This is a genomic window from Bacillales bacterium, assembly GCA_035700025.1.
Lineage (GTDB): Bacteria > Bacillota > Bacilli > Bacillales > DASSOY01 > DASSOY01.
Map to the genome: position 1 here is coordinate 1 of DASSOY010000069.1, position 45522 is coordinate 45522.

Consider the following 45522-nt stretch of genomic DNA (forward strand, 5'->3'; position numbering starts at 1 on the left):
CATCGGCCGTTTTGCCGACGCCTTCGGCATCGGGCCGACGATGACCGCCGTTTCTTTCCTGCCGCTGCTCGGCATCTTCGCCTTGTTTTTGCCAAAAGAAGAAGATTTCAGCTGACACAACGGATCGATCGAGGCGGAATGTATAATCATTACAATAATTTTGCTGTGATTTATCGAATTCAATCGAAAACTTCGAATGTTCAGTTGGTAGAATTCTCGTTCCGCTTTTCTGCAGTAATCACTTTGCATGAATTCCTTTCGATGATGCGATGGCCAACGGTAATACGCTTTGTAGCCACTTCCGCATCGTTGATTTTTTCAATAAGCGCATCCATAGCGCCATACCCAAGTTCAAAGATATGAATACAAACCGAAGTCAAAGATGGAGTGGAGATTTCCGACAACAGAACATTATTGAAACTGATAATGGATAACGCGTCCGGAACTTCAATGTTCATCTCATCCAACGCGTTTAAAATGCCGAGCGCCATCAGATCGTCGCTGACTACTAGCCCGGTAGGAGGGGCATCCACGCTCATCAATTCTTTGATCGCTTCGCTTCCGCCTTCTTTGAGAAACTCCTCATGCACGATGTAATCTTTGCGCAACGCAAGTCCAGCTTCGCGAATCGCTGTTTTATAACCGTTCAAGCGGTCCACAGTGACAACGAGATCGAGATTTCCTCCTACGAAACCGATACGACGGTGGTTACGCTCAATTAAATATTCCGCAGCTTCTTTTGCCGCCTTGAAATTATCGTTATCAATGTGCGTGATCCTATCCACATCTCGGAATGGTTTACCAATAACTACGAAAGGAAGTGTCTGATTTTGTAATAAGTCAATAATTTGATCGTTGATCCTGGAGTAAAGCAGTACAACTCCGTCGACTCTTCCACCGTAAACCATGTCAGCGACACCTTCGTAAATTTCCTCTTCATCACTGCCGGTGGTTAAATATAGACCGTATCGATTTTCATGCGCCTTCGCGCTAATGCCACGAATGACCTCGGGAAAGAACGGATTTTGCATCGCTTTGTCTCCCGAACTTGGAAGAACGATCCCGATTGTTTGCGTACTCCGGTTGACAAGGCTTCTTGCGTTAAAATTTGGATGATAGCCGAGCTCCTGCATAACTTCTTTTACTTTGTCTTTCGTAATTTGGCTGATTCGAGGATGATTGGCAATGACACGGGATACGGTGGACGGTGCAACATTGGCCCGTTTTGCGACATCTCTTATCGTTACAGGCATCGTCCCCCCTCCTTATCTCAATGTTCAATTTCGATTTCTACTAGTGTGGAACCGTTTCTATTACTTATTATAACGTTATCTTGCAATTTCCTGTTATTGAACCATACTTGGGTAAAGGATTTCATACCATGAACGACATAGAGCGTCTTTTTCCAATCAGGTTTAAAGGATCCCATATCATCGGTGAAAATGGAAAGCGATTCCCCCTGAATTTCACAGCCCACTTCCCTAGTAAAAGTGTCTCCGGAGTTATAACCAAACGTTTCCCCGTCATCGTCATAAATGGTTCCTCCAAAAGATTCTTTATCTGCGTACAAATGGATTGTAAGTTGATTGAAAGAATCCTTGGTCGAAAGTCTTTCCTCACCAAGAGGCAATACAGTACCGGCTTTAACGAAAATCGGAATCCGATCCAAGGAGGCATTAGCCAAAACATAACGTCCCCCGTCTAATCGCTCGTCGGACCAATAGTCGTACCACGTTCCTTTTGGCAAATAAACAGCTCGATGCGTGGTGCCAGGTGCTGTGATCGGCGCAATCAACACGTTTGCTCCAATCAAAAATTGATCGGACAGCTGATACGTTTCCCGGTCATTCGGAAATTCCATAAACAGTGGACGTATCACCGGTGCACCAGTCTCGTGTGCTTCTTTGAACAAACCATAAATATAGGGTAGCCATCGGTAGCGTAATCGAATATATTTTTTGATGATTGATTCGTATGGTTCACCGAAAGCCCATGGTTCTTGCCTCGCAAAATCAAGTGCGCTGTGATTCCTGAAATAGGGCAGGAACGCTCCTACCTGTGTCCAGCGTGTCAGTAATTCCCCTGAACAATCGTGGGCAAACCCTCCGACATCGGACCCGCAAAAGGCTACGCCGGAGAGTCCGAGGTTTATGCACATCGGCAATGTCATCGCCAAATGCTCCCAAAAACTACGATTATCCCCTGTCCAAATTGCACCATAACGCTGGATCCCCGCATAACCAGCCCTTGTCAGGATGAACGGCCGCTTACCGCCTAACAATTTTTTCATACCCTCATAAGTTGATTGTTCCATCAACATCCCATAAACATTATGCAGTTCGCGATGCGTTTTTGGATGTCCGTCATTTTCGTGTACAACCTCTAAATCCATGGTTTTCGTTTCATTGAAGACGGCCGGCTCGTTCATGTCGTTCCAGATTCCTTCGATACCAAGGTTTGTATAAAACTGATGCTTTTCCCCCCACCAATTCCGTGTCATTAATTTAGTAAAATCGGGAAAAACGCTGTTCCCCGGCCAAACTTCTCCGTAAAACAACTGTCCATCCTGATATGTGCAAAACAGGTCTTTGTCGCAACCTTCCTTATACACATCGTCATAATCAGCAGCTTTAATTCCGGTGTCGACGATTGGGACGACCTGTATTCCCCGTGCTTTTAAATCGCCGATGAGCCGTGCCGGATCGGGAAAACGTTCGTCGTCAAACGTAAAGTTTCGATAGCTGTCCATATAATGAATGTCCAAATGTACCGCATCAAGGGGAATTTGTTTGTCGTGAAATAGATCGACGAGGATGCGTACTTCCTGCTCTGATCCGTAGCTGTACCGGGACTGGTGGTAACCAAGTGACCATTTGGGCGGCATTGGCATACGCCCCGTTAACACTGTATATTGCTCCAATACGTGTTTTGGCGACGGGCCAGCAAGCACATAATAATCCAATTGTCCGCCTGCTGCAGAAAATGAGTACGTGTCGCGAGACGACTGGAAATCGAACGTTGATTTATACGTGTTGTCTAAAAACATCCCGTGAGTCCTTCCCTCGCTCAAAACAATGAAAAACGGTATCGAAACATATAGTTCCTTTGTTTCCGGGTTATGCGGGGCATATACGTCTGTGTTCCACATCGACAGTTTTTCTCCTTTTTTGTCAAGAAACCCGGTTTTTTCGCCGAAACCGTAAAAATGATCGGTGTTTTCCATTTTTTTATGTCCGAAGACCCGTCCTTTTTCATCGTGAGCCATGCCTTTTTCACCTTCATCTGTAAGCGTCCTTCCTTCCTTATCGTAGACAGAAATGCGCATCGGTGATTTGACAATCCGAATGAACAATTGCTTCGTTTTCAAAGTCAACTGGTCTCCGGACTCTTCATAACTTACCTCCACATCTTCAGCACTTTTTACTAGTGCGGCACTCGTTTCAAAAGAGGGTTCAACTTGAGGATTCATAATGATGCGCAAAATATCTTCTCTGTAAAAGCGAAGGGCGACGTGCCCCTTTTCGCACACGACTTTCAAAATATTTTTTGACCACACGTGTTGCTGAACCGATCCGATGTCGGTGAGCGAAACTGTCTCGGACGGATGGCTATGGTCCGGATGAATAGCGAAACTTGTGTCTTCCATGGTAACCTCCTGCACCTATCATTGGTTGTTCTTGCTCTTTGTCAGCCTTTCGTCCCTCCGGCAGTCAATCCTTGCAAAAGATATCGCTGTAAGAACAAGAAAACAACGGCGATCGGAAGAGCAACAAGGATTGCGCCAGCCGCAAAACGAGTAAAGTTGTTCGCGAACTGATCGTTGATAAAATTAAACAGACCCACCGCGAGCGTATATTTTTCGGGATCTTTCAAAACGATGTTTGGAAGCAAAAAGTCGAACAGCGGGGTCATGAAATTGAATAGGGCGACAACCGCCAAAATCGGTTTTGCCAACGGAAGCATGATTCGCACGAATACTTTCATATGCCCGGCTCCATCGATTCTTGCCGCTTCGTCCAGTTCGCGGGGAATCGTGTCAAAATACCCTTTTACAAGCCAAGCATTAAAAGGAATTTGTCCCCCAATGTATATAAGAATCAAGCCAGTTAATGTATTTAAAAGCCCTACCAGGTTTAATAAAATGTAAAATGCGACCATTGCCATCAAGGCTGGAAACATTTGTAACAACAAAAAAGCATACAGTCCGTATTTCCGACCGACGAATCGGTATCGAGAGAAAGCATAGGCGACGAATGACGTGATGACTACGGAAAAAAACGAAGTGAAAAAGGCGACAATCAACGAATTTTTGTACCAAATTACGTAATCGCTGTCTGGACTTTCAAATAACCATTTGTAATGTTCCCATGAAATCTCGTTCGGAATGATTGATGACGAATAGAGACTTTGACCAGGATTCAGCGACATGCCAACGGTCCATAACAAAGGATAGACAATCACGACGAAGACACCAGCCAAAATCAAATAAATGCCTGCAACTTCAAGGTTGGATTTCAACTTTCGGCTCATTAAATGTTCCCCTCCTCTTTAAAGGAACGTGTTCTCCGGAACTGAAAAAAGGCAAAAACAGATACGATCAGACCAAGAATGATTGAAATTGCCGCTGCCATGCTGTAATTATGTGTATCGAACGTTAATTTGTACACCCAGGAAATCAAAATATCTGTTCCGCCTGCACTCTGTCCCATAACCGGCGGACCACCCTCATTGAATAAATAAATGATGTTGAAGTTATTAAAATTTCCTGCATACTGCATGATCAATAAAGGTGCCGTCGCGTACATCAAATGGGGAAACGTAATGAAACGGAATTTCTGCCATCGTGTCCCCCCGTCCACATCGGCCGCTTCATACCAATCTTCCGAAATGCTTTGCAATACCCCGGTAAACAACGCAAATACAAACGGAAAACCGAGCCACGTTTGTATGGCGATCAGCGCGATTTTTGCATAAAACGGATCATTCAACCAAGGAAGACCATCACCACCAAACAACGGAATGATGATATTGCGGTTAATCGCACCGAATTCGTCGTTAAATAACGCTGCGAAAATCAAGATCGATACAAAAGCAGGAACCGCCCAAGGCAAGATCAAGATCGTTCGAATAAACCGTTTGAATTTCACCCGTTTGTCGTTTACAAGCACGGCAAGAAACATGCCCACACCAATTTGCAGGCTTGTCGCCGCAAATGTCCAGACAACCGTCCAGGAGAATACGCTGATGAACGTGTTTTTCCAGATTGGCACCGTCGCCAATTGTACGAAATTCTTCAGTCCGACCCAATCCAGCAAATGGCGGGGCGGTGAATTATACAACGTATAATTCGTGAAAGCGAGAAGCAGCATGAACAACAATGGAAAAATGACAACAAAGATTAATAAAAACAAGCCCGGGAACGTCATTAAGTAAGGAAAACTTTTATCATATCCCGATGTAATGGATTCTTTCATACCCGGAACATGCCAACCTTGTTGGATCCATTTCGCCTGCCGATAGGCATCGAGAACGTTAAATACATATACCGTTATTGCTAATGCAAGTAATATGAGCGACAAAATGCCGTAAACCAATAGAAAAATTGAATTATCAACGCCAGGTATCGTTCCGAGCGTGCGAATACCCCATAATCCAAGATTGATGAACTTACCAAACGTAATGAAAAAAGCTGCTTCTAGTAGAATGAAAACCGTTCCTTTGATGTATCGACGATTATATAGTTGCCCTAATCCGGAAAAAATGAGCGACAAAATCAAGGCAAGCATCGGTTTGTGCCGGTTTTCTTTTCTCGGTTCAAGATTATCCTTGTTTAAGTTTGCTTGTTTTGCTGCCTCCTCCGTCTGCACGGACATTGTTTTTCCCTCCTTATCGTTTTGAAAAAGCTGGGATGGAGTTAAAAACCTCCATCCCGAATCGACTTATTGTCCGCTCGCCTGAATCTTTTGTTTAATTTGCTGGACCGCTTGATCCAACACTTTTTCGACATCTTTTCCTTGCGCTAAGAATTTCATCGCATCATTCATCGGTCCCCAAACTTGCGACATTTCCGGCACGTTCGGCATAGGCACACCGTATTTTATTTGTTCGGTAAAGCCTTTGTAGATCGGTTTATCCAAGCTATCCAATACTTTTGGACGAGGCGGCATTTCACCAGCGATGGCAAAGTACGTTTCTGCGCTTTCGTCGTTCGTAATGAATTTCGCCAAATCCGCTGCCCATTTCGGATGTTTCGAATAATAAGAAACAAGCCATCCTTTGACACCTACGAACGAATGCGCAGTCTCTCCGTTGATTTTCGGTAGTTGTGCACTTCCCAATTGATCACCAAGCGCCTCAGAATACGAAGGGATGTTCCATGGACCACTGATTACCATACCCACTTTGCCTTCTGTAAACAAACCATTTAGGACATCGCCGGTTACAGAGACGGGAATCAATCCTTCGGTGAAATATTTCTGGTATTGTTTCCCTCCCGCGACAGCTCCTTCGTTATTCAATCCAATATCGGACGTATCATAACTTCCGGGTTCGCCGCCAAAGATGTATCCGCCGTGATTTTTAAAGAAAATGTAGTTGTAGTAAAAGTTTTCTTCCATCAAGAAGCCGTATTTATCTTGGTCGGGATGCGTTAACGGTTTCGCAGCCGCAAATAAGTCCTCAAAGGTTTCCGGTACTGTCGGTATGAGTTTCTTGTTGTAATAGAGCGCGTAAGTTTCGATAACAGCAGGGGCGGCGTAAACTGCACCGTCGAATGAAAACGCCTGAACGGCTGCTTTGCTGTATCCGCTTAATTCGTCCTTCGAAAAATCAATCGGTTTCACTAATCCTTGAGCGACTAAGTCTCCTAAACGGTCATGCGGCTGATAGATTAAATCCGCGCCATTTCCGGCAGGACCTGCAAGCGCTAGTTTCTTTTGCTGATCCAGCATCGATACCTTTTCAACTTTCACTTTGATACCCGTTTTTTCGGTATACCTTTGCGTAATTTTTTTCAAAGCTTCAATTTGTTCCTCGGCATCGTTAGCCCACATAATTAGTTTGTCAGGCTTCTCAGGCATTGCGGAGCTGTCGTCTCCGTTATTTTGCGAGGATTGATCCGATTTGCTTTCGTTTCCTCCTGTTTTCCCTGCCTGTTCAATATTGCGTTGCGGTGCACAAGCGGCAAGCGCAATCAATAAACACACCATGAAAATGAAACCAAACACCTTTTTTCTCCTCAACATCATCTTCCTCCCTCAATCAATTTATGCAAACGGTTGCACTAATTTGCGCAATCGTTTGCATTGAATTATAATCTCCATTATACTAATAAAAAGTTTTTGTGCAACCGTTTTCGCAAAAATAACTGAATTTTTCAATACTGTTGACGGCATCTTTGGATTTCGTCAACCCATGAAAAGGAGTGTAACAATGCAAAAAGAAGTCATTAATCATCGTCCGAAAAACCACTTTGCTTATGCGTACGATCATGAAACACTACATATTAGACTACGCACAAAAAAGAATGACGTAAAACGAGTTTCATTGATTCACGGCGACCCGTATCATTGGAAAGGAGGATCTTGGCAAAAATCACAAAAATCGATGAAGCTTGATGGATCGGACGATTTGTATGATTACTGGTTTGTCGAGATTACTCCTCCTTATCGAAGATTAAGATACGGTTTCGAGGTTTCCGATCAAAACGAAAGTCTCGTCTATACTGAAAAAGGATTTTATGACCTGCCTCCGTTAGACACCGATGATTATTTTTGCTTTCCTTATTTGAACTCGATCGACGTCTTTCACGCTCCTGATTGGGTAAAAGACACCGTATGGTATCAAATTTTCCCAGAGCGTTTCGCCAACGGTGATTCCAAAAACGACCCCGAAAACGTGTTACCGTGGGGCAGCGCAGAACCAACCGCGACTAATTTTTTCGGCGGCGACCTTCAGGGCGTAATTGATCATCTCGATGACCTCATCGATCTTGGCATCAATGGCATTTATTTAACACCGATTTTCAAGGCTTATTCTAACCATAAGTATGACACGATTGATTATATGGAAATCGATTCGCAATTCGGAGATAAAGCGATTTTCCGACAACTTGTGGACCTTTGTCATGAAAAAGGAATTCGCGTCATGCTGGATGCTGTCTTTAATCATAGCGGCTTTTACTTCCCACCGTTTCAAGATGTTTTAAAGAAAGGGCGCTGTTCGAGTTACAAAGATTGGTTTCATCTGCAAGCATTCCCAGTCGATCCCGATAAGCCTAACTACGACACATTTGCTTTTACTGGTCAAATGCCTAAACTAAACACCGAAAACCCGGAAGTTCGAAACTACTTGCTTGACGTTGCAGCCTATTGGATCAAGGAATTCGACATTGATGGATGGCGCCTTGATGTCGCTAATGAAGTGGATCATCATTTTTGGCGAGAATTTCGTCGAGTGGTGAAACAGATTAAACCGGAAGTGTACGTACTCGGTGAAATTTGGCACGACGCGATGCCTTGGTTGCAAGGCGACCAATTTGACGCCGTTATGAACTATCCTTTTACAACGCTTACTCTTGATTTTTTTGCCCAAGCAAAGATTGACGCGGAACAGTTTGCAAACGGTATCACGCATGGTTTCAACCAATACCCGAAAAATGTAAACGAAGGGATGTTCAATTTGCTCGGGAGCCACGATACACCGCGAGTAATGACCATTTGTGAGGGAGATGAAAGAAAAGCAAAATTGCTTTATTTGTTCCAGCTTTCATATCTAGGAACGCCGTGTATATACTATGGTGATGAACTAGCGATGGAAGGAGAAAGCGATCCCGGATGCCGTGCCTGCATGCCTTGGGATGAAAATGAACGAGCCAACGAATTTCGTACATTCATCAAAAGATTGATACGCTTGCGTAAGGACGAACCGGCATTCGGCAACCGAGGCGAATTTCACTTTCTAAATTTAGATGACGACCCCGGACTTTGTATTTATAAAAAAACGTATAAATCCGATGCCATCGTTTTCATCCTGAATCGGAACAATCATCCGACACAATTTGATTTGTCCGCATTGGGGAAAGAAACCATTATCGAACTTTGGACGAACCAACCGCTTTTACCGCACAAAAAACGCGTTCGGATCACCCCTTACGGATTTCTAATACTAAAATTTTGACAACAAAGGCGTCCTTTCGGACGCCTTTGTTGTCAGCTCGCGACGATGTTGACGAGTTTGCCGGGCACAACGATGACTTTGCGCACCGTTTTGCCTGACACTTGTTTTTTGATCGTCTCGTCGGTGAGAGCTTTTAGTTCCATTTCGTCTTTCGGCAGGTCTTTCGGAATCGTCAATTTCGAACGAACTTTGCCGTTGATTTGCACGACAATTTCCACTTCGTCCTCCGTCAACTTCGATTCGTCATATGCCGGCCACGAAGCATAAGTGATCGTTTCTTCATGGCCGAGCTTTTCCCAAAGCTCTTCCGCAATGTGCGGGGCAACCGGCGACAGCAGCTTGACAAAGCCTTCGACCATGGCTTTCGGCAAGCTTTCCTGTTTGTACGCTTCATTGACGAACACCATCATTTGGGAGATGGCCGTGTTGAAGCGAAGCGCTTCGTAATCTTCGGTCACCTTTTTCACGGTTTGGTGGTAAATTCGCTCCATTGCTGGATCCGGCTTGCCGTCGATCACTTTCGGATCGACGGTATCGTCGTTTTGAACGATCAAGCGCCAGACGCGATCCAAGAAACGGCGTGCGCCTTCCAATCCCGTTTCCGACCAGGCGATCGCCGCTTCGAGCGGTCCCATGAACATTTCATACAGACGAAGCGTATCGGCTCCATGCGATTCGACGATTTCGTCGGGATTGATGACGTTCCCTTTCGATTTGCTCATCTTTTCGTTGCCTTCGCCGAGAATCATCCCTGGATTGCTCAACCGTTGAAACGGTTCTTTCGTCGGCACGACGCCGATATCGTACAACACTTTATGCCAGAATCGCGCATAAAGCAAATGCAACACCGCGTGCTCGGATCCGCCGATGTACAAATCGACCGGCAGCCAATGTTTCAATTTTTCCGGATCGGCCAATTGTTCCGGATTCCGCGGATCGATATAGCGCAAGTAGTACCAGCAGCTTCCGGCCCACTGCGGCATCGTATTCGTTTCCCGACGCGCTTTCATTCCTGTTTCCGGATCGACCGTATTCACCCAATCTTCGATGTTGGCGAGCGGCGACTCGCCCGTGCCGGACGGCTTGATTTCGCTCGTAATCGGCAAGGTAAGCGGCAGCTGGTCTTCGGGAACCGGCTTCATCGTTCCGTCTTCCAAATGGAGAATCGGAATCGGCTCGCCCCAGTATCGCTGCCGGCTGAACAACCAGTCGCGCAACCGGTAAGTGACTTTTCTTTCCCCTTTGCCTTCGGCTTCGAGCCAATCGATCATTCGCTCGATCGCGGCGGCTTTGTTCAACCCGTTCAAGAAATCGGAGTTGACGATCGTGCCGTCCTCGACGTATGGGGATTTCTCCACATTTCCGCCGGAGACGACCTCGCGAATCGGCAAATCGAAGGTTTTCGCGAACTCCCAGTCACGTTCGTCATGCGCAGGTACCGCCATAATGGCACCCGTTCCATAAGACATCAACACGTAATCCGCGATCCAAACCGGAACTTTTTCGCCATTCACAGGATTCACCGCAAACGCGCCGGTGAACACACCGGTTTTTTCTTTGGCAAGATCGGTTCGTTCCAAATCGCTCTTCGCTTGCACATCTTTCCGGTACGCTTGTACCGCGTTTTTTTGATCGGCCGTTGTGATCGCATCGATGAGCGGGTGCTCAGGAGAAAGCACCATGTAAGTTGCTCCGAACAACGTATCCGGTCTCGTCGAGAAAACGGTGACCGATGCGTCGTGTCCATCGATTTCAAAGCGGATTTCCGCTCCTTCGGAACGGCCGATCCAGTTTCTCTGCATCTCTTTAATGTTTTCCGGCCAGTCCACTTCATCAAGATCTTCCAGCAAGCGATTGGCGTAGGCGGTTATTTTCAGCATCCATTGCTTCATCGGTTTGCGTACGACCGGAAAGCCGCCGCGTTCGCTTTTGCCGTCGATGACTTCTTCATTGGCGAGCACCGTGCCGAGTTCCGGACACCAATTGACGGGAACTTCGTCCATGTAGGCGAGTCCTTTTTCGTAAAGCTTCAAGAAAATCCATTGTGTCCACTTGTAATACTCCGGATGTGTCGTGGAGATTTCACGGCTCCAATCGTAGGAAAACCCGAGCGACTTCAGCTGCCTGCGAAAGTTGTCAATGTTTTTCTTTGTAAACTCGCGAGGATCGTTCCCGGTTTGCAATGCGTATTGCTCCGCGGGCAAGCCGAACGCATCCCAGCCCATCGGATGAAGCACGTTATACCCTTGCATCCGTTTCATGCGCGAAATGATATCCGTCGCCGTGTACCCTTCCGGATGTCCAACGTGCAATCCCGCTCCCGATGGGTACGGATACATGTCCAACGCGTAAAACTTCGGTTTGTCTGCGTTTTCTACCGTCCGGAACGTTGCTCTTTCTTCCCAATGCTGTTGCCACTTTTGTTCGATTTGCTTATGATCATAGGCCATCTCGGACCCCTCCTTTTTCGTTCCGCAATACAAGGATCGACAAGAAACATGAGAAAAACCCCCCGTCCCCGCTAAAAAAACGTCAGGGACGAGAGGTTGTCAATGATTTCAAACCCTCCCGCGGTACCACCCGCATTAGCGTGCGAAGCACGCTCACTCAACATTCCTTAACGCGGAAATGACGTCGGGCGCTACTGGCGTTCGCGCACGCAACTCCGAGGCGAGTTCGCGAAGAAAAAACGATGGCTTGCACCTTCCGCCACCTCTCTAAAGGTTTCCTCTTTCGCTACTGCTCCTCATCACGGTTCTTGTCGAATCGTTTGCTTTGTTTTGTATTGTATGCATATGTCAATCGTTTGTCAAGAAAACGGGAAATCAATGAGCAAGCGCCCGAATCAGTCCCGGAAGCCAATCTCTCAACTTTGTAAAAGGAAAACCGGCTTTGCTGGCTTTTTCGTTGGACATGACCCATGATTTAGGAATGCCGTACGGCGACGCATTCTTCTCCTCGCCTTCCGGCTGAACAACCGCCTTTTCACCCGTGGCGGTTTCAATCATCCCGAGCAATTCATCAAGCGAAATGGATCCGTTCGCGCAAGCGTTATACGGTCCATCGAGCCGCTCTTTGCCGATCCACTCCAAGAAGCGCGCCGCTTCTTCGGAAGAAATGAATACGAGCTCGGCTTGCCGGTTCGGCATGACGATCGGTTCCCGGTTTTTCACGCGGTCTACGTGAAATACAAGCCGCTCCGTGTAATCGTCTTCCCCCATGACAATCGGGAGCCGCACCGCGGCAACCGGAAACGGTGCCTGCTGCAGGAAGACTGCTTCGGCCAGCCGCTTGCCTTCGCCGTAATCAAACGCATTTCGGTCACCGGCGGCAATTTTATATGTATACGGATCGAAGGCTTCTTCATGCAAAACGCCGTTGCCAATATCGTAAACCGACATCGACGAAGTGTAGACGTAAAAGCGCGTATGTTCGGCAAAAACACGGCAAGCAATCGCCGCCTCATCGGGCGCAAAACAGATTTGGTCGTACACGATGTCCCATGGTTGACTGCCCACCCTTTCTTTCAAAACCGCCTCATCCGTACGATCGACCTGAACTCTGCGTACACGGTCCCCGAAAGGATCTTCGGTTTGCCCTCGCGTTGCAATTGTCACCTCGTCCCCGCTTTCAAGCAACCGCTCCACTAAGCGTTTGCCGAAAAAGCGCGTACCGCCAAGCACGAGAATTCTCATTGGATCATCCCTTCCCTTTATAAACTCGGTTTCATTCTTCGATACAGCCAGCCGTTCACGAAAAAGAACAATCCGGAACCGCCGCCGCGGCGAATGATTTTCTTCGCGAGCCGTCGAACATTTTTTTGCCGGCGCACTTTCTCGTCCGCCAAGTAAATCCCGAGCAGTCCGCGGTTGATCATGCGATGAAACTTCGAATCCGGCAAGGCCGAGATGCTTGCATCGGCTTGTTCGATGAAATGTCCGAGCCGCGTCATCATTTTTTCCCGGTTATCGTAATAAAAGCAAAAATTCAAGTCGCCGCCTTTGCGGTCTTCTTCTTGGTCGATGAAGTAATCGAGCAATATATGTAAGCCTTGCACCCAAGGAAAATAGCCGGCTTTTACGGCTTCCGTCGTTTCGTCGCTGAAAGACTTGTTGCTCGCATACGACACGAGGCAAAAAATCCCGAGCGTCGAACCCGCACATGCCGAAAATTCGTACCAGGACATGGTTGGGAGATTTTTTTTATGTGCATTGAACCACGATTTCAAACGCGGCACCCGTTCTTCGTGTGTTACGTGCTTATGCACTTGCAAGTCGCAATAATAGCCGGCCAGTTCACGCAAGGAAGGTGCGATTTTCTCATAATGGTTGATGGACTTCAGGCAGTTCTGGCAAGTTTCCACGAGCGCTTGCAAATAACCGCCGTCCTCCTGCTCCTCCCGGTGCCGGTAATAATTCACCGGTTCGATCCCCGGAGACAATGCATGAATCATCGACTCATGGAGGGCGCGAAAATCGTCGGGATCCATCGACGTGCTGCGGTCGCACAAATTATCCAAATAATCGCTGATCGTTTGGTAGGCGACGATAAACGGGATGACGCGTTTGCACTTTTCGCGTGCGAGCAGAGCGAGTATCGAACCGCCTTCACAATGAAACGTTTTCGTTTCAATGCTCATTAAAGCTTGCTTGCGAAGCTCCGGATCCGGGATTTTTTCAGCCAAACGTTTCCACCCGGCCAAATGCGAACGCACTTCAGGAAGCACGCGCCTGTATATGTTGTACATCATCGTCCATGGTTGGTTTGGAATGTTCAACCGTGGTCCTCCTTCATTAGCCGCGTTGAACCGCGTTGCCATGTTCTCAATCAACCGTCATTCGCCGAGGCAGCCTCAGCTGTCGAGAGCCGTCAACCGCTCTTCAAGAAAAGCGAGCGCCGCCTGAAAAACTTCCTCGCGTTCCGGTTCATTGAATAATTCGTGATACAGACCGTCCCACTCCTTATAGGCCCGGATTTGAATCGGGAGACGTTCGTACCATTCGAACACCTTGTCCCTGCTGACGATTTTGTCGTCGCCGGCTTGCAGGACGAGAAGCGGGACGTCGGGAAAATCGACTGTTTTTTCAAAAGCGAGCGTCATTGCGCGCTCCAATTCGTTGTACCAGCGAATCGAGACTTTTGTCAAAATGAGCGGATCTTTCTCGTCTTTACGCAATTGCTCGACGTTTCTCGTCGCCAGCGGATTACGGCCGTTGCGTTTGATCCGGACCAGCAATCCGGGCGCGACCGTGTTCATAGCTTTTGCAAAAGCTCTTAAATAAAATGCCGGCGGGAAAGTGAGTCCGAGACACGGCGAAGACAACAGGACGGCGGCCGGCTTTCTTGACGTTTCCATCAACGTGCGAATCACGATCAATCCGCCGAGGCTGTGCCCGAACAAGACGACCGGCAACCCGCTTTTTCCCGCTTCCGCCAACCATCCGTCCACCGTACGAATATACTCATCAAACGTTGCGATATGTCCCGGTGTTTCTGCATGTTCCCCATGGCCGGGAAGATCGCCGATCAGCACGTTAAAACGTTCCTTCCTGAACCGTTGAATGAGCCATTCGTAACGGCCGTGATGTTCTCCCGAACCGTGCACGAGCACGATTGTCGCCCGCGGCCGTTCCGTTTCCCAAATTTTCATGCGTGATCCGCTCCTCGTCTCCGGCGGCAAGCACCGGCGAATGCATGTTGTTCATTTATTTTACCAAATTAAAAATCCACCGTCACATGAGGTGACGGTGGACGCCTGCAAATCGTTAAAGGCCGGCTTGCTCCCGCAGCGCTTCCGCTTTGTCGGTCTTTTCCCACGGAAATTCGACGTCGAGACGGCCGAAATGCCCGTATGCGGCCGTATTTTTATAAATCGGGCGGCGCAGATCGAGCATTTTGATAATGCCGGCCGGACGCAAATCAAAGTTGTTGTTGACGAGCTTTTCCAATTTCGATTCCGCCACTTTGCCTGTCCCGAACGTGTCGACGGAGATCGATACCGGCTGTGAAACGCCGATCGCGTAAGCAATCTGTACTTCACATTTGTCTGCGAGACCGGCGGCGACGATGTTCTTCGCGGCATAACGCGCAGCATACGAAGCGGATCGGTCTACTTTCGTCGGATCTTTTCCGGAAAACGCCCCGCCTCCGTGACGGGCATATCCTCCGTATGTGTCGACAATGATCTTGCGTCCAGTCAACCCGGCGTCCCCTTGCGGCCCGCCGATGACAAACCGTCCCGTCGGGTTGATGAAATATTTCGTTTCCGCGTCAAGGAACTGTTCCGGCACGACTTCCTTGATGACGTGTTCTTTCATATCTTTTTGAATTTGCTCCAGCGCTACTTCCGGATGATGCTGTACCGAAATGACAATCGTGTCGACTCGTTTCGGTTTTCCGTCCGCTCCGTACTCGACGGTCACTTGCGTCTTGCCGTCAGGACGTACATAATCGACAATTTCCTGCTTCCTGACATCGCTTAACCGCTTCGACATCCGATGCGCGAGTGCGATCGGAAGCGGCATGAATTCAGGCGTTTCATTAACCGCAAAACCGAACATCAATCCTTGATCGCCCGCGCCGATCGCTTCAATTTCATTGTCGGTCATGCGCCCTTCTCTTTTCTCCAACGCTTCGCTGACCGCTTGCGCGATCTCCGGAGACTGTTCGTCGATCGACGTCAGCACGGAACATGTGTCGGCATCGAAACCGTATTTGGCACGCGTGTAGCCAATGTCTCTGATTGTCTCTCTGGCGATTTTTGAAATATCGACGTAGGTCGTCGTTGTAATCTCACCGGTTACGAGTACGAGCCCGGTATTGACGACAGTCTCACAAGCGACGCGCGCGTTCGGATCATCCTTTAAGATTTCGTCGAGGATTGCGTCCGAGATTTGATCGCATATTTTGTCCGGATGCCCTTCCGTTACCGATTCGGAAGTAAACAACCTCCGGTCTTTTGGCTGCGCCATGAAACCCCTCCCTGGAACTGCATACTTTAAAGAAAATGCTTCTATAATAACGATACGTTTCTTGAGCATGCGCCGTGCGTGCTGTTCATCACGGACGCCTCGGTTCGCCGGAACACGAAAATCCCGTCATTCCGACATCGTTCGTCCACATCACTGAACAAATGATACCGCAGCGGGAAAACGGTGTCAAACGTTTTGCGCCAATTATTCCGATCTGTTTACTACGAATATTTTTTCGTGTGAATATCGAGAACATGGAAGACTTCCGCCCATTTTTGCTGCAAAAAAATAATTAGTATAGACTATTTGAATTAATGTGTTATACTATTTAAAACACGACCTTCAGAAAGGGATGGTTTCGCGAAATGAGCACAATTTCTTTCGTCTCGAACCTTGAACAAACGTTGGAAAAAACGAATACGCACGTCAATCTTTCTGCCGCCGAATTGACTGAGAAAGCGATCGAGCGCGGCGAAGGTTACTTGACTTCGACGGGGGCTTTACGGGTGGTCACAGGCAAATACACGGGACGCTCCCCGAAGGATAAATACATTGTGAACGAACGATCCAGTTCCTCAGCGATCCATTGGGGAACGGTCAATCAACCGATCGGCGAAGAACGCTTTAAACGGTTGTACGAAAAAGTCTTGAATTACTTAGGCAAGCAAGATTGCTTTGTCTTTGCTGGATATGCGGGGGCGGACCCAGACTACCGCATGGCCGTGCGGGTCGTGACCGAATATGCTTGGCACAATTTGTTCGCCCGTCAGCTTTTCATCCGCTCGGACGGAGAAGAACCGGCGAATTATCATGCCGATTTCACCGTTATCTCTGCGCCGGGATTTCACGCGGATCCGGAAATCGACGGAACGAAATCGGAAACGTTTATCATCATCTCTTTCGAACATCGTATCGTGTTGATCGGCGGAACTGAATATGCCGGAGAAATCAAAAAGTCGATCTTCTCGGTCATGAACTATTTGCTCCCGGAAAAAAACGTCATGCCGATGCACTGCTCGGCCAATGTCGGCTCCGAAGGAGACGTTGCCTTGTTTTTCGGGCTTTCCGGCACTGGGAAAACGACGTTATCGGCTGATCCGCACCGAAAGTTGATCGGCGATGATGAACACGGCTGGTCCGATAACGGCGTCTTTAACATCGAAGGCGGGTGCTACGCGAAGTGCATCAACTTGTCTCAGGCAAAAGAACCGCAAATTTGGAACGCGATTCGCTTCGGAGCGGTTGTTGAAAATGTTATCGTCGACGAAGATACGCGGGTCGTTGACTATGCGGATACGAGGTTGACGGAAAATACGCGAGCCGCCTATCCAATCGAATCGATCGACAACATCGTTCTTCCGAGCATGGCCGGCCATCCGAATACGATCGTCTTTTTGACAGCCGATGCTTTCGGCGTGTTGCCGCCCATCAGCAAATTGACACGCGAGCAAGCGATGTACCACTTTATTTCCGGTTACACGAGCAAGCTCGCCGGAACCGAGCGCGGCATCACGTCTCCGCAGGCGACATTCTCGACTTGTTTTGCGGAACCGTTCCTTCCTTTGCGTCCGCAACAATATGCGGAAATGCTCGGCGATAAAATTGAACGTCACCAAACCGAAGTTTATCTCGTGAATACAGGTTGGACCGGAGGCCCTTACGGCACAGGCAAACGAATTAACCTTTCCCATACCCGTGCGATGATACGCGCAGCGCTTGAAGGCGAATTGTCGAATGCGGAAACGGTGACGGACCCGATTTTCGGACTGAACGTTCCGGTTGCATGTCCCGGCGTTCCCGACGCCGTCCTGCAACCGAAAAAGACGTGGAGTGATCCTGACGCTTACGATGAAAAGGCACGAGCGTTGGCGGATCAATTCAAAGAGAATTTCAAAAAATTTGAAGCCATGCCCGAAACGGTAAAAAACGGCGGTCCGAATTAAGTGCGACGCGAAAACAGCAGAGCGCGGTTCCTTTCAAAGGGACCGCGTTTTTCTTGCGGGTCAAAAGACTTGACCGCAAAACCCGCGGGAAAAAAGCAGCTGGGAGAACCCTCGCCATCTGTACCACCGGCACCATCGTCCGGGCATTATGGCGATTGAGTCGTTACACGAAATTGGACAGGTTGCTGTCACTTTCAGTACAATGTAACCAATAAAAAGACATTGGAGTGCAAACATGTCTCAGATCATCACTTTCGAAGATTTTTATAACAATACTGTCCAATTTTCATTTCGGGATCATCCCTTTTCCGAAGATCCGAAACATGTTTGGGTCATTTGCAAATTTTGCAACCATTGGCTGCTGACCGAACATCCCCGCCGCGGCTGGGAATTTCCCGGCGGAAAAGTCGAGGACGGCGAAACCGCCGAAGAGGCGGCAATACGCGAAGTGTTTGAAGAAACCGGCGCCACCGTTTCCGACTTGTCCTACATCGCCCAATACAAAGTGGAAGGACGCAGCGGCACAATCGTGAAAAATGTGTACTATGCTTCAATTTCCCAAATCGAATCGAAGGAAGATTACCATGAAACGAACGGCCCGATCTTTCTGCATTACGTTCCGAGAGGGCTTCGCAACAAGAAGAAATACAGCTTCATGATGAAAGACGACGTGCTCATGAAAAGCCTTGAATCGATCAAACAGCGAGGCTTGTGATACGGAAAAAAACGGCCGGTTTTCCGCTGAGGAAAGCCGGTTTTGTCTACGATGCGCCGCTCGTGGCATCGTCAGAAGGATTCGCGTATAATCGAAACCAAAAGGCGATCACGCAAAGAAAGGGTGGCCAACATGAACGAGGAACAATACATCCGCTCGCGATTTGCGGAAGAAGACGAACATCTCAAAGGCGTTTTGAAAAGCATTGAAGCCAAAGGAATGCCGAACATTTCACTGCCGCCGGAAACCGCCAAGTGCATTACGCTGCTTGCAAAATTGAGCGGAGCGCGCGATGCGCTCGAAATCGGCGCGCTCGGCGGTTACAGCGGGATCAGCATTATGCGCGGTTTGCCGGAAGACGGACGCTTGACGTCGCTCGAACTGAACCCCGATTATGCTCGGCTGGCAGAACAAAACTTGGCGAAAGCGGGATTTGCCGGACGAGTCACCTACATGACGGGGCCGGCTCTCGAAAGTTTGCAATCATTGACGGAGGCCGGGCGGAAATTTGATTTGTTTTTGATCGACGCCGACAAGAAAAATTACGAAAATTATTTGGACGCTGCCGTGAAGTTGGCGAATCCCGGGGCGGTCTTATTTGCGGACAACGTGCTTTGGCGTGGACGCGTGTACGATCCTGATGATCAAGATGCAATCACCGTTTCGATGCGGAGCTTCAATGAAAAAGTGGCCGCTCATCCGCAGCTCGAATCTCTCTTATTGCCCATCGGCGACGGATTGATGGTGTCTCGTGTCCGAGCATAAGAAAAAATGTACGGAATCCGTACCGTTTACACTTCCGACCTTGGCACTGGCGAAACGACTGCTCGGATGCGAGCTCGTATATGAACCCGACGACGGTACGATGGCCGGCGTGATCGTGGAAACAGAAGCGTACTTAGGTCCGGAAGATCGCGCGGCCCACTCGTACGGCGGGCGGCGAACGAAGCGTACAGAAGTCATGTACGGGAAACCGGGACATGCGTATTTGTACCGGAGTTATGGCATTCACGTATGCTTAAATGTCGTCAGCGGACCGGAAGAAAAGCCGGAGGCGATTCTCATCCGCGCCCTGCAACCGACGCAAGGCGAACAGAAAATGGCAAAAAACCGCGGGTTTGCAAGCACCGACGGCATGACGCCGAAAAAGCGAAGGTCGTTGACAAACGGTCCCGGAAAGTTGGTCCAAGCGCTCGGCATTCCGTTTGCGTATTACGGTCACGATTTGACAGAGCCGCCGTTATCGATCCGATGGAGACCCGCAAAGGCTGAAGACGAGATCGCCTCCGGGCCGCGAATCGGCATTAACAACAGCGGCGAAGCGCGTGACTATCCGTACAGGTTTTGGCTCAAAGACAATCCGTATGTTTCGCGTTAACCCGGTTAAGCCGATGGTTCAGCTCGTATATGTCGGACCATCCGTAGACGACCTCCTGCAACGATTTGCCGCCAATGACCGTCAACTTGCGGCCGACAGCTTTTCCTTGCATCGATTCGTAAAATCGGCGTGCGGGCCTGTTGTCGGTCAACACCGAAACGAGCATCGACGTGTATCCGCTCGACGCGAAATCCGCACAAAGTCTTTGTAAGAGCTTGCTGCCCAGCTTCTTTCCTTGCATTTTTTTCAGCAAATAGATGGCATACAGTTCCGCGTTGTATCCCGCAACATTCGCGTCACGTGCTTCATTTCCCGAACAAAAACCGGCAACCTTCCCCGCATTCGTTTCCACGACGTATGTACAAGGTGCATTTTCACTCGTTAAGATTTCCCGCCATGCTGCCTCGCGTTTTTCGACGGACATCTTGCGCAAGTAAGCGTCGGGAGCGATTCCCGCATACGTAGTTCGCCAACTGTCAACCTGACGTGCGCAATGGATCCGGCGTCGGCGGAAGTTGCCTCTCTTATCTTCATCCGGCATCCCCTCATGTTTTCGTATATTTGTCAGCCACCGCGCTCGCGCCGAAAGCGTCCGGTTTAATGCGGGCGACACAGCCGACCGACGTAATCCAACCGACGATTTCCTGAATGAGTTTGCGCGTATCCCCGTGTTTCCCAATGTCCAAATGAATTTCGATCGGCCAAGCGGCAAGCATTTGCATGATCCCGTGGTTTTTCAATTCTTCCATCCATTCGAGGCTGAGCTCGGTTTCTTTGTATATGCGCTCGGAGAGATGATAAATTGGAGATTCGCGGGAACGGTGGAAGAAAAATCGTGCGCCTTTGCCGATTCTGCACAAGATCAGCGCCGTCACGAACATCGTCGTTTTTCGGTTTGTTTTCGAGTCGGTACCGATTATGATTCGATAATCCGCTTCCCTGTCCTCCTCGATGTAGCGACGGATTTCTTTCCTTAACATCTCCACCGAAAGTTCACCGCAAGTCGGACTGATCACCTTCACCTTTAAGACTCCTTCCCGGTTGACCGATGCATCCTACGGTCATTTTATGCCGGAAGCGCGGAAACGTCCATGACAAAAAAAAGACCGATCCTGCGACGGATCGGCGACGAATATTAGTTGACTCGTTTCCGGAAACAGCTGCCGCATTCATTCACATAGCTTTCCGACATTTCCGGAATTTTATTTTGGCAAACAACGCAAGTTTTTGGCGGCAAATTCCTGAAAAAGTGCGTACTTTTTTGCATCGGCGACCTTTCCCTCCCGCTTTTATTGTATTATAACATAAGTTTATGATTCTGGAATTGTTATATAGCAATAAAAAATTTTTTTAAAACCATTCTCAGCATGTGAAAATTTTGTCGAACTGAACCGATAAAGAGATCAGGGGGGATATCGTTAATGAAGAATAATTTAAAGTCCGTAACCAACAATTTTCAAATGAGTTTTCGCATTCAAACAAAGCTGATCCTGGTCGTTGTCGTAAGTTTGCTGATCAGCTCGCCGATCGCCGCTTACATAAACAGCTTTATTTCGCATTTATATTCAGGAGCCTTGGGCGTTTACATCAACACGCTCATCAGTTTGCTGGTAACGACGGGAATCATCACCGTCTGCATTCGATTCATCATCGTCCGTCCAGTGTTTGAACTGTTGGCGATCACGAACAAAATTAAAGAAGGCATTTTAACGGAAAAAGTCACGCACCGTTCAAAAGACGAACTCGGGGAACTGTCGTCGTCGTTCAACGAAATGATCGACAATTTGCATGAACTGATCGGAAAAGTGACAACGACGAGCAACAAAGTCGCGACCGTCGCCAACGACTTCTCCGAAGACGTTCAGCAAACGACGACGGCAGCCGCGCAAATTAATGAAATGATGAGAGAAATGGCAAGCGGCACCGAAATTCAAATGCGCGGCGCGGAAGAAAGTACGAAAGTACTTGAAGAAATGACGAACGGCATTCAAAGCATCGCGGAATCCGCTTCGGTCGTCTCGGAAATGTCCGTCCAAGCGAAAAACGAATCGGTTCGCGGCCGCGAGCTGATTCGAAAAAGCAAAAAGCAAATGGAGTCGATTCAAACGGTCACGGACAATGCAGTTGAAGAAATCAACAGTTTGCACCAAAGCTCCGAAGAAATCGGAAAGATCATCGAAGTTATTACCGATATCGCCAACCAAACGCATCTGTTGTCCTTGAACGCGGAAATCGAAGCGGCACGGGCAGGCGAACACGGCAAAGGATTTTCCGTCGTTGCTAACGAGGTGCGCAAGCTTGCTGAACAGTCCGAGCAATCGGCTGATCAAATTGTCCAACTCGTTCGCGGCATTCAAAACCATACGACGCGTTCCGTAAAAGTCATGGAAAAAGGGTCGGAAGAAGTGAAAACGGGCGCCGTCACGATTGAAGAAGCGGATGTGACCTTTGAAAAAATCACCTCGATGATCGAAAACGTCGCAGACAAAACACAAGACGTTTCCGCGGCCGTCCAAGAAATTTCGTCGAGTTCGCAGCAAATTGTCGCCGCTTCGGAACAATCTTCAGGCATTGCGAAAGAATCAGCCGAAAAATCGCGGGATGTTTCCTCCACATCGGAAAACCAGCGAACGGCGATGGAGCGCGTGAGCGAATACGCCAAATCTTTACGGCAATATGCAGAAGAGATGGATCAATCGATCAAATTGTTTAAAGTGTCCTAAACAAAAGGAACAGGCGATGTTAGCCTGTTCCTTTTTGCGCAAATCTCCGCTCTTGCCCGTTTCGGAGCAAAACACTCCGTGCATAGGCTGTAATGTATTCACCAATCATAGGAGGTTTGACATGTACGAACAACAACAACAGCTGCTTGACGGATATGGAGAGGTTCGCAACGAGGATGAACGCCAGTTTGGTTTTGGATTCGGTTACCGCCCGTGGGGATTCGGCTATCGGCCATGGGGATTCGGTTACCGTCCTTGGGGGTTTGGCTACCGGCCGTGGGGATTCGGTTACCGCCCGTGGGGATTTGGCTATCGCCCGTGGGGATTCGGTTCCCCGTTCTTCGGATACCCTTACGGTTTCGGCTTAGGCTTTGGCTATCCCTTCTTCTGGTAAAACGTCTGCTTGCGCCGAAAAGCATCGGAAAACCGATGTTTTTCGGTTTTTCTTTCGTTGCCGCTGTGATAAAATACAAAGATCTTCGTCTGGGCGGTGATCGAAAGTCATGCGAAACGTTTACATCTCGGATTGTTTGCTGTTGCTCGTCGCTTTCATGTGGGGAGCCACGTTCGTTGTCGTCCAGCAAGCGGTTGCCATTATGGCGCCATTTGCCTTCAACGGCGTACGCTTCGCCGTCGCAGCGTTGTTTTTGTTCGTTTGGATCGTTTGCTTTTATCCGCATCTGCTCGCAGAGCTCAATCGAACATTGCTTTTCAACGGCATGATGCTCGGCTTTTGGTTGTTCGCCGGCTACGCCTTGCAAACGTTCGGACTATTGTACACGACCTCTTCAAAGTCGGCATTTTTGACAGGCTTGAGCGTTGCACTCGTCCCGATTTTCACATGGCTGTTGTTCAAACAAAAAATCCAATGGCCGGCGGCTTTCGGCATCGCGCTTGCAACCGTCGGTTTATTTTTTATGACGTCGTTCGGCACCGGCGCATTGAATCTCGGGGATGTTTTGTCTTTCTTTTGCGCCATCGGTTTCGCTGTTCACATCATCTTAACTGGGAGATATACGTCCCGCCATTCAGCCCTTTTGCTGACGCTCATGCAAATTGCCACCGTCGCGGTTCTCAACTGCTTGTTTGCCGTCGGATTCGGCAGCGGAAGCTTGGCTGAGTTGCCTGTACAACTCGTCGACCCGAAAGTATGGGGAGCGATCGTTTTCACCGCCGTCGGCGCTACAGCCGTCGCCTACTTAGCCCAAACTTCGTTGCAGAAATATACACCGCCGAGCCACGTTGCGCTTATTTTTACAATGGAACCGGTTTTCGCCGCGCTTACCGCTTATATAGGGACCGGCGAACCGCTAACGGGACGGACAATGATCGGCGGCTTGTTGATTTTTCTCGGTATGATCCTCGTCGAAACCCGAGTGAAAAGACTGCCTTGGCTCAAACGTTCCGCCAATCGTTCAATTCATTCCTAAGGTCCGGCAATTTTCGCCGAAGCAGCTTTCTGGAAGCATTTCGCGGCAAATGAGGCACTTCGTACAGTCTACGCGGAACTTTGTAGCTCGCTAGTCGGCCGCAGCAATCGGCAAGCAGCTGTTCTTCGTCAAAAACGGCTCCCGCCTTCATAACAACGAAACCGACAGGAACAGCTCCCCATCTCGCATCTTCCACGCCGGTTACGCCAGCGTCGGCTACTTCAGGATGCGCCAATAAAGCCGCCTCGACTTCCGCCGGATACACATTCTCGCCGCCGGAAACGATTAAATCTTTCCTTCGATCAAGCACATACAAGAAGCCGTCTTCATCGAGATAGCCTAAGTCCCCTGAATACAGCCAACCTTCCTGAATCGTTTCGTTCGTATCGGCTTCACGGTTCAAATAACCGTTCGTCACATTCGGGCCTTTGACGACGATTTCGCCGACCTCGCCATTCGGCAGTTCCTTACCGTCTGCGACGATTTTCAACTCGGCCGGGAACAATGGCTTTCCCGCCGAACCGAGCTTACTCAACATATATTCAGGACCAAGCGTTGCAATTTGCGACGCTGTTTCGGACATCCCGTATGTTTGATAAACAGGAATTGTCCGGTCTTTGCATTGTTCCAGCAAAACGCGCGGGGCGGGTCCGCCGCCGAGCAGCATACAGCGAAACGTGTCCGGGTATGATCGATCACCGAGCTCCTCGAGCATGTCCGATAACATCGCTCCGACGACCGACATGATTGTGATTCGTTGTTCAATAATGTCCCGGTTCGCCCGGGCGGCATCAAACGATTCGTGAATGACAACACCGATCCCGTATATAACGCCGCGCATTAAAATCGACAACCCGCTGACATGAAAAAGCGGCACGGCCGCCAACCAGCGATCGTTTCGATCAAGTCCGAGATTTAACGAGGACCCAATCGCGCTCCACCAATGATTGGCATGCGAAAGCATGACGCCTTTCGGATAACCGGTCGTTCCGGATGTATAAATCACTGAATGAATCGCATCCATCTCCAACTGTTCATTCAAAGCCGGCGGCTCTTCGACGATCCCGCTCAATTCGCGATACGTGACAACGTCGATGCCGTCCTCGATACCGCAAATATCCGCTGCTTTGTCGGCATTCGTTTCATCGCAAATGAGCATGGAAACTTCCGCGTCTTTCACTTGATAAGCGAGTTCACTTACCGTCAACCGGGTATTCAAAGGCACAAGCGTAAGACCGGCATAAGGCATCGCATGAATGATCTCAGCGAGCGGCAAGCCGTTTCTCATCAAAACCGCTGCTCGTTCTCCTTCCCGTGCACCGCGGCTGGCGAGCTCGCCGGCAGTGCTCCTTGCGCGTTCACGCAGCTCGGCAAACGTCCACTCGGTCTCCCCGCAGCGCAACGCCATGCGCTCCGGTGTCAAAAATGCTCTTTTTTCCAACCAATTTTGCATCGCTTCCGGCTCCTTTTCATCAAGCAAAAAGACCTGGCTTTCGCCAAGTCCTTGTCATCATTACGGAAAACGCGGAAATCTCGAAAAGTCGGGTTTGCGTTTTTCCTTGAACGCGTCGCGTCCTTCTTTCGACTCGTCCGTACGGTAATACAATAATGTAGCATCGCCGCCGAGTTGCTGCAACCCGGCAAGTCCATCGGTATCCGCATTGAAAGATGCTTTCATGAGACGAAGTGCCGTCGGGCTCAATGCTACGAGTTCCAACGCCCATTGAATCGTTTCTTCTTCCAGCTGTTCAAGCGGAACAACCTTGTTGACGAGGCCCATTTTGTCCGCTTCTTCAGCATTGTATTGGCGGCTTAAATAATAGATTTCGCGCGCTTTCTTTTGACCGACGATTTCCGCTAAGTAGCCTTGTCCGTATCCGGCATCAACGCTGCCGACACGGCTTTCGGTTTGTCCGAAAATCGCGTTGTCTGCAGCGATCGTCAAGTCTGAAAGGACATGCAGTCCATGACCGCCGCCAATCGCATAACCGGCAACCGAAGCAATGATCGGTTTCGGGGTGATGCGCATGAGACGCTGAAGATCAAGCAAATTCAGACGCGGGATTTGGTCGTCTCCGACGTAACCGCCGTCTCCCCTGACGTGTTGGTCGCCGCCGGAGCAAAACGCTTTATCCCCTTTCCCGGTCAAAATGATTGCTCCGATTCTTCCGTCGTTGCGAGCGTCGGTAAACGCGTCAATCATCTCGTCGATCGTTTTCGGAGTAAACGCATTATGTTTCTCCGGGCGATTGATCGTAATCTTGGCAACGCCTTCTTCACATTTGTCGTACAATATTTCATCGTATGTACGAGCGGTTTTCCATTCGACCGATGCCATATTTCTCATTCCTCTCAACTATGATTAAAGAACTCTACGACCATTTTATCAAAAATTCGCGGTTGTTCCACATGTACGGCATGTCCAGCGTTTTCCACTTGTACAACGGAGGCATTGGGCAGGCGCTGCGCCATTTCCTCCGCGATTCCGGCAAATTTCCTGTCTTTCTCCCCGACAATGAGACGTACGGGAAAGGAAAGACGTTCGAGCTCATCCCAATACGAACGCTGCGCTCCCGTTCCCATCCCCCGCAAACTGTTTGCCAAACCGATTTCATTGTTGCTGAGCCTCTGTTTGCGCAACGCCGATCGTTGCATTTCCGACTGTGAAGCGAACAAAGGAAGGGCTTCCCATGCTTGCACAAACGATTCCACACCCTCGGCGATAATTTTATCAGCCAATGCGTGATCCTTTGCCTTGCGTTCCTTCCGCTCCGCTGTCGTTTTCAATCCCGGCGAACTGCTCTCCAACAGCAAGGCATGCACCTTCTCCGGATAGCGGCAAGCAAAGGCAAGCGCCGCCCGTCCACCCATGGAATAACCGAGCAAGCAAATGCGATCTTCGCCGAGAACATCCAGCAGCCGGGCAAAGTCATCCGTGAACCGTTCCATCGAGTATCGGTCAGCATTTCGTGGCGCGCCGCTCTGCCCGTGGCCAATGAGATCGGGGGCAATGACGCGAAAGCGACGGGACCAATCAGATAAAAATGGCTCCCATGCCGCTGAAGCACCCGTAAAGCCGTGCAATGCCGCGAGGGGCGGGCCGTCCCCTGCGGTTTCGACGTGCATCAGCAAACCGTTGACGACAATGTTCATCGGCGATGCACGGGTTGACGTGCGGCAACCGCTTCGGCAACCTTGCTCCAAAGACGACGATGGACTTCAACGTTCTCCGACCGATTCGTTTGCACTTCGATCACCGAGAGTCCCGAACAAGCCACGCTTTTCGTAAACCGGTCCCGAAACTGCCGCCAATTCTCGACCTTCGCGTAGGTGCCGCCGTACATGTCGACGGCTTTCGCAAACGAAAGATCCGTCGGCGTACCGAACAGCGTTTCAAACGAGTCGACTGACTCTGCCTGCGGCAAAAACGAAAATATTCCGCCGCCGTTATTGTTAACGACAATGATCGTGAGATTGAGCCGATGCAGCTTGGCGGCCAGAAGACCGTTCAAGTCATGGTAAAACGAAAGGTCGCCGACGACAAGAACGACCGGATCGGAAACCGCGCTTGCCCCTAAGGCGGTGGAAACGATGCCGTCAATGCCGTTCGCCCCGCGGTTGGCCATCGTACGCAGCGGTTGATCGGTGTTGACGAAAAACGTATCAAGATCGCGGACGGGCATGCTGTTGCCGGCAAACAAAAGCGCATCATCCGGCATTAAGGCAGCAACTTCTAAGAAGATTTGCCCTTCGGAGAGACGTTCGCTTCGTCCCTGTTCGATGAGGGTACGGCGGGTGACACTATTAATCTGGAGCCACTCTTCCGTCCACATCGAAAGTCGCTCCCCGGCCGATTCGAGTTCAGACACTAGCGCATCGCAAAATGATACCGGACGGCTTCTCATCCATTCGCTCACCGACTGGATCGGATCCCGCCAACCGTCCTCTTCTACAAAAATGACCCGGGTACCTGCTCCGGCACATTTCTTCAAATAGAGCATGAGCGCTTTGGAAACCGGCATCGCCCCGAAGCGAATAACCAATTCCGGACGAAGCTTATCGCCTAGCCGTTCATCCCTGAGAAATGCATCGTACCCGTCGACGATTATATGTTTGTTATGAGTTCCGCTCCGCAATTGCGAAAGCGGGTCCGCCAATATCGGATAACCGAGCGTTTCCGCCAACTGTACGACCGCCGTTGGAAAACGGGGATCATCTTGCTGTCCGCAAACGATGAGTCCTTTTTCAACATTTACCCATTGCTCGACCAGTCGTTTCACCGTTTCTGCGTCAGGAGCTTTCGAACCGTCATTGACCGCTGCTTGTGTTCGCGTTGTTGTTTCTTTCACAGTTGTCGGCCATTCGGGAACGAGCGGCTCGCGAAACGGAAAATTCAAGTGAACGGGGCCGCTCGGTACGGCGGCAGCGGTCGAAGCGGCGCGCACCGCTGCCGTTCGAACATACCGTATCATTTCGGCATTCGCTTCCGGCAACGCCATCTCTGCGAACCACTTCACGTAAGTGCCGAAAAAACGTAGTTGGTCAATCGCCTGGGGCGCACCAACATCGCGCAGTTCATGCGGGCGATCGGCCGTCAAAACGACGAGCGGCACGCGTGCCTCATGTGCTTCCACGACTGCCGGGTAAAAATTAGCGGCGGCACTTCCGGACGTACAAACGACCGCGACCGGCCGCCGAAGTGTTTTCGCAATGCCGAGCGCAAAAAAAGCCGCCGAACGCTCATCAATATGCATCCACACTTTCATCGAATCGTTCGCGGCCAACGCCATCGCTAGCGGCGTCGACCTTGATCCCGGGCATACGACAGCGTGGCCGACGCCGTTCTGGCACAGTTCATCCACAAAGGCGCCGACATAACGCCCCAATACGTTGCCTTCCATTAACACTCGCCCCCCAATGCCGACAGCATCGGGCGAAACTTCAACTGCGTCTCGCGGTATTCGCTTTCTGGTTCGGAATCGCCGACGATGCCGTTCCCCGCAAACAACGACGCATCATTTCCTTGCAGCAACCCGCTTCGAATCGCCACGGCAAACTCACCGTCGCCTTTGTAATCGACCCAGCCGATCGGCGAACCGTACCATCCGCGTTCGTACGGTTCCATTTCGCGAATTTTCTCGACCGCTTGGCGCTGCGGCCAGCCGCCGAGCGCTGGCGTTGGATGCAGTTCGCCGACGAATGGTACAACCGACGTATCCGGCAACGCTTTCCCGGCAACCGGCGTGTACAAATGCTGAACATTTTTTACCTTATATAAGGTCGGGCACTCCGGAAGTTGAACTTGCGTGCATACACCTTTCATCGCCTCGCCGATCATGTTTACGACAAGCTTATGTTCATGCAAATTCTTTTTGTCGCGAAGCAGCTGTTCACCGATCGCTTCGTCTTCATGCTTCGTTTTTCCGCGCGGGGCTGTTCCCGCGATGCATGCCGAGCGAATTTCGCTGCCTCGCTTTTGCACCAACCGTTCCGGTGATGCTCCAATAAAACAGTTTTCTTTCTTTACGTACGCAAACAAATGACTGTTTCGCTGCTGTTCACGAAGTTGGCGCAACACCTCACCCGCTGTAAACGGCCGATCGGCAGACAATCGTATTTCGCGGCTCAGAACGATTTTGTCGATCACACCTTCGCGAATCGATGAAGCGGCTTCGGCAACGGCCCGTTTCCATTCGTCGGCGGCAATCTCTGTAACTGTGAATGCAGGGAGGGGTTGGCCGGCAATAGTCGCTACGGATGCTTGTTGGACGAGGCGGTCGCGTTCTTCCGACAACTTGTCGGCCGTTTGCGATGGGTCTGTATGTTGATCGACAAGAACATTGATCGTCAACCAAGTATGCTCGGCACGCGTAACCATGAACGTTGGCATAACAAGCTCCGCATCCGGAAAATGCTGCCAGAGCGGCGTTTTCGGCCGGTCCGGATCAAAAGCGAACCCGCCTGCAAAAAGCGGACCCGTCGCGGTCGCGTCAGCATCGGCGTCAATCACAGCATGTTGAAACAGTTCTCTTCGCTTCGTTTCGATTTCCGCAAACCGATTTCGTCCTTCGGCGACAAGGCGGTACGTTTCGCCGATCCCGCATATCGACGCCCGGCCGTCTGCATCTTCCCAGTAAAACCGGTGGTCCCGTTGAAGAGCAAAAAAAGAAAGAGGATCAGCGAAAGAAATCCGTTTCGACAAACTCACGAGCGTCGGGCTCGAAGTCCGTGCGCTTCGCTCAACCCCTTTTATTAAAAGATCATATATATCCCGCTGCTTGACGAGCGTCACTGAAACTCCCTCCAATTTGCAACAATCGCATCTGAAAGTACGGACGCTGGAAGGCCCGTTTCCCTTTTAAAAATATACACCCCCCTACTTTGCGATGTCAACGAATCCCTTTCCCGCAGCGGATGGCGATTTTTACCGAAAGAACCGATACAATCGCCGAAATTTGACACGTATGCGGCATTTTTTTAAACTGAAACAGAATGAAAGATTTTGCACGAACATTTACGATTCAAGGGAGCGAACCACAATGGCGGAATCCGAGAGTGTTAAAGAAGAGTCGACTGACCACCGCCTCAAGCGAAACAGCGGTTGGAAAATATGGTGGCGCTTGCTGCGTCCGCACACGTTGACGGCCGGATTCATCCCTGTCCTCGTTGGAACGTCTCTTTCCCTCTCGTTCGGAACGATCGACATCCCGCTTTTTCTTGCCATGTTGGCCGCATCCTTGCTTATCCAATCGGCCACGAACATGTTTAATGAATATTACGATTATAAACTCGGCCTCGATACGGAAAATTCCGTCGGGATCGGCGGTACAATCGTCCGCGACGGCGTGAAAGCGGAAACGGTCCTAACCTTGGCGTTTGCGTTTTTCGGAGCGGCGTTGTTGATCGGAGTTTATATTTGTGCACAAACAAGCTGGTGGCTCGCGTTGATCGGATCGGTTTGCATGGCAGCCGGTTATTTTTACACAGGCGGCCCGTATCCGATTGCTTATACACCTTTCGGCGAACTCGTTTCCGGCTTATTCATGGGACTCGTCATCATCCTCATCAGTTTTTACATTCAAACAGGCACGATCACGATCAATAGCGTATTGTTGGCCGTCCCGATCGCGATTCTTGTCGGTGGGATTTTGCTTGCCAACAACATTCGTGACCTCGACGGAGACAAAGAAAAAGGACGACGAACATTGGCAATTTTATTCGGAAGGAATAAAGCGATTCTGCTGCTTGCGGCCATGTTCGGGTTTTCCTACATGTGGATCACCGTTCTCATCTTGCTCGGACTCGCTTCTCCATGGCTGCTCGTCGTCCTGGCAAGCATTCCGAAAGCAGTGCAGGCGACTCGCTTGTTCAAAGGTCGCACGATTTCGGTGCAAATGATGCCGGCGATGAAAGCGACGGCACAAATGCATACATTGTTTGGGCTGCTTTTGACTCTCGGACTCGTCGTCGATCACTGGTTATAACCTTGCAAAAACGAACAACCGGCAGGAAGAATGTCATTCCTGCCGGTTATTTATTGTCAACCTGACGCTTTTCGCGGAATGTGCGGTTCCCGGGCGCCGACCGCTTGCTGGCCGATTCGGCCATGGAAGCGAACCACATCCTCACCGAGAGCTTTCAGTCGCCCGATCACATCCGGTGAAACGAGCGTCTTTTCCGATCTCGTGTCCGTCAACAATTTTTTTAAAAAAGCGCCGACTTCACAAACTCATGATCCGAGAAAAAACGAAAATGCGCCGAACAGGACAACGCTAATTCCAGCCGCGACGAGCGCCGGCTTCAGCTTCGAACGCGCATAAGCGACGACCGGCATGTCAAGAACGGTACACGTCGTCACCGTATTGTCACTTAAAGGGGAAGCGAAAGCGCCGAACGTCCCGCTCGCGAAGACGGCGCCGATGGCGAGCAAAATATTCGTGCCCGATTCAGCCGCCAACGTGACACCGAGCGGCATGAGCAGTCCCCACGTCCCCCAGGAAGATCCAATGAAATAGGAAATGACAACGCCGAGTGCAAACAACGACGGCGCAACGAACAAATCCGGAATCCAGCCTCGCACATGGCCGGAAATGTAATGAGAAAATCCGAGGTCTTCCGACACCGCGGTAAGCGCCCAGATGAGCGCGAGCATAACAATGACGCTCAGCAGCTCATTCCCGCCCTTAATAAAGTGAGTCGTAAGCTGTGCCACCGAGAACCGTTGGAAAATGAAAAAAATGAGCGCCGCAAGGACGGCAGCCAACAACGCCGTCAGCATGACGCCAAGCATGTCGCTTTTGATGAAAGCTTCGAAAAACCCTTTTGTTTTCCGATGCCCGTCCCACCAGCTTAAAAACAGCGTCAGCGAAAGAAAAACCGTGATCGGTAAAATTAAATTCCACGGCCGAATGGGCGTTTCTTTTTGATACGCTTTATGCGACGATGCCAAATCTTCTTGTTGGTCGGCATGCGGCGGTGTATCTTTTCTGCCCTGTTTTTTTAACTCTTCCCTTTCCTTGCGGTCAGCTTCCGTTGGCTGCTCATACATGCCCGTACACTCATTGTGAATGTCTGGACCAAATTCTTCCGAAGTTTCCGTCTCATAAGCCGGATTCATCGGCGAGGCTGCCCTTGCACGAGTGTTCGCAGACGGGGCTTGCTCCAACCGTTCCGAATCGGTCTCGTCGCCTTTTTTGAAGAAACTGTAGTAAATGCCAACCAAAATGATCACGAATGAAAAAAAATTGAACGGAATGCTCCTGACGTAGACAAGATAAGGCGTTCCGCCGATATTGGCCGCATCGAGCGCCTGTCCAATGACCGTTACCATGTAGCCGACGAATGCCGTCGCCACCGGTATGATCGCAATGACAGGATTGGCCGTAAATTCAATCGCGTAACCGATCTTCCGTTTGGAAAGGTTTAGGCGGTCTTTCATCGCCTTCATGATCGGGGCAACGGTAACGATGCGAAAATCCGGTTCACTGAACGTTCCGAGCGTAGACAGCCACGTGAGCAGCATCGCGCCTTTTTTCGTCTTCACTTTTTTGCTGACAACGTGGACGAACCCTTTAATACCGCCGGTAAACTTAATCATGCCGATCAAACCGGCAAATGCATACAAGAACAAGATAATGCGAATGTTGTTTTTCACGACGATGTTGTCGGCGATATAACCGATCATCTGTTCAAGTCCGCCGAGCCAATCGGGATTGATTAAGTAGCTGCCGACAAGCAAACCAACGAACAATCCAGGTTGGACTTGTTTCGTCAACATCGAGATCGGGATGACGACGAGAAATGGGATGAGACACAGCCACGTTCCTGCCACAAAGCATCACCTGCTTCCCAAAGATGGTTATCGTTAGTATCCTTGAGAAGCTTCGATTTTATGTAAGCGGGAACAAGATTGACGCAATATACAACGATACGCCGATCATCACAGAAGCATAACCGATCCATCCATAAAATAAGTACCGCAGCCGTGAGCTCTCCTTGCTTCGTTCAAAAAGAAATACGGCAGGAACGACAAGCCAGCCGGCGGTCAAAAGAACAGCCAAAAGAACTTCCGCCCATGCGTAAACAGTGTTGCTGTCGACCGCAACGATGAATAAAGAAGCCGGGATGATAAGAAACAAAGGCGAGGCGAAACTGAATGTCCAAAGTTTTTTCTTGAAAATCTTCATGAACGCCGCCATTTCTTCGTTGTCGAATTTCGGTTCCAAGCGAAGCGGGCGCCAGCGGGACATTTCCGGTTTCATCGTCCATACCTCCTTTCTTTTTCCAATCATAACATGAATTTCGAATGATTTGCCGAAATAGGTTATAATATATATAAGAAGGAAAACCTTTAAGCAGATGACGCTTCGAACCTTCGCGAATCTCAGAAAACATTCGCTGCCGAAAAGGAGGAAGCCAATGGCCTTCCATGGAAAAAACCGTGAACCGATTCCGGAAGTGGAAACGACCGTTTGGGTTTGCAGCAACGAAAAATGCTCGGGCTGGATGAGAGACAATTTTTCATTTGAAAAAGAACCAACCTGCCCGATGTGCCAATCGACAATGGAAAAAGAGACGCGGGTCTTGCCCGAAATCAAGTAGAAAAGCGAACCTTTAATGGGTTCGCTTTTTCATTACCCTTTTTTTCGATAAACCATGCCTTCCGCAAGGGCAACCAACTCATCCGTTTCGTTTTTCACTTCGATGCGATACAACCCGAGCCGGGTCGGTTCTTTTTCCACAGCCGCCGTTGCAGTCAACACGCTGCCAACGCCGCCAGCTTTGAGATAGTGCATCGTCATCGTAATTCCGACCGCCGGCTGTCCATGTGAATTGCTGGCGACGGCAAAGACATAGTCCGCCAAGGAAAAGATCGCTCCTCCGTTGGCCGTGCCGTGGAAATTGAGCATATGCTCTTCGACCTTCATCGTTGCTGTCGCATGGCCCTCGTAAACGTCTTGCAGCGCAATGCCGAGAAACGAGGCATACGGATCTTCATACATGTCCGCTGCCTCCCATCAACTCATTCGGAATCGTTGCAAGAACGACTTTAACCGCTCGCTGTCCGGATTTTCCAAGATTTCTTGCGGCGTCCCTTGTTCGGCAATCACACCGTTGTCCAAAAACACGACGCGATCGGCCACGTCGCGGGCGAATTCCATCTCGTGCGTAATCAAAATCATCGCCATGTCGCTTTCGCGCGCGATGTCTTTAATGACTTCGAGCACCTCGCCGACCGTCTCCGGATCGAGCGCCGACGTCACTTCGTCAAACAGCATCACCTTCGGCCGCATCACGACCGCGCGTGCGATCGCCACCCGCTGCTGCTGGCCTCCGGAAAGCTGATTCGGATAGACGTCAAGCTTATCCCCGAGTCCGACCTTTTCGAGCATTTCCACTGCCCGTTCCTTTGCTTCCTCTTTTGAAACTCCGAGCACGTGAACCGGTGCCGACGTGCAGTTTTTCAAAATCGTCATGTGCGGAAACAAATTAAACTGTTGAAACACCATGCCGATATCGGAACGCACTTGGCGCAAATGCTTTTCGTCGGCACGGACGAGTTCTCCGTTTTTCACTCGTTTATGCCAGAGCGGCTTTCCGTCCACTTCAATCAAGCCCGACGTCGGTTCTTCCAACGTCATTAACATGCGAATGATTGTCGTTTTCCCCGAACCGCTCGGGCCGATCAAGCTGACCCGCTCGCCGCGTCCGATCTCTAAATTGATGCCCTTGAGCACCTCGGTGTCGCCAAACGACTTCCGAACGTCTTTGTACGTCACGATTGCGTCACTCATCACGCGGTCACATCCTTTCTATCGGTGTCGACGGCCTGCGGCCGTTTCTTTTCAAAACGCCGGTTCGTTTTCTTCTCCAGCCAACGCACGAACAGCGCGGACGGGTAGCTCAAGACGAGGAAGAAAAAGCCGGTAAGCGTCAGCGGTTCGATGAATTCAAAGTGCTGCGCTCCGTAGTTTTTCGCCGCCGCTACCATGCCGGCAACGCCGATGGCGAGCGTCAGCGGGATTTCCTTGAACATGATAATGAGATAATTGCCGAGCATTGGAATGACCGGAGGGAGGGCCTGCGGCAAAATGATTTTCGTCCACAGTTGCCAGCGTGAATAATTGAGTGCCGTCGCGGCTTCCCACTGCCCTTTCTTGACGTCGTTAATGCCGGAGCGGTAAATTTCGGAAATGTACGTGCTGAAATGCAGCCCAAGTCCGATGACGGCCGCCTGAATTGTCGTCAAAGTAACGCCGACATAAGGAATTTGCGGCCACGCGTAATAAAGGAAAAACAATTGCACGAGGGGCGGAGTGCTGCGAATGAAATTAAGCAAAAAGACGACCACAGCGTGCACCGGTTTCCAGCGGATCCGTCTCAGCGCGGTCCATACAATGCCGAACAACAGCGCAAAAATGAAGCTTGCGACGGTGAGGCCGAGGACGGTCCACATCGCCTCGAAAATGTACGGAAATGCGTCAATAATCGTACTCCATGTCCAATCAATCATTCACTCGCCACCCCTCTCGAGGCGATGCGCTCAAACCATTTCGTTAAGCCGATGAGCGGCAGCGCCAAGATAAAGTATACGACGAGCAGCATTGTATAAATCGGAATCGTCATCGAGATGTTCGTGCTTTGAAACAAGCCGGCTTCGTACGTCATGTCAGCAAGGCTGATCATGTAGACGAGGGAGGTCGCCTTCAACATTTGAATCAAATAATTTCCGAACTCCGGCAACATCATCCGCACCGCTTGCGGAAACACGACGAGCCTCATGCGCTCGAAGCGCGACATGTTCAGGGCAGTTGCGGCTTCGTATTGTCCGTGCGGCACGGCAAGAATCGCCCCGCGCACCACTTCGGACATGTAAGCGCCGTAATTAAAGCCGATGCCGAGGATGCCAGCGAGCAGTCCGGACTGAAAATTCGTCAGTTCAAGACCGAGTAACCCGGGTAAAACGAAGTAAAACCAGAACAATTGTACGATCAACGACGTGCCGCGAAACACTTCGACATACACGACGGTGAATTTGCGAATAAACGGGTTGGCGGACAAGCGGCCGAATCCGGCGATAAAGGCAATCAGATAGCCGACCACGACGGAACCAAGTAAGACATATAAAGTAATGTCCAAACCGCGCAAAAGAATCGGGAGCACCTGCAAGTAATCGCCCATCGGAAATCACCCTTTCTTCTTAAAGAACGGGCACCCGCCGAGCGGGTGCCCGTATCTTCGCTGTTTTAGCCTTGACACAATTCTTCGGTTGTCGGTTCCCCTTTGTAGACGTTCGATTCGTCCCATAACGGGAGGTTCGTGATGATCTCTTTCAGCTTGCCGCTCTTCCGCAGTTCATCGAGTTTCTCGTTGTACGCCTTGCGCAGTTCGTCGGCGTTTTTGTTAAAGCCGGCAGCGCCGTAACTCGGCACACCTTCAACGTCGGGCTGCTCAAACTCCTGAACGTATTGAAGTGCGTCGCCTCCCGCGTCTTTCACCGCTTTTTTTACCGTCAACTGCGTCGCTGTCGTCACATCCGCCCGACCCGTTTTCACGGCCGAGAACCCATCAGCGACGCTCGAAACGGTCATGATTTGGCTTTCATCGACACCGACTTCTTTCAAGAAACCGAGCTCGGTACCGCCGTTCAACACAGCAACCTTCGCGCCGGTTTCTTTTATGTCTTTATAGCTGTGCAAGTCGAGCGGATTGCCTTTCTTCACGACGATCCCTTCCCCGTACACGATGCTGGGATGCGCGAAGTCGATTTGTTTACACCGATCCGGCGTGATTGCCATACCGGCAGTAATGACGTCAAGCTTGCCGGTTTTCACACTTGGGATAAGCTGCTGCCATTCGGCGAGCTGCCCTTTCAATTCTATACCCATCGACTTGAACACGGCGCGTGCGACTTCCACCGCGGCCCCGGTTAACTTACCATTCTCATCTTTGTACGCATACGGGGCTTCGTTGGAAAACCCAACGGTGATGTACCCGCGCTCTTTAATTTTCGCGAGCAGCGACTGTTCTCCTCCGCTGCCTTCGCTTCCGCCAGTTTTGCTCGCGCCTTCATCGGAAGACCCGCAAGCAGCAACAAGAGCAAGCGAAAGACAGACTGCAATAATGGATAAAATTTTTCTCATAATGACCTCCTTCTTTTTTTCATGAAACAAGGGGCATGCAAGAACCCCAGACGTTTTCAACACTATCATTGTATCAAGGGGAGAAATTGGGAACAAACGCCATATTTTCTGATTATCCAGAACATATCGTGAATAGCCGGGGAAGGGACGTCCATGGCACCGTATTCCTTAATAAATTCGTCCTTATGGCTCATATGTAGCCTAAGCCCTTCGATGCATACCGAGACCGTCGATCGAAATTTCCGGTCGGAAAAATCGCCGACCCTTCATGATTCATATTCCTCTATTCTTTAAACATACTAACAGGGGAGGTTTTCTATGATGTTTTCCTTACGCGGCGATGCTCACAAACTGTATGTAAAATTAAAAAGAACTTCCGAAACGGAAGGCGGCGTCGAACAATTGGAGGAACTAAAAGAAATTTCGGACATCGAACGGTTTTATCAAACAGTCCCTTCTGCGACGTTAAAAAAAATCCGCTACCGCATGGTCAAGGAAAGAAAAGGAAACGGCATCGTTCCGATCCTCGTCACGGCTGCCCCTTGGCTCGCCTTTATATTGTCCGATCAGTTGCAGAAGCTGCTGAATAAAAACGCCGCCTTTCTCACCGGATTCATTTTGTTGTATAGTTTCTTCGTCACGCTCTCGCTCATCATTCATCATAGAGAAAAGGCGTGGGCGGCCGTTCACGTCGAAATCATTGAAGACTTGCTGAATACCGAAGATACGACTCGTCCTTCCGAATCGTAAGGCGTGGAGCTTCAATTTCCCATGAAAAAATGCCGTGCAATGACGGCACCGGCAGCTCATTTGACGAACTGTTTCAAAGGTGTTTTTTGTCGTTGAAAGTTGCGCCGTTCCTTGTAAATGGATCGGAAGAAAAAGATCGCGGTTGCCCCCATCAAACCGTAAATGACGGCCATCCCGAACGAGCTCATGAACGATGCAGCGCTGAGACCGATTGCGCCAAGCATTGCCGCTCCCCTGCTGTTCAGCATATTGGCGGCCAAATATTTGCTGCGGTCACTTCCTTCCGCGATTTCCGACAATAACATTTGTTTTACTGGTGACATCATGATTTCGCCGATTGTCAAAATGAACATGAAGCCGGCGAGCACCCAGATGCTGTTCGAAACGGCGAGAACGACGAATCCTGAGGCAAACAAGAAGATACCGATGCTGATTTGCCTTTTATCCGACATTTTCCGTCTGGCAATCATTCCGGTGATCAACAACGTGAACACAACCGCAAGTACGGAATTCTCAGTCATTAAAATCCCAAACAGCTTCACGCCGTCGATCGTGCTGCTGAATACATGAACGGGTTGAAATTCCCCTTGCAACCGAACGCTGATATATTTGCCAAGCTGTTTCTCCAACCCAAGTGTCAATATGCCGGCAATCATGTATTTCAGGAAAGTGAAATTTTGAAAGACGAGTTTGTAGCTGCCCCAGATGTTTTTCAAAGGAGAAGTGAGGTTCGTTTTGTTTTCCGGCAAAACGCTCTTCGTTTCGGTAAGAAAAAAAGCGAGCAGAACGAACATGGATAAATTGATAGAACTCATGATAATTGTTAACTGAAAGAAATGCGTATCGTGAAAAAAAGCCCCGAGCAACGTGCCCGCCGCCATCGCAAAATTATTCAGCCAATAGAGAATACCGTATACTTTTTTTCGCTGTTCAAACGATGTCGAATCAATGACGAGCGCTTCCAGCGGCGGAAATTGCAAACCGACGCTGATGTTGAGAAACAACAACGACAAGAATGCAAAGATTGGAATGACATGTCCGGGAACGTTTCCCGCCGTCAAAAGAAGGGCAGACAGCAATTGCAGCACACTGCCGAAGACGATGATATTTTTCCGTCCAAATTTGTCGGCATAATACCCGCCGCTGAGACTCGCAACCATGCTGGCGAAAACCGGCAGGAAAAACAAAGCTCCCGCTAATGCCGCTCCATAATATTTCGCGAAATAGATGGCAAGGAATGGAAAAATCAAGCACTGTCCACCCATGTTCAAAAAAGCAATCACCATTCGGATTTTTACGTTACGGTGCAATTCCAATCCCGATCGTCCCCCCGTGCTTACTATTCGAACGCGAATTGTAACTTTCTAGTACCGCCTTTTATTCTACACGTGCGAACATTAACATTCATGAGAATATTGGATGATTTTGTACCATGCCGAATTTACCAACTTTTATAAAAAAAAACAGGTTGCCAAAACCTGTTTCTCAGGTGTTGACAACCCGATTTCTATGATCCTACGACAATCTCATTACCTCTTACATTCACGTTGATTCGCTCAACGTTCTCTTCTTCCAGCAACACGTCCGCGATGCCGTCCTCGACCTTTTCTTCGATCGTCCGCCGCAACGGACGCGCTCCGTATTTCGGATCGTAGCCAAGTTCCGCCAATTTCACTTTTGCCTCGTCTGTCACGTGCAGCTTCATGCCTTGAGCTTCTATCGTTGCACGAACTTCATCAATCATCAAATCAACGATGCGAATCAAATGTTCGCGTTCCAGCGGCTTAAATTCGATAATTCCATCGAAACGGTTCAAGAACTCTGGCTTGAAGTATTGTGAAAGCGTCTCGAGCATGCCGGAATCCTGCTGATCGCCGTCTTTACCAAACCCGACCGTTACTCTTTTCACAGCGCTTCCAGCATTGGACGTCATAATGATCACGGTATCCTTGAAGCTGACCGTCCGCCCTTGGCTGTCCGTCAAGCGGCCGTCCTCCATGATTTGCAGGAACATATGCTGCACATCCGGATGGGCTTTCTCAATTTCATCAAGCAGCAAGATGCTGTACGGTTTTCTGCGCACTTGCTCTGTCAATTGCCCGGCTTCCTCATGTCCGACATATCCCGGAGGAGAACCGATCAACTTCGACACGGAATGTTTCTCCATATATTCGCTCATGTCGAGCCGAATCATCGCTTCCTCATCGCCGAACAATTCTTTCGCGAGCGACTTCGACAACTCCGTCTTCCCTACGCCTGTCGGTCCGGCAAACAAGAACGATCCGATCGGACGATTTTTCCGCTTCAAGCCCGCGCGGCTCCGGCGAATCGCCTTCGCCACTTTCTCAACCGCCGGCTCTTGGCCGATCACCATCGCATTCAAATGCTCAGCCAAATGCCGCATCTTCGCCTGTTCGTCTTTCTGCAGCTTACGCACCGGAATGCCCGTTTTCCCTTCCACGATCCGCTGAATCGTTTCCACGGTGACTTTTTCCTTCTTCACCGCCTCGGTCGTATTCCGCAATTCCTCTTCAAGCTTGCGCTCTTCATCGCGCAGCTTCGCTGCGCGTTCGTACTCTTCCCGGGCCGTCGCCTCTTCCTTCTGCTTCGCAATCTCAGCAAGTTTGCTTTCGAGCGCAGACTTCCCTTCGTTCGCGTTCGCCAAATTTATTTTCGAGCCCGCTTCGTCCAATAAGTCGATCGCTTTGTCCGGAAGAAAGCGGTCTTGAATGTAGCGATCCGACAACGTTACACAAGCGCGAATCGCCTCTTCCGTATATTCCACCTCATGATAGTCTTCGTATCGTTGTTGCAAACCTTGCAAAATTTCGACCGCTTCTTCGATCGACGGTTCGTCAACGATTACCGGTTGGAAGCGCCGTTCAAGCGCCGCATCTTTCTCAATTTTGCGGTACTCTTTCAACGTCGTCGCGCCGATCAACTGAATGTCGCCGCGTGCAAGTGCCGGTTTTAGAATGTTCCCGGCATCCATCGAACCGCCTTCGGCTTGGCCGGCTCCAACGAGCAAATGAACTTCATCGACGAAAACGATCGTATCGTCACGTTCTTGAAGTTCGCCGATCAGCTGTTTCATTCGTTCTTCAAACTGCCCGCGAATTCCGGTGTTGGCAACCAACGAAGAAACGTCGAGCAAGTAAATTTGTTTATTTCTAAGTTTTGCGGGCACGTCTCCATCGCAAATTTTCAAAGCCAACCCTTCCGCGATCGCGGTTTTCCCAACGCCCGGTTCACCAATCAAAACCGGATTGTTTTTGTTCCGGCGGTTCAACGTTTCAATGACGCGCTCCACTTCCTTCTCGCGTCCGATCACGGGATCAATCACACCTGCTCTCGCAGCTTGCGTCAAGTTGCGGCCAAGTTCGTCAAGCAACCCGCCGCCTCCGTCTTGCTTCGTTTCGGTGTGGATGCCCGTCTTTTTGCCATGATCCGCCGATTCATTCATGAACGAGTTAAACAAATCGTCGAACGGCGATTGACCGGCAAACGAAGTGAGACTGATGTCCGTCGGAAACTTCATTTCATTTTTTACCTTCGCATAACACGTTTCGCACAAATGCAACGTTTGTTTTTTATGGTTGATTTGCATATTCAATTCGATTGCCGCAGGGTTTTTCTTGCAGTTTTGACAACGCATCACAAGACCTCCCTTTTTCATTTCCATCCAAAAATCGATCAAAGCAGCAAAGGTTGACTTTGACTTTCTTTGACCTTTTACGTTCATTATACCTTGACCTTTTTTGACTTTCAAGGGGGCCGCTCATGAAATTTTTACCTGAATCCCGGATAGGTTCCGACGCCGAAGGCATGATGCTGCCACAATTTATCAACAACCTGTTTTCGTTCCGCTTCATCGATGCAATGGACGAGCACGATGACTTCCGTCAATCGCCTTTTTTTTCGATATTTTTTAAGTGCGTCCCGGTGCATGATCATTCGTATCGAAATGCCGACGACAAAACCGAGTAAAGCGCCGATCACTCCCCAGACGATCGGTCCTGCCGGCAACACAAACCCGTAACTAGCTCCGATTACGGAAAAGGCCGTTCCTAACACCATGCCTAAATCGATAAAGCTCAACCCGTCGGAAGAATGAATGGTATCGAAGATGTTCGCTTTCACTTTCCTTCTTTCGATAGGGACGGCCAAAATGCGGTTTTTCGAAACACCGGTTGCCGTAAGATCGGCCAATGCAAGCTCAAGGTCGTTCGAATGATCGAATGAAGCAAATACGTACAAATCATTTCACCTGCTTTACGGGCATGGTAAATTTGCCGCTTTGATAAGCATGCTTTAAAAGTTCTCTTTGCTGTTGCATGTAGAACTTGTTGTCAATGACGGTATTTAAGTATGCGTCATACATAGAAAACCCGAAGATCGAAGGCAAAAACATGAACCAACCGGCATTTAACACTTCCGTCGCCTCCTGAAGCCTTCCCAGGAAAACAAGGTGCAAGGACGGCAAAATATTCGCGTTATAAATGACGAAAACCGACCAGAACATGAGAAAAAAGGCGATGGAGATCCGCCGCAAATAAAGCTGGCCGAGACCCGGAAGACATAAGGACCAGAGCACCGCGACTGTCGGAATACGCTTGTCCAAATAATTGATTTCAAAAGGCGTCAAATGCAAACGGGGAAGATTGAGCGGTTCGTGTTTGAGCAACAAATAACGACGGTTCAAATCGATCGTGGTCCGGTAGCTGTCCCAAATCGTATAGAAATAGAAGGGGATATAAAGCAGCGTCCACCGGGGATCCAATATATCGAGCGCTTTGTCGAATTGACCTGCGAATGTATAGATGATCGCGATATTTAAATGCATCCGAGTGTTGATGAAAATTTCCCATAAAAATAAGATGGAGCCTCTAATATGATTGTTCAGCAAAAATTGACCAAGACCCGGAAATGCGGCCGACCACCAAGCATTCACGAGCGGACTTTGCAAATAAACGCCGGATCTGCCGAAGATGCCGATAATGACTCGTTTTTGTCCCGCACGATCCGTATTTTCATTCATTATGACCTACGCCCCACCCGTTCACGTATTCTCTTCACTATTTTTTCCAGACAAATGGCAATTATACAGGCAAAGAAAATCCCGCAGCACGGCTGCGGGAATGCCCTGATTTTAGTAAACGTAGGCTGCTCCGACAATAATCAACAAGATGAACAACACGACGATCAAGGCGAATCCTGCGCCTGCTCCGTATCCGTAACTCATCGTATCCACTCCTGTATCGAGGATTCGTGAGATTGCCTCACATTAACACTTTATGAGGAAAAACCGCGAGCGACATAGACTCCTGTACCGAAAATCAGCCCAAATCAAGTTAATGCTCCGGTAAATTCGAATATAACCAATCAACACACCATTCGCTTACCCCCGGAGAAAAAACGACGGGTACCATCGGTTATTATTTAGCTGGGGCAACAATTTGAAATGGGTGCGGCTCTCATTTCGGATCATGAAACGCCGCAAAGGAGTGACGTAAGAAAAAGAGAGACCGAAAAAACTTTATGTTAAACCAACGACATAATGGTTATTAGTAGGTTTTACCGCTTTTCATTAAGCGATCTCGGTCCGGAGCGGTCGGCGGTTGCTCGAACCAATGATTGTCAATCATGATCTTAATGCCGTCAGAGGCGTACTTAGTTATTTCCGCCGACAAGCGGCCGTACGCGACCGCCAAATCTTTCCGCAAACTTGTCGCGATTGCCGACCCATAGAAACCGAGTCCGAGTCCGTTTAAAGTCGACGTCATAAACATTAACAATTTGTCTGAAAACGGGGACTCTGTTGATTCAGTCACCCCTTCGTCTGCAAACACACTTGCCGGCAAGTCGTCTTGATTGAGGATGGAAGAAAACACTTCCACATGTTTTTTGGCAATTTCTTTTCCTCTCTTCATGTAGGACCTTATTTTTTCGTTCGATACGGTTTGTGCAAATCCGGTCATAACCAATTGACCGATGTAATTCCGCTGCACATTCGCATGCAAGTTGGCGATTTCAAGCGACGTAAGCGGACGGTTGTCGCTGAACCACTGGCCGAGAAAGTCTTTTCCGCTAATAGATTCTGAGCCGTCGGGAATCGGAATAGACGGGGAACGGACGTACAACCCTTTTTCCAGCAACAAGTTTGTTGCCCGCTTGTGCAACCGGTTAAAATCGTGCAACCTCCCGGTGAAAAAACCGTAAAGATCCGGACGGGCGGCGAGCGACACCGACAAACTATGAACGTTCAACCCTAACATGCCAAGATGATGCAAATAGTACAATTTGAAAGGATCCGTAAAAAGCCGCGGCGCGTTCAAGTCGACATCTTCATCGGAAAATCCGATCGGCAGCGGCCAGTTTTCTTCTTTAAAAAAACGTTCCAATTGTACAAGTCGACGTTCCGTCGTTCGCAGCGAATACTCAAGAATGTCTTGAATGGCCGGATCATCGACGTGCTGCAGATGGTGTTTCAACAGGCATATCGTTGACCCGTCTTTTAAATACGTCCCCCATAAGCCGGACATTTCGGAAGAAGTGATTCTTGCGGCATGCTCCGTTTCCATACGAATAACCCTCCAGTAGTTTTGATCGCTATTTTTCACTGGAACCCTTCTGCTTATTCATGGTCGGAAAACGGGGCACAACGATCGAGCCATCCAGAAACCGAAAAAAGCACGAAATTCGGCAATACACCGAATTTCGTGCTTTTAATAAAAGATGGAGCATAGCGGGATCGAACCGCTGACCTCAACACTGCCAGTGTTGCGCTCTCCC

The 45522-nt window shown here is 49.6% G+C and carries 42 protein-coding genes and 1 other annotated feature; of the genes, 11 read left to right on the forward strand and 31 right to left on the reverse strand.

Annotation, left to right across the window (positions count from 1 at the left end; genetic code table 11):
• Nucleotides 1-200 precede the first annotated feature (200 nt).
• From VFK44_11090 to VFK44_11110, 5 genes are all read right to left on the reverse strand, one after another.
• Entirely contained in the window at nucleotides 201-1253 is a 1053-nt protein-coding gene (locus VFK44_11090) for a LacI family DNA-binding transcriptional regulator (protein HET7628913.1), read from the reverse strand.
• 17 nt (nucleotides 1254-1270) lie between these two features.
• On the reverse strand, nucleotides 1271-3646 hold the full coding sequence (locus VFK44_11095; GenBank protein ID HET7628914.1) for a glycoside hydrolase family 31 protein: 2376 nt from the start codon (nucleotides 3644-3646) through the stop codon (nucleotides 1271-1273).
• 41 nt (nucleotides 3647-3687) lie between these two features.
• Complete coding sequence (locus VFK44_11100) at nucleotides 3688-4530, reverse strand: sugar ABC transporter permease (GenBank protein ID HET7628915.1); 843 nt, start codon at nucleotides 4528-4530, stop codon at nucleotides 3688-3690.
• Complete coding sequence (locus VFK44_11105) at nucleotides 4530-5786, reverse strand: ABC transporter permease subunit (GenBank protein HET7628916.1); 1257 nt, start codon at nucleotides 5784-5786, stop codon at nucleotides 4530-4532. The genes VFK44_11100 and VFK44_11105 overlap by 1 nt, the downstream gene beginning before the upstream one ends.
• A gap of 153 nt (nucleotides 5787-5939) precedes the next feature.
• Nucleotides 5940-7244, reverse strand: coding sequence for an extracellular solute-binding protein (locus tag VFK44_11110; protein HET7628917.1), 1305 nt, complete (start codon nucleotides 7242-7244; stop codon nucleotides 5940-5942).
• 187 nt (nucleotides 7245-7431) lie between these two features.
• Here VFK44_11110 and VFK44_11115 point away from each other — a divergent pair, with 187 nt between their 5' ends.
• Nucleotides 7432-9177, forward strand: coding sequence for an alpha-glycosidase (locus tag VFK44_11115; GenBank protein HET7628918.1), 1746 nt, complete (start codon nucleotides 7432-7434; stop codon nucleotides 9175-9177).
• 32 nt (nucleotides 9178-9209) lie between these two features.
• Here VFK44_11115 and leuS read toward each other — a convergent pair whose 3' ends face one another.
• The 5 genes from leuS to metK form a co-directional block, all read right to left on the reverse strand.
• Nucleotides 9210-11627 (reverse strand): leucine--tRNA ligase, encoded by a 2418-nt coding sequence (gene leuS, locus VFK44_11120; protein HET7628919.1) that lies wholly within the window; start codon nucleotides 11625-11627, stop codon nucleotides 9210-9212.
• 81 nt (nucleotides 11628-11708) lie between these two features.
• Nucleotides 11709-11939: a binding site (T-box leader), on the reverse strand.
• Between the two features lie 63 nt (nucleotides 11940-12002).
• Entirely contained in the window at nucleotides 12003-12872 is an 870-nt protein-coding gene (locus tag VFK44_11125) for an NAD-dependent epimerase/dehydratase family protein (GenBank protein ID HET7628920.1), read from the reverse strand.
• Between the two features lie 17 nt (nucleotides 12873-12889).
• Nucleotides 12890-13954: a tetraprenyl-beta-curcumene synthase family protein gene (locus VFK44_11130; protein ID HET7628921.1), complete on the reverse strand. Its 1065-nt coding sequence runs from the start codon at nucleotides 13952-13954 to the stop codon at nucleotides 12890-12892.
• A 75-nt stretch (nucleotides 13955-14029) separates the two neighbouring features.
• Complete coding sequence (locus tag VFK44_11135; protein HET7628922.1) at nucleotides 14030-14827, reverse strand: alpha/beta hydrolase; 798 nt, start codon at nucleotides 14825-14827, stop codon at nucleotides 14030-14032.
• A gap of 115 nt (nucleotides 14828-14942) precedes the next feature.
• Nucleotides 14943-16148 (reverse strand): methionine adenosyltransferase, encoded by a 1206-nt coding sequence (gene metK, locus VFK44_11140; GenBank protein HET7628923.1) that lies wholly within the window; start codon nucleotides 16146-16148, stop codon nucleotides 14943-14945.
• 365 nt (nucleotides 16149-16513) lie between these two features.
• On the opposite strand from metK, the gene pckA reads away from it, so the two are divergent.
• From pckA to VFK44_11160, 4 genes are all read left to right on the forward strand, one after another.
• Nucleotides 16514-18091 carry a phosphoenolpyruvate carboxykinase (ATP) gene (pckA, locus tag VFK44_11145; GenBank protein ID HET7628924.1) on the forward strand — a complete coding sequence of 526 codons (1578 nt, stop codon included), beginning with the start codon at nucleotides 16514-16516 and terminating at the stop codon, nucleotides 18089-18091.
• A 244-nt stretch (nucleotides 18092-18335) separates the two neighbouring features.
• Nucleotides 18336-18806 carry a nucleoside triphosphatase YtkD gene (gene ytkD, locus VFK44_11150; GenBank protein ID HET7628925.1) on the forward strand — a complete coding sequence of 157 codons (471 nt, stop codon included), beginning with the start codon at nucleotides 18336-18338 and terminating at the stop codon, nucleotides 18804-18806.
• Between the two features lie 123 nt (nucleotides 18807-18929).
• The gene (locus VFK44_11155; GenBank protein HET7628926.1) at nucleotides 18930-19571 is read left to right on the forward strand and encodes an O-methyltransferase; all 642 of its coding nucleotides are present in this window, start codon (nucleotides 18930-18932) and stop codon (nucleotides 19569-19571) included.
• The gene (locus VFK44_11160; GenBank protein HET7628927.1) at nucleotides 19558-20184 is read left to right on the forward strand and encodes a DNA-3-methyladenine glycosylase; all 627 of its coding nucleotides are present in this window, start codon (nucleotides 19558-19560) and stop codon (nucleotides 20182-20184) included. The genes VFK44_11155 and VFK44_11160 overlap by 14 nt, the downstream gene beginning before the upstream one ends.
• On the opposite strand, the gene VFK44_11165 is transcribed toward VFK44_11160, so the two are convergent.
• The 3 genes from VFK44_11165 to yhfH all read right to left on the reverse strand — a co-directional run bounded on the left by VFK44_11165 (nucleotide 20156) and on the right by yhfH (nucleotide 21451).
• Nucleotides 20156-20725 (reverse strand): GNAT family N-acetyltransferase, encoded by a 570-nt coding sequence (locus tag VFK44_11165; protein HET7628928.1) that lies wholly within the window; start codon nucleotides 20723-20725, stop codon nucleotides 20156-20158. The two genes, VFK44_11160 and VFK44_11165, sit on opposite strands and share 29 nt — an antisense overlap.
• Nucleotides 20726-20729: 4 nt before the next feature.
• Nucleotides 20730-21206, reverse strand: coding sequence for a ribonuclease H-like YkuK family protein (locus VFK44_11170; GenBank protein ID HET7628929.1), 477 nt, complete (start codon nucleotides 21204-21206; stop codon nucleotides 20730-20732).
• A gap of 113 nt (nucleotides 21207-21319) precedes the next feature.
• Nucleotides 21320-21451, reverse strand: coding sequence for a protein YhfH (yhfH, locus tag VFK44_11175; GenBank protein HET7628930.1), 132 nt, complete (start codon nucleotides 21449-21451; stop codon nucleotides 21320-21322).
• 154 nt (nucleotides 21452-21605) lie between these two features.
• Between yhfH and VFK44_11180 the strand changes: the two genes are divergently transcribed.
• From VFK44_11180 to VFK44_11190, 3 genes are all read left to right on the forward strand, one after another.
• Nucleotides 21606-22907, forward strand: a complete 1302-nt coding sequence (locus VFK44_11180) for a HAMP domain-containing methyl-accepting chemotaxis protein (protein ID HET7628931.1) — start codon at nucleotides 21606-21608, stop codon at nucleotides 22905-22907.
• A 121-nt stretch (nucleotides 22908-23028) separates the two neighbouring features.
• Entirely contained in the window at nucleotides 23029-23301 is a 273-nt protein-coding gene (locus tag VFK44_11185; protein ID HET7628932.1) for a hypothetical protein, read from the forward strand.
• Between the two features lie 109 nt (nucleotides 23302-23410).
• Nucleotides 23411-24337 carry a DMT family transporter gene (locus VFK44_11190; GenBank protein HET7628933.1) on the forward strand — a complete coding sequence of 309 codons (927 nt, stop codon included), beginning with the start codon at nucleotides 23411-23413 and terminating at the stop codon, nucleotides 24335-24337.
• Here the strand turns inward: VFK44_11190 and VFK44_11195 are convergent.
• The 5 genes from VFK44_11195 to VFK44_11215 are packed head-to-tail and all read right to left on the reverse strand — an operon-like array spanning nucleotide 24303 to nucleotide 30629.
• Nucleotides 24303-25790 (reverse strand): o-succinylbenzoate--CoA ligase, encoded by a 1488-nt coding sequence (locus VFK44_11195; GenBank protein HET7628934.1) that lies wholly within the window; start codon nucleotides 25788-25790, stop codon nucleotides 24303-24305. The genes VFK44_11190 and VFK44_11195 overlap by 35 nt on opposite strands.
• 60 nt (nucleotides 25791-25850) lie before the next feature.
• Entirely contained in the window at nucleotides 25851-26675 is an 825-nt protein-coding gene (menB, locus tag VFK44_11200; protein HET7628935.1) for a 1,4-dihydroxy-2-naphthoyl-CoA synthase, read from the reverse strand.
• A 14-nt stretch (nucleotides 26676-26689) separates the two neighbouring features.
• Nucleotides 26690-27490 carry a 2-succinyl-6-hydroxy-2,4-cyclohexadiene-1-carboxylate synthase gene (gene menH / locus VFK44_11205; protein HET7628936.1) on the reverse strand — a complete coding sequence of 267 codons (801 nt, stop codon included), beginning with the start codon at nucleotides 27488-27490 and terminating at the stop codon, nucleotides 26690-26692.
• A complete protein-coding gene (menD, locus tag VFK44_11210) occupies nucleotides 27487-29238 on the reverse strand; it encodes a 2-succinyl-5-enolpyruvyl-6-hydroxy-3-cyclohexene-1-carboxylic-acid synthase (protein ID HET7628937.1) in 1752 nt (583 codons plus the stop codon). Before menD ends, menH begins: the two co-directional genes overlap by 4 nt.
• The gene (locus tag VFK44_11215) at nucleotides 29238-30629 is read right to left on the reverse strand and encodes an isochorismate synthase (GenBank protein ID HET7628938.1); all 1392 of its coding nucleotides are present in this window, start codon (nucleotides 30627-30629) and stop codon (nucleotides 29238-29240) included. The genes menD and VFK44_11215 overlap by 1 nt, the downstream gene beginning before the upstream one ends.
• Nucleotides 30630-30876: 247 nt before the next feature.
• Here VFK44_11215 and VFK44_11220 point away from each other — a divergent pair, with 247 nt between their 5' ends.
• On the forward strand, nucleotides 30877-31821 hold the full coding sequence (locus VFK44_11220) for a 1,4-dihydroxy-2-naphthoate polyprenyltransferase (GenBank protein HET7628939.1): 945 nt from the start codon (nucleotides 30877-30879) through the stop codon (nucleotides 31819-31821).
• 245 nt (nucleotides 31822-32066) lie between these two features.
• Here VFK44_11220 and VFK44_11225 read toward each other — a convergent pair whose 3' ends face one another.
• Both VFK44_11225 and VFK44_11230 read right to left on the reverse strand, forming a co-directional pair.
• Complete coding sequence (locus VFK44_11225; GenBank protein HET7628940.1) at nucleotides 32067-33668, reverse strand: Na+/H+ antiporter NhaC family protein; 1602 nt, start codon at nucleotides 33666-33668, stop codon at nucleotides 32067-32069.
• Between the two features lie 58 nt (nucleotides 33669-33726).
• Nucleotides 33727-34098: a hypothetical protein gene (locus VFK44_11230; protein HET7628941.1), complete on the reverse strand. Its 372-nt coding sequence runs from the start codon at nucleotides 34096-34098 to the stop codon at nucleotides 33727-33729.
• 157 nt (nucleotides 34099-34255) lie between these two features.
• Between VFK44_11230 and VFK44_11235 the strand changes: the two genes are divergently transcribed.
• Nucleotides 34256-34438: a cold-shock protein gene (locus VFK44_11235; protein HET7628942.1), complete on the forward strand. Its 183-nt coding sequence runs from the start codon at nucleotides 34256-34258 to the stop codon at nucleotides 34436-34438.
• A 32-nt stretch (nucleotides 34439-34470) separates the two neighbouring features.
• On the opposite strand, the gene paaI is transcribed toward VFK44_11235, so the two are convergent.
• The 5 genes from paaI to ehuB all read right to left on the reverse strand — a co-directional run bounded on the left by paaI (nucleotide 34471) and on the right by ehuB (nucleotide 37980).
• A complete protein-coding gene (paaI, locus tag VFK44_11240; GenBank protein ID HET7628943.1) occupies nucleotides 34471-34839 on the reverse strand; it encodes a hydroxyphenylacetyl-CoA thioesterase PaaI in 369 nt (122 codons plus the stop codon).
• 15 nt (nucleotides 34840-34854) lie between these two features.
• A complete protein-coding gene (ehuA, locus tag VFK44_11245; GenBank protein ID HET7628944.1) occupies nucleotides 34855-35631 on the reverse strand; it encodes an ectoine/hydroxyectoine ABC transporter ATP-binding protein EhuA in 777 nt (258 codons plus the stop codon).
• Nucleotides 35631-36350, reverse strand: coding sequence for an ectoine/hydroxyectoine ABC transporter permease subunit EhuD (gene ehuD / locus VFK44_11250; protein ID HET7628945.1), 720 nt, complete (start codon nucleotides 36348-36350; stop codon nucleotides 35631-35633). Before ehuD ends, ehuA begins: the two co-directional genes overlap by 1 nt.
• Nucleotides 36347-37018 carry an ectoine/hydroxyectoine ABC transporter permease subunit EhuC gene (gene ehuC, locus VFK44_11255; protein ID HET7628946.1) on the reverse strand — a complete coding sequence of 224 codons (672 nt, stop codon included), beginning with the start codon at nucleotides 37016-37018 and terminating at the stop codon, nucleotides 36347-36349. Before ehuC ends, ehuD begins: the two co-directional genes overlap by 4 nt.
• A gap of 65 nt (nucleotides 37019-37083) precedes the next feature.
• Entirely contained in the window at nucleotides 37084-37980 is an 897-nt protein-coding gene (gene ehuB / locus VFK44_11260) for an ectoine/hydroxyectoine ABC transporter substrate-binding protein EhuB (GenBank protein ID HET7628947.1), read from the reverse strand.
• 318 nt (nucleotides 37981-38298) lie between these two features.
• Here ehuB and VFK44_11265 point away from each other — a divergent pair, with 318 nt between their 5' ends.
• Nucleotides 38299-38730 carry a hypothetical protein gene (locus VFK44_11265; protein HET7628948.1) on the forward strand — a complete coding sequence of 144 codons (432 nt, stop codon included), beginning with the start codon at nucleotides 38299-38301 and terminating at the stop codon, nucleotides 38728-38730.
• A gap of 56 nt (nucleotides 38731-38786) precedes the next feature.
• Here the strand turns inward: VFK44_11265 and VFK44_11270 are convergent, their stop codons facing one another.
• The 6 genes from VFK44_11270 to VFK44_11295 all read right to left on the reverse strand — a co-directional run bounded on the left by VFK44_11270 (nucleotide 38787) and on the right by VFK44_11295 (nucleotide 45311).
• Nucleotides 38787-40046: an MFS transporter gene (locus VFK44_11270; protein ID HET7628949.1), complete on the reverse strand. Its 1260-nt coding sequence runs from the start codon at nucleotides 40044-40046 to the stop codon at nucleotides 38787-38789.
• 191 nt (nucleotides 40047-40237) lie between these two features.
• A complete protein-coding gene (locus tag VFK44_11275) occupies nucleotides 40238-42385 on the reverse strand; it encodes an AAA family ATPase (protein HET7628950.1) in 2148 nt (715 codons plus the stop codon).
• Between the two features lie 134 nt (nucleotides 42386-42519).
• Nucleotides 42520-42987 (reverse strand): hypothetical protein, encoded by a 468-nt coding sequence (locus tag VFK44_11280; protein HET7628951.1) that lies wholly within the window; start codon nucleotides 42985-42987, stop codon nucleotides 42520-42522.
• Nucleotide 42988: 1 nt separating this feature from the next.
• Complete coding sequence (locus VFK44_11285; protein HET7628952.1) at nucleotides 42989-43768, reverse strand: hypothetical protein; 780 nt, start codon at nucleotides 43766-43768, stop codon at nucleotides 42989-42991.
• A 111-nt stretch (nucleotides 43769-43879) separates the two neighbouring features.
• Nucleotides 43880-43972 (reverse strand): YjcZ family sporulation protein, encoded by a 93-nt coding sequence (locus VFK44_11290; protein HET7628953.1) that lies wholly within the window; start codon nucleotides 43970-43972, stop codon nucleotides 43880-43882.
• Between the two features lie 322 nt (nucleotides 43973-44294).
• Complete coding sequence (locus VFK44_11295; protein ID HET7628954.1) at nucleotides 44295-45311, reverse strand: DUF3231 family protein; 1017 nt, start codon at nucleotides 45309-45311, stop codon at nucleotides 44295-44297.
• Nucleotides 45312-45522 lie beyond the last annotated feature (211 nt).

Excerpts from the sequence above, each read along its gene's own strand:
- VFK44_11090 (HET7628913.1), bottom strand. The coding sequence starts at position 1,253 with ATGCCTGTAACGATAAGAGATGTCGCAAAACGGGCCAATGTTGCACCG.
- VFK44_11095 (HET7628914.1), bottom strand. The coding sequence starts at position 3,646 with ATGGAAGACACAAGTTTCGCTATTCATCCGGACCATAGCCATCCGTCC.
- VFK44_11100 (HET7628915.1), bottom strand. The coding sequence starts at position 4,530 with ATGAGCCGAAAGTTGAAATCCAACCTTGAAGTTGCAGGCATTTATTTG.
- VFK44_11105 (HET7628916.1), bottom strand. The coding sequence starts at position 5,786 with ATGCTTGCCTTGATTTTGTCGCTCATTTTTTCCGGATTAGGGCAACTA.
- VFK44_11110 (HET7628917.1), bottom strand. The coding sequence starts at position 7,244 with ATGTTGAGGAGAAAAAAGGTGTTTGGTTTCATTTTCATGGTGTGTTTA.
- VFK44_11115 (HET7628918.1), top strand. The coding sequence starts at position 7,432 with ATGCAAAAAGAAGTCATTAATCATCGTCCGAAAAACCACTTTGCTTAT.
- leuS (HET7628919.1), bottom strand. The coding sequence starts at position 11,627 with ATGGCCTATGATCATAAGCAAATCGAACAAAAGTGGCAACAGCATTGG.
- VFK44_11125 (HET7628920.1), bottom strand. The coding sequence starts at position 12,872 with ATGAGAATTCTCGTGCTTGGCGGTACGCGCTTTTTCGGCAAACGCTTA.
- VFK44_11135 (HET7628922.1), bottom strand. The coding sequence starts at position 14,827 with ATGAAAATTTGGGAAACGGAACGGCCGCGGGCGACAATCGTGCTCGTG.
- metK (HET7628923.1), bottom strand. The coding sequence starts at position 16,148 with ATGGCGCAGCCAAAAGACCGGAGGTTGTTTACTTCCGAATCGGTAACG.
- pckA (HET7628924.1), top strand. The coding sequence starts at position 16,514 with ATGAGCACAATTTCTTTCGTCTCGAACCTTGAACAAACGTTGGAAAAA.
- VFK44_11165 (HET7628928.1), bottom strand. The coding sequence starts at position 20,725 with ATGCCGGATGAAGATAAGAGAGGCAACTTCCGCCGACGCCGGATCCAT.
- yhfH (HET7628930.1), bottom strand. The coding sequence starts at position 21,451 with ATGCAAAAAAGTACGCACTTTTTCAGGAATTTGCCGCCAAAAACTTGC.
- VFK44_11180 (HET7628931.1), top strand. The coding sequence starts at position 21,606 with ATGAAGAATAATTTAAAGTCCGTAACCAACAATTTTCAAATGAGTTTT.
- VFK44_11185 (HET7628932.1), top strand. The coding sequence starts at position 23,029 with ATGTACGAACAACAACAACAGCTGCTTGACGGATATGGAGAGGTTCGC.
- VFK44_11190 (HET7628933.1), top strand. The coding sequence starts at position 23,411 with ATGCGAAACGTTTACATCTCGGATTGTTTGCTGTTGCTCGTCGCTTTC.
- VFK44_11195 (HET7628934.1), bottom strand. The coding sequence starts at position 25,790 with ATGCAAAATTGGTTGGAAAAAAGAGCATTTTTGACACCGGAGCGCATG.
- menB (HET7628935.1), bottom strand. The coding sequence starts at position 26,675 with ATGGCATCGGTCGAATGGAAAACCGCTCGTACATACGATGAAATATTG.
- menH (HET7628936.1), bottom strand. The coding sequence starts at position 27,490 with ATGAACATTGTCGTCAACGGTTTGCTGATGCACGTCGAAACCGCAGGG.
- menD (HET7628937.1), bottom strand. The coding sequence starts at position 29,238 with ATGGAAGGCAACGTATTGGGGCGTTATGTCGGCGCCTTTGTGGATGAA.
- VFK44_11220 (HET7628939.1), top strand. The coding sequence starts at position 30,877 with ATGGCGGAATCCGAGAGTGTTAAAGAAGAGTCGACTGACCACCGCCTC.
- VFK44_11230 (HET7628941.1), bottom strand. The coding sequence starts at position 34,098 with ATGAAACCGGAAATGTCCCGCTGGCGCCCGCTTCGCTTGGAACCGAAA.
- VFK44_11235 (HET7628942.1), top strand. The coding sequence starts at position 34,256 with ATGGCCTTCCATGGAAAAAACCGTGAACCGATTCCGGAAGTGGAAACG.
- paaI (HET7628943.1), bottom strand. The coding sequence starts at position 34,839 with ATGTATGAAGATCCGTATGCCTCGTTTCTCGGCATTGCGCTGCAAGAC.
- ehuA (HET7628944.1), bottom strand. The coding sequence starts at position 35,631 with ATGAGTGACGCAATCGTGACGTACAAAGACGTTCGGAAGTCGTTTGGC.
- ehuD (HET7628945.1), bottom strand. The coding sequence starts at position 36,350 with ATGATTGATTGGACATGGAGTACGATTATTGACGCATTTCCGTACATT.
- ehuC (HET7628946.1), bottom strand. The coding sequence starts at position 37,018 with ATGGGCGATTACTTGCAGGTGCTCCCGATTCTTTTGCGCGGTTTGGAC.
- ehuB (HET7628947.1), bottom strand. The coding sequence starts at position 37,980 with ATGAGAAAAATTTTATCCATTATTGCAGTCTGTCTTTCGCTTGCTCTT.
- VFK44_11265 (HET7628948.1), top strand. The coding sequence starts at position 38,299 with ATGATGTTTTCCTTACGCGGCGATGCTCACAAACTGTATGTAAAATTA.
- VFK44_11275 (HET7628950.1), bottom strand. The coding sequence starts at position 42,385 with ATGCGTTGTCAAAACTGCAAGAAAAACCCTGCGGCAATCGAATTGAAT.
- VFK44_11285 (HET7628952.1), bottom strand. The coding sequence starts at position 43,768 with ATGAATGAAAATACGGATCGTGCGGGACAAAAACGAGTCATTATCGGC.
- VFK44_11290 (HET7628953.1), bottom strand. The coding sequence starts at position 43,972 with ATGAGTTACGGATACGGAGCAGGCGCAGGATTCGCCTTGATCGTCGTG.
- VFK44_11295 (HET7628954.1), bottom strand. The coding sequence starts at position 45,311 with ATGGAAACGGAGCATGCCGCAAGAATCACTTCTTCCGAAATGTCCGGC.